The 57,671-nt window shown below is 54.5% G+C and carries 53 protein-coding genes and 2 pseudogenes (2 of these 55 running past the window's edge); 31 read left to right on the top strand and 24 right to left on the bottom strand.

Features of this window, described 5'->3' with window-relative positions:
• The 3 genes from FDX14_RS09060 to trxC all read right to left on the bottom strand — a co-directional run.
• Positions 1-247 carry the 5' portion of a bifunctional acetate--CoA ligase family protein/GNAT family N-acetyltransferase gene (locus tag FDX14_RS09060; RefSeq protein WP_042306626.1) on the bottom strand. It extends 2,414 nt beyond the left edge of the window, so 247 of the gene's 2,661 nt are visible here — the first part of the coding sequence; its start codon is at positions 245-247; its stop codon lies off the left edge, out of view.
• Between the two features lie 36 nt (positions 248-283).
• Entirely contained in the window at positions 284-982 is a 699-nt protein-coding gene (gene tapT, locus FDX14_RS09055; protein WP_137349369.1) for a tRNA-uridine aminocarboxypropyltransferase, read from the bottom strand.
• 69 nt (positions 983-1,051) lie between these two features.
• Complete coding sequence (gene trxC, locus FDX14_RS09050) at positions 1,052-1,471, bottom strand: thioredoxin TrxC (protein ID WP_003037559.1); 420 nt, start codon at positions 1,469-1,471, stop codon at positions 1,052-1,054.
• A gap of 207 nt (positions 1,472-1,678) precedes the next feature.
• On the opposite strand from trxC, the gene FDX14_RS09045 reads away from it, so the two are divergent.
• Positions 1,679-2,758, top strand: a complete 1,080-nt coding sequence (locus FDX14_RS09045) for a tRNA/rRNA methyltransferase (protein WP_042306631.1) — start codon at positions 1,679-1,681, stop codon at positions 2,756-2,758.
• Between the two features lie 32 nt (positions 2,759-2,790).
• Here the strand turns inward: FDX14_RS09045 and ung are convergent, their stop codons facing one another.
• Complete coding sequence (ung, locus tag FDX14_RS09040; protein ID WP_042306632.1) at positions 2,791-3,480, bottom strand: uracil-DNA glycosylase; 690 nt, start codon at positions 3,478-3,480, stop codon at positions 2,791-2,793.
• A 317-nt stretch (positions 3,481-3,797) separates the two neighbouring features.
• Between ung and grcA the strand changes: the two genes are divergently transcribed.
• Entirely contained in the window at positions 3,798-4,181 is a 384-nt protein-coding gene (gene grcA, locus FDX14_RS09035; RefSeq protein WP_005121223.1) for an autonomous glycyl radical cofactor GrcA, read from the top strand.
• A gap of 78 nt (positions 4,182-4,259) precedes the next feature.
• Here grcA and eamB read toward each other — a convergent pair whose 3' ends face one another.
• Positions 4,260-4,847 carry a cysteine/O-acetylserine transporter gene (gene eamB / locus FDX14_RS09030; protein ID WP_137349368.1) on the bottom strand — a complete coding sequence of 196 codons (588 nt, stop codon included), beginning with the start codon at positions 4,845-4,847 and terminating at the stop codon, positions 4,260-4,262.
• Positions 4,848-4,949: 102 nt separating this feature from the next.
• Here eamB and FDX14_RS09025 point away from each other — a divergent pair, with 102 nt between their 5' ends.
• Positions 4,950-5,846 carry a LysR family transcriptional regulator gene (locus FDX14_RS09025; protein WP_137349372.1) on the top strand — a complete coding sequence of 299 codons (897 nt, stop codon included), beginning with the start codon at positions 4,950-4,952 and terminating at the stop codon, positions 5,844-5,846.
• 18 nt (positions 5,847-5,864) lie between these two features.
• On the opposite strand, the gene srmB is transcribed toward FDX14_RS09025, so the two are convergent.
• Entirely contained in the window at positions 5,865-7,193 is a 1,329-nt protein-coding gene (gene srmB, locus FDX14_RS09020) for an ATP-dependent RNA helicase SrmB (protein WP_042306638.1), read from the bottom strand.
• 131 nt (positions 7,194-7,324) lie between these two features.
• On the opposite strand from srmB, the gene trmN reads away from it, so the two are divergent.
• On the top strand, positions 7,325-8,062 hold the full coding sequence (trmN, locus tag FDX14_RS09010) for a tRNA(1)(Val) (adenine(37)-N(6))-methyltransferase TrmN (RefSeq protein WP_079223079.1): 738 nt from the start codon (positions 7,325-7,327) through the stop codon (positions 8,060-8,062).
• On the opposite strand, the gene nadB is transcribed toward trmN, so the two are convergent.
• On the bottom strand, positions 8,047-9,669 hold the full coding sequence (nadB, locus tag FDX14_RS09005) for an L-aspartate oxidase (protein WP_061382217.1): 1,623 nt from the start codon (positions 9,667-9,669) through the stop codon (positions 8,047-8,049). The genes trmN and nadB overlap by 16 nt on opposite strands.
• Positions 9,670-9,931: 262 nt before the next feature.
• Here nadB and rseD point away from each other — a divergent pair.
• From rseD to acpS, 12 genes and pseudogenes are all read left to right on the top strand, one after another.
• A pseudogene (rseD, locus tag FDX14_RS09000) lies at positions 9,932-10,097 on the top strand (rpoE leader peptide RseD).
• Entirely contained in the window at positions 10,094-10,669 is a 576-nt protein-coding gene (rpoE, locus tag FDX14_RS08995) for an RNA polymerase sigma factor RpoE (RefSeq protein WP_003037573.1), read from the top strand. Before rseD ends, rpoE begins: the two are co-directional and overlap by 4 nt.
• A gap of 31 nt (positions 10,670-10,700) precedes the next feature.
• Positions 10,701-11,351 (top strand): anti-sigma-E factor RseA, encoded by a 651-nt coding sequence (gene rseA / locus FDX14_RS08990; protein ID WP_008785497.1) that lies wholly within the window; start codon positions 10,701-10,703, stop codon positions 11,349-11,351.
• Positions 11,351-12,307, top strand: coding sequence for a sigma-E factor regulatory protein RseB (gene rseB / locus FDX14_RS08985; RefSeq protein ID WP_042306644.1), 957 nt, complete (start codon positions 11,351-11,353; stop codon positions 12,305-12,307). The genes rseA and rseB overlap by 1 nt, the downstream gene beginning before the upstream one ends.
• Positions 12,304-12,768 (top strand): SoxR-reducing system protein RseC, encoded by a 465-nt coding sequence (rseC, locus tag FDX14_RS08980; RefSeq protein WP_042306646.1) that lies wholly within the window; start codon positions 12,304-12,306, stop codon positions 12,766-12,768. Before rseB ends, rseC begins: the two co-directional genes overlap by 4 nt.
• A gap of 270 nt (positions 12,769-13,038) precedes the next feature.
• Positions 13,039-14,838 (top strand): translation elongation factor 4, encoded by a 1,800-nt coding sequence (lepA, locus tag FDX14_RS08970; RefSeq protein WP_042306650.1) that lies wholly within the window; start codon positions 13,039-13,041, stop codon positions 14,836-14,838.
• A 15-nt stretch (positions 14,839-14,853) separates the two neighbouring features.
• Entirely contained in the window at positions 14,854-15,828 is a 975-nt protein-coding gene (gene lepB / locus FDX14_RS08965; RefSeq protein ID WP_042306654.1) for a signal peptidase I, read from the top strand.
• Positions 15,829-16,097: 269 nt separating this feature from the next.
• On the top strand, positions 16,098-16,778 hold the full coding sequence (gene rnc / locus FDX14_RS08960; RefSeq protein ID WP_003037579.1) for a ribonuclease III: 681 nt from the start codon (positions 16,098-16,100) through the stop codon (positions 16,776-16,778).
• Positions 16,775-17,680, top strand: coding sequence for a GTPase Era (gene era / locus FDX14_RS08955; protein WP_042306656.1), 906 nt, complete (start codon positions 16,775-16,777; stop codon positions 17,678-17,680). The genes rnc and era overlap by 4 nt, the downstream gene beginning before the upstream one ends.
• Before the next feature lie 11 nt (positions 17,681-17,691).
• On the top strand, positions 17,692-18,420 hold the full coding sequence (gene recO, locus FDX14_RS08950; protein ID WP_042306658.1) for a DNA repair protein RecO: 729 nt from the start codon (positions 17,692-17,694) through the stop codon (positions 18,418-18,420).
• Between the two features lie 11 nt (positions 18,421-18,431).
• A complete protein-coding gene (gene pdxJ / locus FDX14_RS08945; RefSeq protein ID WP_003838383.1) occupies positions 18,432-19,163 on the top strand; it encodes a pyridoxine 5'-phosphate synthase in 732 nt (243 codons plus the stop codon).
• The gene (gene acpS / locus FDX14_RS08940; protein WP_038642698.1) at positions 19,163-19,543 is read left to right on the top strand and encodes a holo-ACP synthase; all 381 of its coding nucleotides are present in this window, start codon (positions 19,163-19,165) and stop codon (positions 19,541-19,543) included. The genes pdxJ and acpS overlap by 1 nt, the downstream gene beginning before the upstream one ends.
• Here the strand turns inward: acpS and FDX14_RS08935 are convergent.
• Positions 19,540-19,800: a YfhL family 4Fe-4S dicluster ferredoxin gene (locus tag FDX14_RS08935; RefSeq protein WP_038642696.1), complete on the bottom strand. Its 261-nt coding sequence runs from the start codon at positions 19,798-19,800 to the stop codon at positions 19,540-19,542. The genes acpS and FDX14_RS08935 overlap by 4 nt on opposite strands.
• Before the next feature lie 55 nt (positions 19,801-19,855).
• A complete protein-coding gene (locus FDX14_RS08930) occupies positions 19,856-20,704 on the bottom strand; it encodes a MurR/RpiR family transcriptional regulator (protein ID WP_042306662.1) in 849 nt (282 codons plus the stop codon).
• A 117-nt stretch (positions 20,705-20,821) separates the two neighbouring features.
• Here FDX14_RS08930 and murQ point away from each other — a divergent pair, with 117 nt between their 5' ends.
• From murQ to tadA, 4 genes are read left to right on the top strand one after another with little or no spacing between them, the layout of a single operon-like run.
• Positions 20,822-21,715 carry an N-acetylmuramic acid 6-phosphate etherase gene (gene murQ, locus FDX14_RS08925; RefSeq protein WP_079223086.1) on the top strand — a complete coding sequence of 298 codons (894 nt, stop codon included), beginning with the start codon at positions 20,822-20,824 and terminating at the stop codon, positions 21,713-21,715.
• A gap of 9 nt (positions 21,716-21,724) precedes the next feature.
• Entirely contained in the window at positions 21,725-23,089 is a 1,365-nt protein-coding gene (locus FDX14_RS08920; protein ID WP_137349366.1) for a PTS transporter subunit EIIC, read from the top strand.
• Positions 23,090-23,092: 3 nt separating this feature from the next.
• Positions 23,093-23,728 (top strand): phosphatidylglycerophosphatase C, encoded by a 636-nt coding sequence (yfhb, locus tag FDX14_RS08915; RefSeq protein WP_038642689.1) that lies wholly within the window; start codon positions 23,093-23,095, stop codon positions 23,726-23,728.
• A gap of 57 nt (positions 23,729-23,785) precedes the next feature.
• Positions 23,786-24,283, top strand: coding sequence for a tRNA adenosine(34) deaminase TadA (gene tadA / locus FDX14_RS08910; protein ID WP_061382212.1), 498 nt, complete (start codon positions 23,786-23,788; stop codon positions 24,281-24,283).
• 40 nt (positions 24,284-24,323) lie between these two features.
• On the opposite strand, the gene mltF is transcribed toward tadA, so the two are convergent.
• Positions 24,324-25,874: a membrane-bound lytic murein transglycosylase MltF gene (gene mltF, locus FDX14_RS08905; RefSeq protein WP_137349365.1), complete on the bottom strand. Its 1,551-nt coding sequence runs from the start codon at positions 25,872-25,874 to the stop codon at positions 24,324-24,326.
• 257 nt (positions 25,875-26,131) lie between these two features.
• Between mltF and purL the strand changes: the two genes are divergently transcribed.
• The 5 genes from purL (at position 26,132) to glnB (ending at position 34,528) form a co-directional block, all read left to right on the top strand.
• Positions 26,132-30,019 (top strand): phosphoribosylformylglycinamidine synthase, encoded by a 3,888-nt coding sequence (gene purL, locus FDX14_RS08895; protein ID WP_137349364.1) that lies wholly within the window; start codon positions 26,132-26,134, stop codon positions 30,017-30,019.
• Positions 30,020-30,598: 579 nt separating this feature from the next.
• Positions 30,599-32,029 (top strand): two component system sensor histidine kinase QseE/GlrK, encoded by a 1,431-nt coding sequence (gene qseE / locus FDX14_RS08890; RefSeq protein WP_137349370.1) that lies wholly within the window; start codon positions 30,599-30,601, stop codon positions 32,027-32,029.
• Between the two features lie 22 nt (positions 32,030-32,051).
• Entirely contained in the window at positions 32,052-32,795 is a 744-nt protein-coding gene (gene qseG, locus FDX14_RS08885; RefSeq protein WP_079223109.1) for a two-component system QseEF-associated lipoprotein QseG, read from the top strand.
• Positions 32,795-34,129, top strand: a complete 1,335-nt coding sequence (gene glrR, locus FDX14_RS08880) for a two-component system response regulator GlrR (RefSeq protein WP_304701307.1) — start codon at positions 32,795-32,797, stop codon at positions 34,127-34,129. The genes qseG and glrR overlap by 1 nt, the downstream gene beginning before the upstream one ends.
• A 60-nt stretch (positions 34,130-34,189) precedes the next feature.
• The gene (gene glnB / locus FDX14_RS08875; protein WP_002914032.1) at positions 34,190-34,528 is read left to right on the top strand and encodes a nitrogen regulatory protein P-II; all 339 of its coding nucleotides are present in this window, start codon (positions 34,190-34,192) and stop codon (positions 34,526-34,528) included.
• On the opposite strand, the pseudogene FDX14_RS25730 reads toward glnB, so the two are convergent.
• Both FDX14_RS25730 and hmpA read right to left on the bottom strand, forming a co-directional pair.
• Positions 34,525-34,620 (bottom strand): annotated as a pseudogene (locus tag FDX14_RS25730) (hypothetical protein); the annotation flags it as partial. The gene glnB and the pseudogene FDX14_RS25730 sit on opposite strands and share 4 nt — an antisense overlap.
• 4 nt (positions 34,621-34,624) lie before the next feature.
• Positions 34,625-35,815, bottom strand: coding sequence for an NO-inducible flavohemoprotein (gene hmpA, locus FDX14_RS08870; RefSeq protein WP_137349362.1), 1,191 nt, complete (start codon positions 35,813-35,815; stop codon positions 34,625-34,627).
• A 326-nt stretch (positions 35,816-36,141) separates the two neighbouring features.
• Here hmpA and glyA point away from each other — a divergent pair, with 326 nt between their 5' ends.
• Entirely contained in the window at positions 36,142-37,395 is a 1,254-nt protein-coding gene (glyA, locus tag FDX14_RS08865; protein WP_032939458.1) for a serine hydroxymethyltransferase, read from the top strand.
• Positions 37,396-37,473: 78 nt separating this feature from the next.
• Here the strand turns inward: glyA and hcaD are convergent, their stop codons facing one another.
• From hcaD to hcaE, 5 genes are read right to left on the bottom strand one after another with little or no spacing between them, the layout of a single operon-like run.
• Positions 37,474-38,676, bottom strand: a complete 1,203-nt coding sequence (gene hcaD, locus FDX14_RS08860; protein ID WP_137349361.1) for a phenylpropionate dioxygenase ferredoxin reductase subunit — start codon at positions 38,674-38,676, stop codon at positions 37,474-37,476.
• Between the two features lie 9 nt (positions 38,677-38,685).
• Positions 38,686-39,498 carry a 3-phenylpropionate-dihydrodiol/cinnamic acid-dihydrodiol dehydrogenase gene (gene hcaB, locus FDX14_RS08855; protein ID WP_137349360.1) on the bottom strand — a complete coding sequence of 271 codons (813 nt, stop codon included), beginning with the start codon at positions 39,496-39,498 and terminating at the stop codon, positions 38,686-38,688.
• Positions 39,495-39,815 carry a 3-phenylpropionate/cinnamic acid dioxygenase ferredoxin subunit gene (hcaC, locus tag FDX14_RS08850; protein ID WP_137349359.1) on the bottom strand — a complete coding sequence of 107 codons (321 nt, stop codon included), beginning with the start codon at positions 39,813-39,815 and terminating at the stop codon, positions 39,495-39,497. The genes hcaB and hcaC overlap by 4 nt, the downstream gene beginning before the upstream one ends.
• Positions 39,815-40,333: a 3-phenylpropionate/cinnamic acid dioxygenase subunit beta gene (gene hcaF, locus FDX14_RS08845; RefSeq protein ID WP_137349358.1), complete on the bottom strand. Its 519-nt coding sequence runs from the start codon at positions 40,331-40,333 to the stop codon at positions 39,815-39,817. The genes hcaC and hcaF overlap by 1 nt, the downstream gene beginning before the upstream one ends.
• Entirely contained in the window at positions 40,330-41,691 is a 1,362-nt protein-coding gene (hcaE, locus tag FDX14_RS08840) for a 3-phenylpropionate/cinnamic acid dioxygenase subunit alpha (RefSeq protein WP_137349357.1), read from the bottom strand. Before hcaE ends, hcaF begins: the two co-directional genes overlap by 4 nt.
• Positions 41,692-41,826: 135 nt before the next feature.
• On the opposite strand from hcaE, the gene hcaR reads away from it, so the two are divergent.
• Positions 41,827-42,720 carry a DNA-binding transcriptional regulator HcaR gene (gene hcaR, locus FDX14_RS08835; protein ID WP_137349356.1) on the top strand — a complete coding sequence of 298 codons (894 nt, stop codon included), beginning with the start codon at positions 41,827-41,829 and terminating at the stop codon, positions 42,718-42,720.
• 3 nt (positions 42,721-42,723) lie between these two features.
• Here hcaR and FDX14_RS08830 read toward each other — a convergent pair whose 3' ends face one another.
• Positions 42,724-43,917 carry an ROK family transcriptional regulator gene (locus FDX14_RS08830; RefSeq protein ID WP_061382201.1) on the bottom strand — a complete coding sequence of 398 codons (1,194 nt, stop codon included), beginning with the start codon at positions 43,915-43,917 and terminating at the stop codon, positions 42,724-42,726.
• A gap of 114 nt (positions 43,918-44,031) precedes the next feature.
• Between FDX14_RS08830 and FDX14_RS08825 the strand changes: the two genes are divergently transcribed.
• From FDX14_RS08825 to FDX14_RS08810, 4 genes are all read left to right on the top strand, one after another.
• Positions 44,032-47,298, top strand: coding sequence for a DUF5107 domain-containing protein (locus tag FDX14_RS08825; RefSeq protein ID WP_137349355.1), 3,267 nt, complete (start codon positions 44,032-44,034; stop codon positions 47,296-47,298).
• 72 nt (positions 47,299-47,370) lie between these two features.
• Positions 47,371-48,810: a sugar porter family MFS transporter gene (locus FDX14_RS08820; RefSeq protein WP_042306711.1), complete on the top strand. Its 1,440-nt coding sequence runs from the start codon at positions 47,371-47,373 to the stop codon at positions 48,808-48,810.
• Entirely contained in the window at positions 48,810-49,652 is an 843-nt protein-coding gene (locus tag FDX14_RS08815; protein WP_061382199.1) for an aldose 1-epimerase, read from the top strand. Before FDX14_RS08820 ends, FDX14_RS08815 begins: the two co-directional genes overlap by 1 nt.
• Before the next feature lie 88 nt (positions 49,653-49,740).
• Complete coding sequence (locus FDX14_RS08810; protein WP_137349354.1) at positions 49,741-50,889, top strand: 3-phenylpropionate MFS transporter; 1,149 nt, start codon at positions 49,741-49,743, stop codon at positions 50,887-50,889.
• On the opposite strand, the gene csiE is transcribed toward FDX14_RS08810, so the two are convergent.
• From csiE to FDX14_RS08780, 6 genes are all read right to left on the bottom strand, one after another.
• Positions 50,884-52,161, bottom strand: a complete 1,278-nt coding sequence (gene csiE, locus FDX14_RS08805) for a stationary phase inducible protein CsiE (RefSeq protein ID WP_042306717.1) — start codon at positions 52,159-52,161, stop codon at positions 50,884-50,886. The two genes, FDX14_RS08810 and csiE, sit on opposite strands and share 6 nt — an antisense overlap.
• A 617-nt stretch (positions 52,162-52,778) precedes the next feature.
• Positions 52,779-53,381: a KpsF/GutQ family sugar-phosphate isomerase gene (locus tag FDX14_RS08800; RefSeq protein WP_079223140.1), complete on the bottom strand. Its 603-nt coding sequence runs from the start codon at positions 53,379-53,381 to the stop codon at positions 52,779-52,781.
• Positions 53,378-55,015: an FGGY-family carbohydrate kinase gene (locus FDX14_RS08795; protein ID WP_079223142.1), complete on the bottom strand. Its 1,638-nt coding sequence runs from the start codon at positions 55,013-55,015 to the stop codon at positions 53,378-53,380. The genes FDX14_RS08800 and FDX14_RS08795 overlap by 4 nt, the downstream gene beginning before the upstream one ends.
• Before the next feature lie 17 nt (positions 55,016-55,032).
• On the bottom strand, positions 55,033-55,986 hold the full coding sequence (locus tag FDX14_RS08790; protein ID WP_137349353.1) for an ABC transporter permease: 954 nt from the start codon (positions 55,984-55,986) through the stop codon (positions 55,033-55,035).
• A 1-nt stretch (position 55,987) separates the two neighbouring features.
• Positions 55,988-56,977: an ABC transporter permease gene (locus tag FDX14_RS08785; RefSeq protein WP_042306725.1), complete on the bottom strand. Its 990-nt coding sequence runs from the start codon at positions 56,975-56,977 to the stop codon at positions 55,988-55,990.
• Positions 56,970-57,671: the end of a sugar ABC transporter ATP-binding protein gene (locus FDX14_RS08780; protein WP_137349352.1), read on the bottom strand. It continues 807 nt past the right edge of the window; the window shows 702 of its 1,509 coding nt (coding positions 808-1,509); its start codon lies off the right edge, out of view — the gene reads right to left on this strand; its stop codon occupies positions 56,970-56,972. Before FDX14_RS08780 ends, FDX14_RS08785 begins: the two co-directional genes overlap by 8 nt.

Genomic DNA, 57,671 nt, shown 5'->3' with positions numbered 1-57,671 from the left:
GGTTACGGCTGGCATTGGTGCACAATACGGCGAGGTCGGGGCTAAAAGGCAAGCTACTGATATTGGGCCAGGCCAGTACACCCAATACCGCTTTCCAGGCGGGCGTCACCGGTAGAACTGGCCCATTGAAACCGCCGGCAAGCAGATTACGCATCATCAGGTAACCCGCGCGGTTAGGCTTCATCGACGCCCCAATCACCGCAATGGATTTCGGTCGCAGTAGTGCTTCCAGACCACGTTGACTCATATCGGCTTCCTTAATGACTCCAGTGACCGAATGATTTTAAACGCTTTCTGTGGAGTCTGCTGTGACGCTCCCCTGATGTTGGGTTTTTCCTGCCAGGTAACGGGTTTTAAAGCGAGTGAAGTGATCGCTTAACCCTTCCGCAGCTTGCGTATCACCAGCCAGATCCAGCAAAGCGATAGCCACTTCGGCAGTACAGTATTGCCCTTTGGCGTGAATACCACGCAGGTGATAAGCAGAAAGGCGCGATAAATCAACGGAGATCACCGGCAGGTTGTCGAGGTACGGGCTTTTGCGGAACATTTTACGCGCTTCCGGCCAGGTGCCATCGAGCATGATAAACAATGGTGGTTTACCGGTTGGCGGCGTGAAAATCACTTCGCGCTCTTCGCCCGCATAGGACGCCGGGAACACGACCATCGGCTGGTAATCAGGATTTTTCACCAGATCAAGCAGCGCCTGCGGCGGTTCGGTGCGTGACCACTGAAAAGCTGCGGTATCTGGCAAAATATCGGCGATTAAACGTCCCGTATTGCTGGGCTTCATTGGCTCGGTATCAAACATGACCAGACAAAAACGGCTTTTGGCCTCAGACGGTACTAACGTTGCGCATAAGCAGAGCTTTAGCGGCAGCAGGCAGCGCTGGCAGCGACGAATACGGTTACCTCGGGCGAGGAAAGGACGGGTGGCGCGCGCGAGGCGCTCAGCGCGTAACTGAAGAACTGCGTTATCGGTCATGGGGGAACACGTCGAAAAACGCTATTGTCGCAGAGGTGAAAACGGGGCACAAGATGCGCCCCGCAGAGATTATAGTGATTCGTTAAGCCAGCTATCAAACGGTGCCTTAGGGACGGCGCCATTGAGCATGTCGACGATTTCACCTTTTCTGAAGATCATGATGGTCGGAATACTGCGGATACCGAAGCGGGCGCTGAGTTCACGCTCGGCTTCCGTATTCACTTTAACAAAACGCACTTTACCGCTACGCTCTTCCGCGACATCTTCAAAAATTGGGGCAAAGTTACGGCATGGCCCGCACCAGGGGGCCCAAAAATCAACCACCACCGGGAGATCGTCTTTTAACAGTTTATCCAGTGTTTCACCGGTCGCATTGATCACCTCCCCATCAAACAGGTCGTGACCACAGCGTCCGCATTTAGCCGCTTCCTGGACACGATCGTCGGGAATGCGGTTGATAGCCTGGCAGCTGGTACAAACGGTATTCATAACTAACCTCTGGATGAGTAGTGTGGACTTCATGGCAGTGACGCCAGTATGTTTCTATTATGTTACATATTATCGGGGAGTCTGTTCTAAACAACAATGCGTTTTATTCAATGAGTACAATAGTCCTTAGCTTTTAAATGAAATAATGGCTAACGACGTGCACATCGGGTAATCTGCGCGCTTCGCGCAGAGCAGGTGGAGAAAAACATGAGCGACGAACTGAAGAACAAAAACGGCAAGGTCAAAGTGATGTACGTCCGCAGTGACGATGACTCGGATAAACGCACCCAAAATCCACGTACTGGTAAAGGCGGCGGACGCCCCGGTACTTCCCGAGCCGAAGGCGGTCGTCGCCCTGCCCGTGATGACAGAAAGGGTCCGAACAGCGAACGCGGCCGTGAACGTGGTCGTGACCGCGATGCAGAACGCGATCGCAGACGTGAAGATTCACCATGGCGTACCGTGTCCCGCGCACCGAATGATGATGTTGCGGATAAAGCCGATCATGGCGGTATTAGCGGCAAGAGTTTTATCGATCCTGAAGTCTTACGTCGTCAGCGCGCGGAAGAAACCCGCGTTTACGGTGAGAATGCTTGTCAGGCTCTGTTCCAGAGTCGCCCGGACGCTATTGTTCGCGCCTGGTTTGTGCAGAGCGTAACCCCACGCTTTAAAGAAGCATTACGCTGGATGGCGGCAAACCGCAAAGCCTATCACGTGGTTGATGAAGCTGAGCTGGCGAAAGCCTCCGGTACTGAGCACCATGGCGGTGTTTGTTTCCTGATCAAAAAACGTAACGGTACCACTGTTAAGCAGTGGGTGGGTCAGGCTGGGGCGCAGGATTGCGTACTGGCTCTGGAAGACATCGCTAACCCGCACAACCTGGGCGGAATGATGCGTAGCTGCGCCCACTTTGGTGTGAAAGGCGTGGTGGTACAGGACGCGGCGCTGCTGGAATCAGGTGCGGCAATCCGTACCGCTGAAGGTGGCGCAGAGCACGTTCAGCCGATCACCGGTGACAGCATTGTCGATGTGCTGGACGACTTCCGTAAGGCAGGTTACACGGTAGTGATGACCTCAAGCGTGAAAGGCAAACCGTTGTTTACTACCACGCTGCCGGAAAAAATGGTGCTGGTATTAGGGCGTGAGCGTGAAGCGCTGCCGGAAGCGGCATGCTCAGCTGACGACCTGTGCGTGGCGATTGACGGTACGGGTAACGTTGAAACGCTCAACGTATCTGTGGCAACCGGCGTACTGCTCGCGGAGTGGTGGCGTCAGAACAAAGCCTGATAATAAAAATGCCAGCGAATCGCTGGCATTTTTTACTCGCTTTCTGCTGGTAACACCGGCGTCCAGTCAATCGGTTTTTCACCTCGTTGTTCCAACCATTCATTGGCCAGTACAAAGTGATTGCAGCCAAAGAAACCGCGATGTGCTGAGAGCGGTGACGGATGCGGCGCTTTCAACACATGGTGACGTTGGGTATCAATAATCGCGCCTTTCTTTTGTGCGTGTGAACCCCAGAGCAGGAAAACAACGCCTTCACGGTGCTGATTAATCAAGCTGATGACTTTATCGGTAAAGGTTTCCCAGCCCAGGCTGGCGTGAGAATGTGCCTGGCCGGCGCGGACAGTGAGTACGGTATTAAGTAACAGCACCCCCTGACGTGCCCAGCTTTCCAGATAGCCGTGCGTTGGGCGCGTGAAGCCAGGAATCGTCGCTTCCAGCTCTTTGTACATGTTCAGCAGCGATGGGGGAGTGGCAATACCCGGACGAACAGAGAACGCGAGACCGTGTGCCTGGCCTGGACCGTGGTAAGGATCCTGCCCCAGGATGACGACTTTCACGTCGCCAAGTTCGGTAAAGCGAAAAGCGTTAAACACATCTTTTTGCGGCGGGTAAATTGTCATACCCGACTGACGCTCGCCAGCGACAGTATGTAGCGTGTTAACAAAATAAGGCTGCTGTTTCTCATCTGCCAGCACATCGTGCCAGGTTAATTCGGTGGCCATCTCGCTCTCCTGCGAATTTTCAATCCCTCTAGCTTAACTGCTTCTTACTACGTCGCAAAATTCTCTACGTTTCTCAACGGCCTGGGTCTTAAAGATAGTTGAAAATTTATGTAAAAAGTTTAGCTGCATACATGGCGTAAGTTGATGTAAAACAATAAAATCCACCAATCACCACTTTTCATGTGTGGTTTTTGTTGATTTAAATCAAAGATTCGAGGGTGTGTGAGGGGTATATATACACTCAAGCAACAATGGTTTTACCAATTGGCCGGATGACGGCCAACCGAGATCAAATAATTTTGCCGGGGAGGCATCAAATGATTACAGGTATCCAGATTACTAAAGCTGCAAACGACGACCTGCTGAACTCTTTCTGGCTGCTGGACAGCGAAAAAGGCGAAGCACGCTGCATCGTTGCGAAAGCAGGTTTCAATGCAGATGACGTCGTTGCCGTCAGCAAACTGGGTGAAATCGAATACCGTGAAGTGCCGGTAGACGTACAGCCGGAAGTCCGCGTGGAAGGTGGTCAGCACCTGAACGTGAACGTTCTGCGTCGCGAAACGCTGGAAGATGCGGTTAAGCATCCGGAAAAATATCCGCAGCTGACCATCCGTGTGTCTGGTTATGCGGTACGTTTCAACTCTCTGACCCCAGAACAGCAGCGCGACGTTATTGCTCGTACCTTTACTGAGAGCCTGTAAGGCTCGCGGGGAATAACCCCGTTTAGCAGAGAATCAAAAGCGGAAGATGCCAGCGCGTCTTCCGCTTTTTTATATCCGTTAGTAAAAAATTCTCACTGCGCAATAAACTAACAGCAGCGCCAGAATGATATTCAACTGTCGGCCGTAACGCCGAAAGAGACGCTGAAAAAGATGGCCAGCCAGCGCCCAACATGCATTACCAAAGGTGCCGATCAGCGCCAGCAGAATACTCACCCCAATCAGCCAGTGAGCTTCCTGCGTATAGGGCAGTACAAACGTGGATAACGCGGTAATGCCGTACAAAATGATTTTGACGTTAACAAACTGCAAGCCAAAACTCGTCCAGAAGCCGATCGGTTCGGACTGCAAATTATCGTTTGCCGCCGGGCTGGTGGCGATTTTCAATGCCAGCCATAAGATATATGCCGCGCCTGCCCAACTGAGCCAGTGGATGATGGCCGGATCCATCGCGGCAAGCGAAAACGAAATCCCGGCACACATCAGCATGACGATTAAAAAGCCCAGACTCATCCCGGTAAGCACGCGCGTACTCTGGCGAAAACCGTGTGACGTCGCAGCACTGAGCGCAAGGATGTTGTTGGGTCCGGGGGTTAGCGCGGTAATCAATGTATAGGTCCAGAATGCACTTAAAAGCATGGGGGTCACTTGTCATCTCCTCTGTTTTGGTAGACAGTACCCGAGTTAAAACATTTAAAAAAATGAATGTTTTTGCATTCTCAGTTCGATGATTTCGATGGGTTGGTGCGGATGGATTTACGTCGGTTTATTACGTTAAAAACGGTGGTGGAAGAGGGCTCGTTCCTGCGGGCGTCGCAAAAACTTTGCTGTACGCAATCGACCGTCACGTTTCATATTCAACAGCTTGAGCAAGAGCTATCGGTGCAGCTGTTCGAAAAAATTGGCCGCAGAATGTGTCTCACCAGTGAGGGTAAACGGTTGATGCCGCATATACACGACCTGACCCGCGTGATGGCATCGATTCGCCAGTCAGCGCAGCAGGATGCGCAGCCGAGCGGCGAGCTACGCGTTGCGACCGGCGAAACACTGCTGGCGTATAAAATGCCGCAGGTATTACAGCGTTTTAAACAACGCGCGCCTCATGTGCGGTTGTCCTTACAGTCGCTCAACTGCTATGTCATTCGCGATGCGTTGCTTAGTGATGAGGTTGATCTGGGCGTGTTTTATCGTGTTGGTAATGACGATGCACTTGAGATGGTAGCGCTGGGCGATCAGTCGCTGGCGCTGGTTGCGTCGCCTCTGCTTCAGCATGTTGATTTCACCCGGCATAACCAGCACATTCCCTGCAGCTTTATCATTAATGAGCCGCAATGTATTTTCAGACAACGCTTCGAGGGCTTACTGCGTAAACGTCAGATTACGCTGGAAAATACGATTGAGTTATGGAGTATTGAGAGCATCAAGCACTGCGTATCGGCAAATCTTGGCGTCAGTTTTTTGCCGCGTTTTACCATTGAGAAGGAGCTCCGTTCAGGGGAATTGGTTGAGTTACCGTTCAGCGAACAGCCGGAGTTAATTACGGCATTGTGCGGTTACCATGCTGGAAAAGTCGTTAGCCCGGCGATGCGGGTGTTTATTGAGTGTATTGAAGAGAGCTTTGCGATGCATGAAAAAATGCCGGGCTAAACGGCCCGGCATACGGTTTTACTCTTTGTCGGATTGCTGGGGAGCAGTTCCGCTCGGCTTACGACGTTTGCCGATATTTTTGGCGTCGCGGTGACGTTTCTTCACGCGCGGTTTCTCTTTTTCTTTGGCTTTTTGCTCGGCGCGCTTCGCCAGTACTTTCTTGGACGGCTTGCCGTTAGATTTCTCACTTGGTGCGCGAGTCGTCGGACGCAGTTCGTCAATAACGCGTGCCTTCAAAGGTTCGTCGATATAGCGGCTCGCTTTACCAAGCAGCAGGTGGTCGTGCGCTTCAACCAGAGAAATCGCGGTACCTTTACGACCAGCGCGGCCAGTACGGCCAATGCGGTGCAGATAGGCATCACCACTGCGCGGCATGTCGTAGTTAAACACGTGGCTAACGTCAGGAATATCGATCCCGCGAGCGGCAACATCGGTCGCAACCAGCACGTTCACACGACCATCGGTCAGGCGTTTGATCGCTTCGTTACGCTTAATCTGTACCATCTCGCCTTCGAGATAGCAGTTATTAATGCCCGCCTGGCGCAGCCAGCCTGCCAGCTCGTGTACACGCTCACGCTTACGTACAAAAACAATCGAACGGGTTGCTTCCGGCTGTTTTAACAGATGGATCAGCAAAGCCGTTTTGTGCTCGATGTCATCAGCACGGTAGTAAAATTGGTGGATCTTCTTGCGTTCGCGGGTCGATGGATCCGCCGAAACCTCAACCGGATCTTCCAGCAGGCGCTCGGCAAAATCTTTAATCGCGTCGCCTTCCAGCGTGGCAGAGAACAACATCGTCTGCTTACGCCAGCGGGTTTCACCGGCGATATGCTCGATGTCCTGGGCAAAGCCCATGTCCAGCATGCGGTCTGCTTCATCGAGGATCAGCGTTTCAACCGCGTGGCAGTCGAAGTTCTCTTCTTTGATGTATTGCAGCAGACGACCGGTGGTAGCGACCACGATGTCCTGGTTTTCGCTAAAGACTTCCATGTGGTTCATGTAAGCCACGCCGCCGGTAATCGTGGCGACATCCAGATGCGTATTCTTCGCCAGTTCGCGGGCGTGTTCGGCAACCTGTATCGCCAGTTCGCGCGTCGGCGTCAAAATTAAAATGCGTGGCGGGCCAGATTTTTTACGCGGGAAGTCGAGCAGGTGCTGCAACGCTGGCAGCAAATATGCCGCCGTTTTACCGGTGCCTGTCGGCGCAGAACCGAGTACATCACGGCCATCGAGCGCAGGCGGAATGGCGGCAGCCTGAATGGCGGTCGGGCGAGTGAAACCTTTTTCCTGGAGGGCATCCAGAAGGCTTTCATCGAGTTCAAGTTCGGAAAAAGTCGTTACAGTCATGTTCTACCTCTGTGTGGGGCGCTGATTATAGACGTTACGGCTGCAATCTTCATCTGTTTGTATGGATATAGCTTCTCAGGTATTGTTTTTATCCTATGCTATCGTTTTTTTTCCCAGGAAGGTTGTTCTTCATGCCCCAGTCTACATCCGTACTTAGACGTAATGGATTTACATTTAAGCAGTTTTTTGTGGCACATGATCGTTGTGCAATGAAAGTCGGAACGGACGGTATTTTATTAGGGGCCTGGGCCCCCGTTGCGGGCGTAAAACGGATTCTGGATATTGGTACCGGAAGCGGCCTGTTGGCGCTGATGCTGGCCCAGCGCACTGATGAAAATGTCACCATTGACGCCGTGGAGCTTGATGTTGACGCCGCGCAGCAGGCGCAGGAGAACATCGCGCAATCTCCGTGGATGCATCGCGTCAGCGTTCATACAGCAGATGCGCAGCAATGGATACCGCGCCAGACCGTGCGTTTTGATTTGATTATCAGCAATCCACCCTATTATGAACAGGGAGTGGAATGCGCCACGCCGCAGCGCGAGCAGGCACGTTATACGACCGCACTTGATCATGAAGCATTGCTGGCACTGGCGGCGGGGAGTATTACAGAAGATGGTTTTTTTTGTGTCGTGCTGCCGGAACAAATTGGTAATGCCTTTACCCAGCGGGCATTAAGCATGGGCTGGCATTTGCGTTTACGTACGGATGTGGCAGAAACTGAGGCCCGGCTACCGCATCGTGTATTGTTGGCATTCTCCCCGCAGGCCGGGGAGTGCTTTAGCGACAGGTTGGTTATCCGTGGGCCAGACCAACGTTACTCTGAAGGTTACACGGCGCTGACCCAGGCGTTTTATCTGTTTATGTGATGACTTAGCGGTGAGAGGATGGACGGGCCTGACTCGGGAAGTTGTTCAGGATAATCCAGCGTGTAGTGCAGGCCCCGACTCTCTTTGCGCATCATGGCGCAGCGTACAATCAGCTCGGCAACCTGCACCAGGTTGCGCAGTTCCAGCAAATTGTTCGACACGCGGAAATGAGCGTAATACTCGTCGATTTCCTGTTGCAGCATGGTGATACGGCGCAGAGCGCGTTCCAGGCGCTTGGTTGTACGCACAATTCCGACGTAGTCCCACATAAATAAGCGCAGCTCATGCCAGTTATGTTGAATCACCACCAACTCATCCGGATTTTCCACACGACTTTCATCCCAGGCGGGAAGTGTATTGACACCGCGTGCGTAAGGCATTCTCCTGTCGATATCTTCAGCAGCTGACCAGCCGTAAACCAGGCACTCAAGCAATGAGTTCGACGCCATACGGTTGGCGCCATGCAGGCCGGTGTAACTCACTTCGCCGATGGCATACAGACCGTCGACGTCCGTGCGGCCAAAGTCATCAACCATCACGCCGCCGCAGGTATAGTGCGCGGCAGGAACGATAGGGACCGGCTCTTTGGTCAAATCGATGCCCAGTCCCAGCAGTTTTTCATAAATCATCGGGAAATGCTGACGAACAAATGCTTCCGGTTTATGGCTGATGTCGAGGAACATGCAGTCAGCGCCCAGGCGTTTCATCTCGTGGTCAATGGCACGGGCGACAATATCGCGGGGAGCCAGTTCGCCACGCTCGTCAAAATCGGGCATAAAGCGCGAGCCGTCCGGGCGCTTCAGGTGCGCGCCTTCGCCACGCAGCGCCTCGGTCAGCAGGAAATTGCGCGCCTGCGGATGATACAGCGCCGTTGGATGAAACTGGTTAAATTCAAGATTGGCAACACGACATCCCGCTCGCCAGGCCATCGCAATCCCGTCCCCCGAGGAGATATCCGGATTGGTTGTGTACTGATACACTTTTGACGCGCCGCCAGTAGCTAACACCACTGACTTCGCATGGCAGGTTTCGACAGCTTCTTTATTACGGTTCCAGATCCAGGCGCCGACCACCCGACGCGTTCCCGGCAGACCGATCTTATCGGAGACAATCAGGTCTACGGCATTGCTACGTTCAAGAACCCGAATGTTGGGATGATTTTGCGCCCGGCTGACAAGGGTGGTTTCGACTTCTTTACCGGTAGCATCCGCAGCATGCAGGATGCGTCGATGGCTATGACCACCTTCACGGGTCAGGTGATAACTCTCCTCACCGTTGGGCTGAACCTGTGTATCAAACAACACGCCCTGATCGATAAGCCACTGCACACAGGTGCGGGCATTGCTGGCGACAAATTCAACCGCATGACGATCGCAAAGTCCGGCCCCGGCAATCAGTGTATCTTCAACGTGGGAGTCGATACTGTCGGTTTCATCGAAAACCGCGGCAATACCGCCCTGAGCATAAAACGTCGAGCCTTCGCTAACAGGACCTTTGCTCAGTACAATAACCTGATGTTTCTCAGCCAGCCGCAGCGCCAGTGAGAGTCCGGCAGCTCCGCTGCCAATGATCAGCACGTCACAGGATAATTCAGGAGTTGTATTCATGATTTTTGTTTAATTTACTAAACATTGTTTGCTCACAATAGCACCACGACGCGCGTTACTGCACGTTTTATTTTTAGATGTGTTGCAATGGCTAAACATGAAAGAAAAGTAAGACGAGGATGAAATGAGCAAAATTATTTTGTGAAGCAGGCCGTTAGCATCAGATTATGTGATGAAATAAAGTGGCCGTTGGGTTACTCTGCAAGCGGTGAAATGGGCATTTCTTACAGATAGTGCGTTGATCGGGTTATGTAGACTTATAATGAGAGATAAGACCTGTCTACAACATGACAAACAAAAAACAAATGCGTAACGGAACTTTACGAAACTTGAGCACTCTAAGCATTTGCTTGCTCATAGTGAAGCTTATGGAGTGGCGTTTCGACAGCGCGTGGAAATTTGGTTTGGGGAGACTTTACCTCGGATGAGCGAGCAGTTAACGGACCAGGTCCTGGTAGAACGGGTCCAAAAGGGAGATCAGAAAGCCTTTAACCTACTGGTAGTCCGCTATCAGCATAAGGTGGCGAGTCTGGTTTCTCGCTATGTACCGTCGGGCGATGTACCCGATGTAGTACAAGAAGCATTTATCAAGGCCTATCGTGCGCTGGACTCGTTCCGGGGGGATAGTGCTTTTTATACCTGGCTGTATCGTATCGCAGTCAATACAGCGAAGAATTACCTGGTCGCTCAGGGGCGTCGTCCACCTTCCAGTGATATAGATGCGATTGAAGCAGAAAACTACGAAAGTGGCGGTGCCCTGAAAGAAATTTCGAACCCTGAGAACTTAATGTTGTCAGAAGAACTGAGACAGATAGTTTTCCGAACTATTGAGTCCCTCCCGGAAGATTTACGCATGGCAATAACCTTGCGGGAGCTGGATGGCCTGAGCTATGAAGAGATAGCCGCTATCATGGATTGTCCGGTAGGTACGGTGCGTTCACGTATCTTCCGAGCGAGGGAAGCTATTGATAATAAAGTTCAACCGCTTATCAGGCGTTGACGATAGCGGGATACTGGAAAAGGTATTAGGCATGCAGAAAGAAAAACTTTCCGCTTTAATGGATGGCGAAACGCTGGATACTGAGTTGCTTAAAGAGCTAACTCACGACCCGGAAATGCAAAAAACCTGGGAGAGTTATCACCTGATTCGCGATTCTATGCGAGGTGATACCGCCGACGTTCTCCATTTCGATATTTCCGCCCGCGTAATGGCTGCCATCCAGGATGAGCCAGTACGTCAGACGGCGCCATTGATTCCTGAGGCCCAGCCAGCACCGCACCAGTGGCAGAAAATGCCATTCTGGAAGAAAATGCGTCCGTGGGCCGCGCAGCTTACCCAAATGGGCGTGGCTGCGTGTGTATCACTTGCAGTTATTGTTGGCGTCCAGCACTATAATGGTCAATCTGAAACGTCCCAGCAGCCCGAAACGCCGGTATTCAATACATTACCGATGATGGGTAAAGCCAGTCCGGTAAGCCTGGGTGTACCTTCTGACGCGACAGCCAGCGGCGGTCAGCAACAGCAGGTACAGGAGCAGCGTCGTCGTATTAATGCCATGTTGCAGGATTACGAACTGCAACGCCGACTGCACTCTGAACAGCTTCAGTTTGAGCAGGCGCAAACACAGCAAGCCGCTGTGCAGGTGCCAGGAATTCAAACTTTAGGAACGCAATCGCAGTAATGAAGCAACTTTGGTTTGCCATGTCACTTGTGGCTGGTAGCCTGTTCTTCTCTGTAAACGCCTCGGCCAATCCTGCGTCCGGGGCGTTGTTGCAGCAGATGAATCTGGCCAGCCAGTCGCTAACCTATGAGCTGTCATTTGTCAGCATCAATAAACAGGGTGTTGAATCCCTACGTTATCGCCATGCCCGCCAGGATAACCGTCCGTTAGCACAGCTGCTGCAATTGGATGGACCGCGCCGGGAAGTGGTGCAACGTGGCAATGAAATTAGCTATTTCGAGCCTGGGCTCGAACCGTTCACGCTGAACGGCGACTATATCGTTGACTCTCTGCCATCCCTGATTTATACCGACTTCAAACGCCTTGCACCCTACTATGATTTTATCTCAGTAGGCCGCACCCGCATTGCTGATCGGCTCTGTGAAGTGATCCGCGTTGTCGCTCGTGACGGCACCCGTTACAGCTATATCGTCTGGATGGACACGGAGACCAAACTACCGATGCGTGTCGATCTCCTCGATCGTGATGGTGAAACGCTGGAACAGTTCCGCGTCATCGCCTTTACCGTAAACAACGGCGTTAGCGATAGCATGCAGACGCTGGCGAAAGCCAATCTACCGCCGTTGCTGTCGGTTCCTGCGGGTGAAAAAACCAACTTCAACTGGAGCCCGTCATGGTTGCCGCAAGGCTTTAGTGAGGTCTCCAGCAGTCGACGCCCGCTGCCGACCATGGATAACATGCCGATTGAATCACGCCTTTATTCGGATGGCCTGTTCAGTTTCTCCGTGAACGTAAACCGCGCGACGCAAAACAGCACCGATCAACTGCTGCGAACCGGGCGTAGAACGGTCAGCACCAGCGTGCGTGATAACGCGGAAATTACGATAGTGGGCGAGCTTCCACCACAAACGGCGAAGCGTATCGCAGACAATATCAAGTTCAGGGCCGCACAATGATCAAAGAGTGGGCAACAGTCGTTTCCTGGCAAAATGGTCTGGCGACGGTCAGCTGTGATGTGAAAGCGTCATGTAGCAGCTGTGCTTCCCGGGCCGGGTGTGGGAGCCGCGTGCTGAATAAACTTGGACCGCAGACCACACATACTATTGTGGTACCCAGCGATGAGCCATTGGCCCCTGGTCAAAAAGTTGAGCTGGGCATTGCCGAGAGGAGCTTGTTGGGATCGGCGATGCTGGTTTATATGTCTCCACTGGCGGGTCTCTTTCTTTTCGCGGCACTGTTCCAGGTGCTATTTGGCTCCGATCTGGCGGCATTAAGCGGGGCTGTACTGGGTGGCGTGGGCGGATTCCTGATCGCCCGCGGATATTCCCGTAAGCTTGCTGAACGTGAAGCCTGGCAGCCGGTCATTCTGAACGTTGCCCTCCCGCCCGATCTTATTCGCGTCGAAACCCAGCAGTGATATTTTTGTCTGATGGCGCTGCGCTTATCAGGCCTACCGCGTTTTCAGATGCAGGCGTAGGCCGGATAAGGCGTTTATGCTGCCATCCGGCAAAAGTTTCACCGACTTTGTAAGGTTGTTTCCAGTTCCCGCTATCCTTGCTCTATGAACATTTCCTCGCCTCAGCGTTGTAGTGTAGAATGCGGCGTTTCACTTAAACAGACGTTAAGCTCAGATCAGCGACTTCTCAGAGCCTGCTCAGGCGGGCGTAAGGCACAATAATTACTCTATATGAAGAACATACGTAACTTTTCAATCATAGCTCACATCGACCACGGTAAATCGACGCTGTCTGACCGTATTATCCAGATCTGCGGTGGCCTGTCTGACCGTGAAATGGAAGCGCAGGTTCTCGACTCGATGGATCTTGAGCGTGAGCGCGGTATTACTATCAAAGCGCAGAGCGTGACGCTCGATTTCAAAGCATCTGATGGTGAAACCTATCAGCTTAACTTTATCGACACCCCGGGCCACGTCGACTTCTCATATGAAGTTTCCCGCTCGCTTGCCGCCTGTGAAGGCGCACTGCTGGTGGTTGACGCCGGGCAGGGTGTAGAAGCGCAAACGCTGGCCAACTGCTACACCGCCATGGAAATGGATCTGGAAGTGGTGCCGGTACTGAACAAAATTGACCTGCCGGCCGCTGACCCTGAGCGCGTAGCGGAAGAAATTGAAGATATCGTCGGTATCGACGCCACCGACGCAGTACGCTGCTCGGCGAAAACTGGCGTAGGTGTGACCGACGTTCTTGAACGTCTGGTGCGCGACATTCCGCCGCCGGAAGGTGATCCGGAAGGCCCGTTGCAGGCGCTGATTATCGACTCCTGGTTCGATAATTACCTGGGCGTGGTTTCGCTGGTGCGTATTAAAAACGGCACCATGCGTAAAGGTGACAAAATTAAAGTGATGAGCACTGGTCAGGTTTACAACGCCGACCGTCTGGGCATCTTCACGCCAAAACAGGTTGATCGTACCGAGCTGAAATGCGGCGAAGTAGGTTGGTTGGTTTGTGCGATTAAAGACATCCTTGGCGCCCCGGTTGGTGATACCTTAACTTCCGCGCGTAACCCGGCAGACAAACCGCTGCCAGGCTTCAAAAAAGTGAAGCCTCAGGTTTACGCCGGTCTGTTCCCGGTGAGCTCTGACGACTATGAAAACTTCCGCGATGCGCTCGGCAAGCTGAGCCTGAACGACGCCTCCCTGTTCTACGAACCGGAAAGCTCCAGCGCACTGGGCTTCGGCTTCCGCTGTGGCTTCCTCGGCCTGTTGCATATGGAGATCATTCAGGAACGTCTGGAACGTGAATACGATCTGGATCTGATCACCACCGCGCCGACCGTAGTGTATGAAGTGGAAACCACGGCGAAAGAGACTATCTACGTCGATAGCCCATCTAAGCTGCCGCCGCTGAACAACATCTACGAACTGCGCGAGCCGATCGCCGAATGTCACATGCTGCTGCCGCAGGCGTACCTTGGTAACGTCATCACGCTGTGTATCGAGAAACGTGGCGTACAGACCAACATGGTTTATCACGGTAACCAGGTCGCGCTGACCTATGAAATTCCGATGGCGGAAGTGGTACTCGACTTCTTTGACCGCCTGAAGTCGACCTCCCGCGGCTATGCGTCGCTGGACTATAACTTCAAGCGCTTCCAGGCGTCTGACATGGTGCGCGTTGATGTCCTCATCAACAACGAACGTGTCGATGCGCTGGCGCTGATCACTCACCGCGACAACTCCCAGAGCCGTGGCCGTGAGTTGGTCGAGAAGATGAAAGATCTGATCCCGCGCCAGCAGTTTGATATCGCGATTCAGGCGGCCATCGGCACGCACATCATCGCGCGTTCAACGGTGAAGCAGCTGCGTAAAAACGTTCTGGCGAAATGCTACGGTGGCGATATCAGCCGTAAGAAAAAGCTGCTGCAAAAACAGAAAGAGGGTAAAAAGCGCATGAAGCAGATCGGTAACGTCGAACTGCCGCAGGAAGCCTTCCTCGCCATTCTGCATGTCGGTAAAGACAGCAAATAATCTTAAGGAGTTGGCATGGCGAACATGTTTGCCCTGATTCTGGTGATTGCCACACTGGTGACGGGCATTTTATGGTGCGTAGATAAATTCATTTTCGCGCCAAAACGCCGGGAGCGTCAGGCAGCAGCGCAAGCTGCTGCAGGTGATTCACTGGATAAAGCAACGCTGAAAAAAGTGGCCCCTAAGCCGGGCTGGCTGGAAACGGGCGCATCCGTTTTCCCGGTATTAGCTATCGTGCTGGTGGTGCGTTCGTTTATTTATGAACCGTTCCAGATCCCGTCAGGTTCGATGATGCCGACGCTGTTGATTGGTGATTTTATTCTGGTGGAGAAATTCGCCTACGGGATTAAAGATCCGATTTACCAGAAAACGTTGATCGAAACCGGCCATCCGAAACGCGGTGATATCGTGGTGTTTAAATACCCGGAAGATCCGCGTCTGGATTACATCAAACGCGCTGTCGGTTTACCGGGAGACAAAGTGACGTACGATCCGGTGGCGAAAGAGGTGACTATTCAGCCTGGTTGCAGCTCCGGTCAGGCGTGTGAAAATGCGCTGCCGGTAACCTACTCTGATGTTCAGCCAAGTGATTTTGTGCAGACCTTTGCTCGTCGTAATGGCGGGGAAGCGACCAGCGGCTTCTTTGAAGTTCCGCTGAATGAAACGAAAGAAAACGGTATTCGCCTCTCCGAGCGTAAAGAAACGCTGGGTGAGGTAACGCACCGCATTCTGACTGTGCCAATCGCGCAGGATCAGGTGGGGATGTATTACCGCCAGCCAGGTCAGCAACTGGCAACCTGGATCGTCCCACCGGGACACTACTTCATGATGGGTGATAACCGTGACAACAGCGCGGACAGCCGTTACTGGGGATTTGTGCCGGAAGCGAATCTGGTGGGTAAAGCGACTGCAATCTGGATGAGCTTCGACAAGCAAGAGGGTGAATGGCCGACCGGCGTGCGTTTAAGCCGTATTGGCGGTATTCATTAATTGCTAATAATCGTTCACGTTGTCGTCATTATGGCGACAGCGTGAATTATTTCTCGGATAAATTCCCGCAGACTAACGACATCCCTTGTCGTTGTGTATAGAATATTCCCCCGAAGTTTTAGGTTGGCACCGACAGGTTGCCACGGCACACGAAACAGCGTTGGTTTGTATACAAAAGCATTCAGACGATGCCAGATGGCTAAATGAATGGCGTATATCAGGTCTGTTTCGTGTGCTGAATTGTTGACGCATTCATTTATTGGTATCGCATGAACCCCATCGTAATTAATCGGCTTCAACGGAAGCTGGGCTACACTTTTAATCATCAGGAGCTGTTGCAGCAGGCATTAACTCACCGTAGCGCCAGCAGCAAACATAACGAGCGTTTAGAATTTTTAGGCGACTCTATTTTGAGCTTTGTCATCGCTAATGCGTTATATCACCGTTTCCCGCGTGTGGATGAAGGTGATATGAGCCGCATGCGCGCGACGCTGGTTCGCGGTAATACGCTGGCAGAATTAGCCCGTGAGTTTGACCTCGGTGAATGTTTACGTTTGGGACCAGGCGAGCTGAAAAGCGGCGGTTTCCGTCGTGAGTCGATCCTGGCGGACACCGTTGAAGCTTTGATCGGCGGCGTCTTCCTCGACAGCGATATTCAAACCGTTGAGCAACTGATCCTGAATTGGTATCAAACCCGCCTGGATGAAATTAGCCCAGGCGACAAACAAAAAGATCCGAAAACGCGCCTGCAGGAATATTTGCAGGGTCGCCACCTGCCGCTGCCGTCCTATCTGGTGGTGCAGGTCCGTGGTGAAGCTCACGATCAAGAATTTACTATCCACTGCCAGGTCAGCGGCCTGAGTGAACCGGTGGTTGGCACAGGTTCGAGCCGTCGTAAGGCTGAGCAGGCTGCCGCCGAACAGGCGTTGAAAAAACTGGAGCTGGAATGAGCATCGATAAAACTTACTGCGGATTTATTGCCATCGTCGGTCGCCCGAACGTTGGTAAATCCACCTTGTTGAATAATCTGCTTGGGCAGAAGATTTCTATTACCTCTCGTAAGGCTCAGACAACTCGTCACCGTATTGTTGGCATCCATACCGAAGGCGCGTATCAGGCGATTTATGTTGATACCCCGGGCCTCCATATGGAAGAAAAACGTGCCATTAACCGCTTGATGAACAAGGCGGCGAGCAGCTCGATTGGTGATGTTGAACTGGTGATTTTCGTTGTGGAAGGCACTCGCTGGACGCCGGACGACGAAATGGTGCTCAACAAGCTGCGTGATGGTAAAGCCCCGGTAATTCTGGCGGTGAACAAAGTCGATAACGTTCAGGAAAAAGCCGATCTGCTGCCGCACCTGCAGTTCCTGGCCAGCCAGATGAACTTTCTCGACATCGTGCCGATCTCTGCCGAGACCGGTCTGAATGTTGATACCATTGCGGGTATCGTACGTAAGCATCTGCCGGAAGCAATTCATCACTTCCCGGAAGATTACATCACCGATCGTTCACAGCGCTTTATGGCCTCTGAAATTATCCGTGAGAAGCTGATGCGTTTTCTGGGCGCTGAACTGCCGTATTCCGTCACCGTTGAGATTGAGCGTTTTATTTCTAACGAGCGCGGCGGCTACGATATCAACGGTCTGATCCTTGTCGAACGTGAAGGGCAGAAGAAGATGGTGATTGGCAACAAAGGGGCCAAAATTAAAACCATCGGTATTGAAGCGCGTAAAGACATGCAGGAAATGTTCGAAGCGCCTGTTCACCTCGAACTGTGGGTGAAAGTGAAATCCGGCTGGGCCGATGACGAACGCGCGCTGCGCAGCCTCGGTTACGGCGACGATCTCTGAGAATAACCCCGATGGAGGGCTGGCAACGCGCTTTTGTCCTGCACAGCCGCCCGTGGAGCGAAACCAGCCTCGTGCTGGACGTCTTCACGGAAGAATCGGGCCGCGTGCGCCTTGTTGCCAAAGGCGCGCGTTCCAAACGTTCTAATCTCAAAGGCGCACTCCAGCCTTTTACTCCGTTACTGCTTCGCTTTGGTGGGCGTGGTGAGGTCAAAACCTTGCGTAGCGCCGAAGCCGTCTCTCTGGCACTCCCTCTAAGCGGTATTACGTTATACAGCGGCCTGTATATCAACGAGCTTATCTCGCGCGTGCTTGAATACGAGACTCGCTTTTCTGAACTCTTTTTCGACTACCTGAACTGTATTCAGGCGCTGGCAGGCGCGACGGGGTCGCCCGAACCCGCCCTACGCCGCTTTGAACTGGCTTTACTCGGTCATCTGGGTTACGGCGTGGATTTTACCCACTGCGCGGGCAGCGGCGAGCCGGTAGATGACACCATGACCTATCGTTATCGGGAAGAGAAAGGATTTATCGCAAGTGTCGTGATTGATAACGCCACCTTTACCGGACGCCATCTGAAAGCGCTTGAGTCGCGTGAATTTCCGGATGTTGATACGCTTCGCGCTGCGAAACGCTTTACCCGCATGGCGTTAAAGCCGTATCTTGGTGGTAAGCCGTTAAAAAGCCGGGAACTGTTCCGGCAATTTATGCCAAAACGCGCAGTAAAAATTAAAAATGATTAACGAGGATTGTCATGGCTGAATTACTGTTAGGCGTCAACATTGACCACATTGCCACTTTACGTAATGCTCGCGGCACCGCATACCCGGACCCGGTTCAGGCGGCGTTTATCGTTGAACAGGCGGGCGCAGACGGCATTACTGTGCATCTGCGTGAAGACCGTCGCCATATCACCGACAGAGACGTGCGTATTCTGCGTCAGACGCTGGATACGCGTATGAATCTGGAAATGGCGGTAACCGAAGAGATGCTGGCGATTGCCGTTGAGACTAAGCCGCATTTTTGCTGCCTGGTGCCGGAAAAGCGCCAGGAAGTTACCACTGAAGGTGGTCTGGATGTCGCCGGTCAACGCGACAAGATGCGTGACGCCTGTAAACGCCTGGCGGATGCCGGCATCCTGGTTTCACTGTTTATCGATGCCGATGAAGAACAGATCAAAGCCGCTGCTGAAGTTGGCGCGCCGTTTATTGAAATTCACACCGGCTGTTACGCTGATGCGAAAACTGACGCGGAACAGGCCAGCGAACTGGCGCGTATTGCGAAAGCGGCAACTTTTGCCGCAAGCCTTGGCCTGAAGGTGAATGCGGGTCACGGTCTGACGTATCACAACGTTAAGGCCATCGCGCGGATCCCGGAAATGCACGAACTGAACATCGGTCATGCCATTATCGGACGCGCAGTGATGAGCGGTCTGAAAGACGCGGTAGTAGAAATGAAACGCCTGATGCTGGAAGCGCGTGGTTAATGGCGATTTTGGGATTAGGTACGGATATCGTGGAGATTGCCCGCATTGAAGCGGTGATCTCCCGCTCCGGTGACCGTCTGGCAAGACGCGTGCTCAGCGACAACGAATGGGCAATCTGGGAAACGCATCAGCAGCCGGTGCGTTTTCTGGCGAAGCGTTTTGCGGTTAAAGAGGCAGCAGCAAAAGCCTTTGGTACGGGTATTCGCAACGGCCTGGCGTTTAACCAGTTCGAGGTCTTTAACGATGAACTCGGTAAGCCGCGTCTGCGGTTATGGGGGGAGGCGTTAAACCTGGCGGAAAAACTCGGCGTCGCACATATGCATGTGACGCTGGCCGATGAGCGTCACTACGCCTGCGCCACGGTGATTATTGAAAGTTAGATTTTGTCCGCGTGATGCATCTGGACGAATTTATCCCACAACTGCTCTTCACTCTCTAAATGTGCCGGATCTTTCAAAATAGTATTGGGGATCGGGCACACCTTCTGGCAGGTTGGCGTGTCATAATGGCCTACGCATTCCGTACATTTGTCACTGTTAATCTCGTAAATGCTGTCACCCATCGAAATCGCCTCATTCGGGCATTCAGGTTCGCACATATCGCAATTGATACATTTTTTAGTGATTAACAGGGCCATCAGGAAACTCTCAAAACATCACAAATCGGGCGGGCATTATACGCGCATTCTTTGCTCAGACCAGTTTTTTTACCAGCGCTTCGCTGTGACGAATGCGTTCCGGAGCATGCTCCAGATCCTGCTGCACCAGTGCCATAAACAGTAAATCGGTGAGCATCATTTGCGCATGGGTGGAGGAGATCGCGGCGCTGCGCGTGGCCTGCTCCTCGGCAATCGTATACAGACAATGACTTGCGCGTTGCTGCAGGGCATTGGGCGTAAATCCGGTGATGGCGAGAATTTTGGCCCCGGTACGCAGCGTTTCATCTGCCGCCAGATTAAGCTCGCGGCGTTCACCGGTGTACGAAATAGCCAGCAGTAGATCGCCTGGCGAAAGCGCCTGCACCGTCGCCAGCAGCGCGTGCATATCGCGTTCAACCACCGCGTTAAAACCAATCTTCAACAGCTTCCAGGCAAAATTCTGCGCTACCAGACCCGATGCGCCAATACCGGTCAGAATAATACGTCGGGCAGAGCGCAGCATCGTGACGCTCTCCAACAGTTTTTCTTCGCTGTTAATATCCAGCGTCGCATGCATCGCCGCCACGTTCTCCTTAATCAGCTTTTCACCCACCAGACGCATAGGGTCATCGCCTCGGATCTGATTATGCACCGGAACAGAATGGGGGTTGGGATTGCTGGCCAGCGCTTCGCTAATCGCCAGTTTGAGTGCCGGAAATCCTTTAAAGCCTAATTTTTGCGCGAACTTCACCACGCTGGACTGGCTGACGCCCGCTTCAAAAGCCAACTGCTGTGAGCTGAGATGACGCGCGGTATCCGGCTGAGCGAGGAGATAATCCGCAAGTTTTTTATCGCTTTGCGCGAGATCCGGGTAACGCTGACGAATGCGAATTAAACAGTTCATGCTGTCTCCTGGCGAAAACGTGATGGCGATTACAAAACAAAATTTCACTCGCCTGGATGAATATAATATTCCATTATGACAGATTATTATGAATTAAAAATTCCTAAGGACCAAAAAATGAATCTCGGTGCATTAGTTTCAGAAACCCGTAATCCTCAGACCATGGATCTTGATGCGCTCTCCACGCTGGAGTTGGTTCATCGTTTTAATCAACAGGATACGCTGGTAGCAGAAGCAGTAAAAGCCACTCTTCCTGAAGTTGCGCTAGCGGTCGATGCGGCGGCTGATGCGCTTAAAGCGGGCGGACGCATTATATACATGGGCGCGGGTACCAGCGGGCGTCTTGGGGTTCTGGATGCGTCTGAATGCCCACCGACTTTCGGCGTACCGCACGGTCTGGTGGTTGGCCTGATAGCCGGAGGACCGGGCGCGTTACTGAAGGCGGTTGAAGGCGCGGAAGATAACCCGCAGTTAGGTGAAGACGATCTGCGTACGATCAACCTTACCACAGAGGATCTGGTGGTTGGTCTGGCGGCTTCAGGTCGTACGCCGTATGTGATTGGCGGGCTGAAATATGCCCGGACGGTGGGCTGTACGACGGTGGCGATTTCCTGCAATCCGGACTCTCCTATCGCTCATGAAGCGGATATTGCCATCTCCCCCGTGGTGGGGCCGGAGGCCCTGACGGGGTCTACTCGACTGAAATCCGGCACCGCGCAAAAACTGGTGCTCAATATGATCTCCACCGGTGCGATGGTGAAGTTTGGCAAGGTGTATCAGAACCTGATGGTGGATATGCAGGCCACCAACGTCAAACTGGTCGATCGGGCGTGTCGCATGGTGGTTGAAGCCACTGGTATTGCGCGTGAGCAGGCGCAAGCGCTGTTAAAGCAGACTGACTTTGAGGTTAAACCCGCCATTTTAATGGCGCTCACCGGCCTGGACGCCGCTGCCGCCCGCGAAAAGCTTGCCGCTCACCAGGGTTTTTTACGCGCGGCGTTAGAACACTAAGAGGTGTATATGGATAAGACGGCGGTGCTGGCCAGCGACATTCTGCTGGGCGTTGGCGGAGAGAAAAATATTCTGCGCCTGGAAAACTGTATGACCCGTGTCAGGGTGGAAGTCCGGGATGAGGGTCAGCTCGATGTATCGCGGCTCAAGCAACTGTCCGGCGTCAGCGGCTACGTGAAGCAGGGCGCGCAGCACCAGATCATCGTCGGCCCCGGTAAAGCCGCCAGGGTGGTGGATGCTATGCGCTCCCTGATTGCCGATGACGGCGAGCGCACCGATGTACATGATATCGAGCGCACGAAGTCAGCGGCTAAAGCGAAATACAAAGCGCCGATGAGCGATGCGTTGCGTAAGCTGGCGAACGTCTTTATCCCTCTTATTCCGGCGTTTATCGCCTCCGGTTTAATTACCGGCATTATTAACATCCTTAAGCGGCCGGATATCGTCGGGGATTTTGCGACCCACTATCCGAATTTACTTGGACTGATGGGAATATTTGGCAGCGCCGTGTTTGCCATTATGAATATTCTGGTCGGGGTCAATACCGCTAAAGTCTTCGGCGGTTCTCTGGCGATGGGCGGAGTGATGGCGGGGATCCTCTCCAGCCCGCAACTGGCGCAAATTACCCTGTTTGGCGAAACGTTGCAGCCGGGGCGCGGCGGGGTAATCGCCGTGCTGTTGGTGGTAGCGTTGATGTGCTGGATCGAACGCAAATTCCGTGAACTGCTGCCGGAATCACTGGAACTGATCCTTAACCCACTGCTGACCACCATTATTACCGGGGCTATTGCGATAGTGGCGCTGCAACCGTTGGGTGGTTGGATTTCCGAATCTATCGCTCACGGCGCATCCTGGGCTATCGATCGCGGCGGTTTTCTGGTCGGCGCTATACTGGCGGGAACCTTCCTGCCGCTGGTGCTCACCGGGCTTCATCAGGGGTTAGTGCCTATCCACGTCGAACTGGTGCAGGCGCACGGTTATAACGCGCTCTTCCCAATCCTTGCAATGGCGGGTGTTGGGCAAATCGGTGCTGCGATTGCGGTGCTGATGAAAACCCGCAACGCACGACTAAAAAAGGTGATCAAAGGGGCGTTGCCGGTTGGATTATTGGGGATTGGCGAACCGCTGATTTTTGGCGTTACGCTACCGTTGGGTAAGCCGTTTATTGGTGCCTGTCTTGGCGGAGCGGTAGGCGGGGCGCTGATAAGCTACTGGAAAGTGGCGACGGTTATCACCTTTGGTATCTCAGGATTACCGCTGGCATTAACGATTGTTACCGGAAAAGTGATGCTCTATCTGTTAGGCTATCTGGTAGCAGTTATTGCCGGGTTTCTGTTTACCTGGCTATTGGGGTTCAACGATCCAGAGGAATAAAGCTTGACCAATCACCAGCGCCGCGTTGTCTTTTTTGATTTGGATGGCACGTTACATCAGCAGGATATGTTCGGGAGTTTTATTCGTTATCTGCTGCGCCGCCAGCCGCTGAACGTGCTGCTTGTGCTGCCTCTGTTACCGGTGATTGCGCTGGCGTTGTTGATAAAAGGACGCGCGGCCCGCTGGCCAATGAGTCTGCTGTTGTGGGGATGTACTTTTGGTCGTAGCGAGGCGCGTCTGAAAGCGCACCAGGCCGATTTTGTACGTTGGTTTCGCGATAACGTGACGGCGTTTCCGCTCGTACAGCAGCGGCTGACCACTTATCTGTTGAGTTCTGACGCCGACATCTGGCTTATCACCGGTTCCCCACAGTCGCTGGTGGAGCAGGTTTACTTTGATACTCCGTGGCTACCGCGCGTCAATCTGATCGCCAGTAAAATGGCGCGGGGATACGGTGGCTGGGTGCTGCCTCTGCGCTGTCTGGGGCATGAGAAAGTGACACAGCTGGAACGCCAGATTGGCGCGCCGCTGCAACTTTATAGTGGTTATAGCGACAGTAAGCAGGACAACCCGCTGCTCTCTTTTTGTCAGCATCGCTGGCGCGTCACGCCGCGTGGGGAACTGCAACAACTCGAATAGAGTAAACGATAGCGTCTGTGTATAATGCGCCCGCTTTGATTACTGGAGTTACCCCCTTTGTCTGAAGTTGAATTTAGCCACGAATACTGGATGCGTCATGCTTTAACGCTGGCTAAGCGCGCCTGGGATGAGCGTGAAGTCCCGGTGGGCGCGGTATTAGTGCATAATAACCGCGTCATTGGCGAAGGCTGGAACCGACCGATTGGTCACCATGATCCCACGGCCCATGCTGAAATTATGGCGCTGCGTCAGGGCGGCCTGGTGCTGCAAAATTACCGTCTGTTGGATGCCACGTTGTACGTCACTCTGGAGCCGTGCGTGATGTGCGCCGGCGCGATGGTGCACAGTCGTATCGGCCGGGTGGTGTTTGGCGCGCGCGATGCGAAAACGGGGGCGGCGGGTTCATTAATTGACGTGCTACATCACCCTGGAATGAATCATCGGGTTGAAGTGACAGAGGGAGTCCTGCGGGATGAATGCGCCACCCTGCTCAGCGATTTCTTTCGTATGCGTCGTCAGGAAATTAAAGCCCTGAAAAAATCCCCCAATGCGTAAATGCCGGTCTGATTGCCTGATGTTTATCAGGCCGATAAGACTACTTTTCCTCTTTCTTTTGCGCTGAAAACAGCAGAGAAGGGGAGTGCGTCAGGTAGTTTGACGACGTCTGAGACAGAAACGCGGAAAGCGGGAATTTCTCTTTACCTAATAACTCCGCGGGCGACACCGCCGGGTAATCCTGCGCCAGCTGCTGCGTTTCCTGCGCCTGCTTTTCTTTTTCTTGCAGATATCCCACCAGGCTTATCTGGTACTTACGGATATTTTCCACATAGGCGTAGGCTTCATGACCACGCGCATAGCCATAGGTCAGCTTGTTGTAATACGGCTTTTGACTGAGCAGCGGTAGCCGCTGTTTTACATCGGACCAGCTATTCGGATTGCCTTTGGTTTTGACCGTCAGCGCCCGTGCGTCCAGCATATGCGCATAACCCATATTGTAGGCGGCAAGCGCAAACCAGATCCGTTCTCCTTCCGGGACAGTATCTGGCACTTTACTCATCATATCCTGCAAATAACGCGCGCCGCCGCTGATGCTCTGTTCTGCATCGGTACGGTCAGTCAGCCCGAGGCTCTGGGCGGTATTTTTGGTCAACATCATCAGCCCGCGTACGCCGGTCGGGGAGGTGGCCTGCGCGTCCCAGTGCGACTCCTGATACGAGATTGCGGCAAGCAGCCGCCAGTCTATTTCTTGCGCATATTTTTCAAATAGCGGCTTAAGGTCTGGCAACACGCTATCGACGGCGCGCAAAAAGGTGCGGGTGTCGACATAGTCAAAATCATCGCCATGCCCGAGGTATTTCTCTTCCAGACGCGCCAGAGAGCCATCTTCATTCATGGAATTAAAGAAATCCAACAGGGCGGCGGACAGAGTGTTGTCATCGTCCAGTCGACTAAACCAGGTCACCGGTTGTTCGTCGGAGACGTCCAGCGCGACGGCCAGCTCAGGGTGTACGCGTTGGTACAGGCTGATGGCGACGGAATCGGCAATGGTGTAATCCAGCTTACCGGCGATAACATCATCCAGCAGTTCAGTGGTGCCCTTTTTGTCATCCACTTTCCAGCTCAGATCGGGAAATTTTTTCTCTTTTAGCTGCTGGAGGTCGTTAACCACCACGTGCCCCGGGGCTATGGTCAGTTGGTTATCGTTCACGGTGGCCAGGGTTCGGGGGCGATATTGACCGACCCGATACACTAACTGTTGTGAAACCGAATAATAGGTCGGGCCGGGCTGGTAATTTTTCACCCGCTCGCTGTTATACACCAGACCTGCGGCTAACAGATCGGCATCCCCGTTATCCAGGTCGTCAAACAGCTGGCTGATGTTCTGGCGCACAGTGATTTTTACCTTCACGCCTAAGTAGTTGGCGAACGCCTGGGCCAGTTCATAATCCAGACCGAATTTTTTCCCGTTGAGGGTTGCATAAGTTAATGGCGAGTCAATGGTACTGACGCGCAGTTCTCCCCGCGACTGAATGGCGGCGATACGATTTTCGGCTTTACCGAACCAGGGAATGGATGGCCAGAGGGCCGCTGCCAACAACAGCGTTAATATGCCGATGAACAGATAATTAATCTTTAATTTTCTCAATTAGTTAATTCTCTGAACCGTACGTTGTCTCTGCCTGCTGTGGTGTTGTTTAAGAAGTGAAATCGTCATTAATGAGCGGCATTTTGCTTAAACTTGCGTCAGTTGGCAACTTATTCAGAATACAGACCGCATTTGATGATAAGACGAGACCGCGATTTTATTTCGACGCAAACGGTTTCGTCGGCGCGGTAGATTCTTTATAATACCGCCCGTTTCCCCCACTTGGGCACACCGAAAGCTTAGAAGACGAGAGACTTATGATGGAAATTCTGCGTGGTTCACCTGCACTGTCTGCATTCCGTATTAACAAACTGCTGGCACGTTTTCAGGCTGCCAACCTCCAGGTCCACAATATTTACGCCGAGTACGTCCATTTTGCCGATCTGAACGCACCATTGAATGAGGATGAGCACGCACAGCTTGCACGCCTGCTGAAATATGGTCCAGCTCTTCACAGTCACGCTCCTGAGGGCAAACTGCTGCTGGTTACCCCTCGTCCGGGCACCATCTCCCCGTGGTCTTCTAAAGCGACTGATATTGCCCATAATTGCGGCCTACAACAGATTAGCCGCCTGGAACGTGGCGTTGCTTATTATGTCGAAGCTTCTACGCTGACTGCGGAGCAGTGGCAGGAGGTTGCCGACGTACTGCACGACCGCATGATGGAAACGGTTTTCTCTGCGCTAAACGATGCCGAAAAACTGTTTGCGCATCACCAGCCTGCGCCGGTCTCCAGCGTCGATCTGCTGGGTGAGGGACGCCAGGCGCTGATCGACGCTAACCTGCGTCTGGGTCTGGCGCTGGCGGAAGACGAAATCGACTATCTGCAGGATGCGTTCAGCAAACTGGGGCGCAACCCGAACGACATCGAATTGTATATGTTTGCGCAGGCTAACTCTGAGCACTGCCGCCACAAGATTTTTAACGCCGACTGGGTTATCGACGGTAAACAGCAGCCGAAGTCGCTGTTTAAGATGATCAAAAATACCTTTGAAACCACGCCGGACCACGTGCTGTCTGCCTATAAAGACAACGCCGCGGTGATGGAAGGTTCCGAAGTCGGACGTTACTTTGCCGACCACGAAACCGGTCGCTACGATTTCCATCAGGAGCCAGCCCATATCCTGATGAAGGTAGAAACCCATAACCACCCAACCGCCATCTCTCCATGGCCGGGCGCGGCAACCGGATCCGGCGGTGAAATTCGTGATGAAGGCGCTACCGGGCGCGGCGCGAAGCCGAAAGCCGGGCTGGTGGGCTTCTCTGTTTCCAACCTGCGTATTCCTGGCTTCGAACAGCCGTGGGAAGAAGATTTCGGCAAACCGGAACGTATCGTTACCGCGCTGGATATCATGACCGATGGCCCGCTGGGCGGTGCGGCGTTCAACAACGAATTTGGTCGCCCGGCGCTGACCGGCTACTTCCGTACCTACGAAGAGAAGGTTAACAGCCACAACGGTGAAGAGCTGCGCGGCTACCACAAACCGATTATGCTGGCGGGCGGGATCGGCAACATCCGTGCCGATCACGTGCAGAAAGGCGAGATCGTCGTCGGCGCGAAGCTGATCGTTCTCGGCGGCCCGGCGATGAACATCGGCCTCGGCGGCGGGGCAGCATCCTCTATGGCTTCCGGTCAGTCTGATGCCGACCTCGACTTCGCCTCCGTACAACGTGATAACCCGGAAATGGAGCGTCGTTGCCAGGAAGTTATCGACCGCTGCTGGCAGATGGGCGATGCCAACCCGATTCTGTTTATTCACGACGTCGGTGCGGGCGGTTTGTCTAACGCCATGCCGGAGCTGGTAAGCGATGGCGGTCGCGGCGGTAAATTCCAGTTGCGCGATATCCTCAGCGACGAGCCGGGTATGAGCCCGCTGGAAATCTGGTGTAACGAATCTCAGGAACGTTACGTGCTGGCGGTTGCTGCCGACCAGTTGCCGCTGTTTGACGAACTTTGTAAGCGCGAGCGCGCGCCGTATGCGGTGATCGGTGAAGCCACCGAAGAGCAGCATCTGACCCTGAGCGACAGCCACTTCGACAACCAGCCGATTGACATGCCGTTGGACGTGCTGCTGGGTAAAACGCCGAAGATGACCCGCGACGTGCAGACGCTGAAAGCTAAGGGCGATGCCCTGAATCGTGGCGAAATCTCGATTGCAGATGCGGTGAACCGCGTACTGCACCTGCCGACGGTCGCTGAGAAAACGTTCCTCGTAACCATCGGCGACCGTACCGTTACCGGTATGGTGGCGCGTGACCAGATGGTCGGGCCGTGGCAGATCCCCGTGGCTAACTGTGCGGTGACCACCGCCAGCCTTGATAGCTACTATGGTGAAGCGATGTCTATCGGCGAACGTGCGCCAGTCGCTCTGCTGGACTTCGCAGCTTCTGCCCGTCTGGCTGTAGGTGAAGCGCTGACTAACATCGCGGCAACACAGATTGGCGACATCAAACGCATTAAACTCTCCGCAAACTGGATGGCGGCTGCGGGTCACCCGGGTGAAGATGCCGGGCTATACGAAGCGGTAAAAGCCGTCGGGGAAGAATTGTGTCCGGCGCTTGGCCTGACTATTCCGGTAGGTAAAGACTCGATGTCGATGAAAACCCGCTGGCAGGAAGGCAACGAGCAGCGAGAAATGACCTCGCCGCTGTCGCTGGTGATCACCGCTTTTGCCTGCGTGGAAGATGTGCGTCACACTATTACTCCACAGCTCTCTACTGAAGATAATGCCCTGTTGTTAATTGACCTTGGTCTGGGCCACAACGCACTGGGTGCAACGGCGCTGGCGCAGGTTTACCGTCAACTGGGCGACAAACCGGCCGACGTACGTGACGTGGCGCAGTTGAAAGGCTTCTACGACGCCATTCAGGCGCTGGTCGCACAGCGCAAGCTGCTGGCCTACCACGACCGCTCCGACGGTGGCTTGCTGGTGACGCTGGCGGAAATGGCTTTCACCGGGCACTGTGGTATTGAGGCTGATATCAGCACCCTGGGCGACGATCGCCTGGCGGCGCTGTTTAACGAAGAGCTGGGCGCGGTGATCCAGGTTCGCGCCGCTGACCGTGATGCGGTGGAAGCCATTCTGGCGGCCAACGGCCTGGCAGACTGCGTACACTACCTCGGCAAAGCCGTCGAAGGCGACCGCTTCACTCTCTCCGCTAATGGACAGTCGGTGTTCAGCGAAAGCCGTACCACCCTGCGTATGTGGTGGGCAGAAACCACCTGGCAGATGCAGCGTCTGCGCGACAACCCGGAATGTGCCGATCAGGAACACGACGCTAAAACCAACGACGCCGATCCAGGCCTCAACGTTAAACTGACGTTTGATATCAACGACGATGTTGCCGCGCCGTATATCGCCACCGGCGCACGTCCAAAAGTCGCCGTACTGCGCGAGCAGGGGGTGAACTCCCACGTCGAGATGGCGGCAGCTTTCCACCGTGCGGGCTTCGATGCTATCGACGTACACATGAGCGATCTGCTGGGCGGGCGTATCGGTCTGGGGAATTTCCAGGCGTTGGTAGCCTGCGGCGGATTCTCTTACGGCGATGTGCTTGGTGCCGGGGAGGGCTGGGCGAAGTCGATTCTGTTCAACAACCGCGTGCGTGACGAGTTTGAAACCTTCTTCCATCGCCCGCAAACGCTGGCGCTTGGGGTGTGTAACGGTTGTCAGATGATGTCTAACCTGCGCGAGCTGATCCCGGGCAGCGACTTGTGGCCGCGCTTTGTGCGTAACCACTCCGATCGTTTTGAAGCCCGCTTCAGCCTGGTCGAAGTGACGCAAAGCCCATCTTTACTGCTCAGCGATATGGTTGGATCAATGATGCCGATTGCCGTTTCTCACGGTGAAGGCCGTGTGGAAGTGCGTGACGACGCGCATCTGGCTCAGCTTGAGAGCAAAGGCCTGGTGGCGCTGCGCTACGTTGATAACTTCGGTAAGGTGACCGAAACTTACCCGGCTAACCCGAATGGTTCACCGAACGGTATTACTGCCGTTACCACTGAAAACGGTCGCGTCACCATTATGATGCCGCACCCGGAACGTGTGTTCCGCACCGTGGCTAACTCCTGGCACCCGGAAAACTGGGGCGAAGACAGCCCGTGGATGCGTATTTTCCGCAACGCGCGTAAACAGCTCGGTTAATTAGCCCGATAGCCATTAAGCCCCTCCTGCGAGGGGCTTTTTTTGCCTGTCTCTCTGTACGCCGCCATCCGGCAATAAACTCAGCGCTTGCACCGCAAAATTAAAGTGTCGGGAAACCCCGACATAGGTGGGAGTAGGTTGTCGCCAAAAAGAGACATTTAACTATTTGATTTAAAATGGTTTTGTTTTTATGTGCTACAGGTGTTGCTGATTGGCGACAGGAAGTGCAAAAAAACGGCAGAACCATTTTTAACGTGAATAACGATATTTTTCATATCTATCATTGTGTTAACAAAGTGTTTTGAATATTGGCACAGATACTGCATAATATTAACCAGTGGCTCATTCACCTTCTTATGTCAGCCCCTTCGGGAAGCGCTACATAAACTTCGAATGACGCACAACAAGGTGCCTGCCGTCCAACATCTGATATTAGCATGGCTCATATCAACCTCCGGGCGAAACGTCGAGTTAGGCACCGCCTTATTCCACAACAAAGCCGGGTTAATCCCGGCTTTGTTGTATCTGGCGTTCCCCTCAGTTAGCATCAAGTTATTCCTGTCCAATGAGAGTAACGCCTTGAAGCGCTGGTCAGTTTTCCCCCGATCTTTACGTCAATTGGTTATGTTGGCATTCTTGCTGATTCTGCTGCCGTTGTTAGTTCTGGCCTGGCAGGCGTGGCAAAGCCTGAATGCTTTGAGCGCGCAGGCGGCGCTGACGAACCGCACCACGCTGATTGACGCCAGACGCAGTGAGGCGATGACCAACGCCGCGCTGGAGATGGAGCGTAGCTACCGGCAGTATTGTGTGCTTGATGATTCAACGTTGGCAAAGGTCTACCAGAGTCAGCGTAAACGCTATAGCGACATGCTGGATGCGCATGCGGGCGTGTTGCCGGATACCAAGCTTTATCAGGCATTACGTCAGGATCTCAACGACCTCGCGCAATTACAGTGCAATAACAGCGGTCCAGATAGCGTAGCGGCAGCCCGGCTGGAAGCGTTCGCCAATGCCAATACCGAGATGGTACAAGCAACGCGCACCGTGGTCTTTTCTCGTGGTCAGCAGCTACAGCAGGAAATTGCCGAACGTGGGCAGTTCTTTGGCTGGCAGGCGCTGGTGCTGTTTCTCGTCAGTCTGGCGATGGTACTGCTGTTCACTCGCATGATTATCGGCCCGGTGAAAGGCATAGAACGGATGATCAATCGGCTGGGGGAAGGGCGTTCGCTGGGCGACAGCGTATTATTTACCGGGCCGCGTGAGCTGAGGTCTGTCGGTCAGCGCATTATCTGGTTGAGCGAACGTCTTTCCTGGCTTGAGTCGCAACGGCATCAGTTTTTACGTCATCTTTCCCATGAGCTGAAAACTCCGCTGGCGAGTATGCGCGAAGGGACGGAGTTGCTGGCCGATCAGGTTGTGGGACCGCTAACGCCGGAGCAAAAAGAGGTGGTCGGTATTCTGGATGACAGCAGCCGTAACCTGCAAAAGCTGATTGAGCAGCTTCTTGATTACAACCGTAAGCTGGCGGATGACGAGGTTGAGCTTGAGAGTGTGGAAATCGCGCCGCTGGTTGAAAGCGTTGTTTCTGCACATAGTCTGCCCGCTCGCGGCAAAATGATACATACTGAGGTAGCGCTTGAGGCGAACACCTGCCTGGCAGAACCGATGCTGTTGATGAGCGTGCTGGACAATCTTTATTCCAATGCGGTGCACTATGGCGCTGAATCCGGTAACATTTGGATCCGCAGCAGTTTGCATGGCTCAACGGTATACATCGATATAACGAATACCGGTACACCGATTCCAGAAGCAGAACAGACCATGATCTTCGAGCCTTTTTTCCAGGGTAGCCATCAGCGAAAAGGGGCGGTAAAAGGAAGCGGGTTGGGGCTGAGCATTGCCAGAGATTGCATCCGCCGTATGCGAGGCAAACTGTATCTGGTTGATGACTATGCGCAAAGCGTTTGCTTTCGCATAGAATTGCCGCTCTCTGCTGCAAAAAATCACTAAAATAAACCTAAGTCTGGTGAGTATGCCACACGTTGTTGTCCGAATGCTTAAACGACATTTTTTCCGCCGCATCATCCTCGCAAGCCTGCCGTGTCTGGCGCTGGCCGGGTGCGTGCCGAACGCGGTGAATCATATTATCGGCGACCCCTCGCAGGAGAAAATTCCGCCTTACCAACTGGCGGACTATCTTGCAACCGACTGTAGCGATATCTGGTCGCTGTCTGGTCAGCCCACAGACACCAATCCGCTATACTGGCTGCGGGCGATGGATTGCGCCAATCGCCTGATGCCGGTACAGGCGCGCAGTGAAGCCAGTATGATGGTGCCAGATACCTGGCAGGGGGCTTTCAGGCGCGGGATTCTGCTGGATAACGCTAACATTACGCCACCTGAAAGGCGGGAAGCTGTTTCGCGCCTCGAGGCATTAAGTCCACAAATTCCGCCGCAAGTAAGACCCCTGTATCAGGTCTGGCTCAGCAGCCAAACGCTACAACTGCAGCTTGCCGAAGAGCGTATGCGCTACAGCAAACTCCAGCAAACATCGGACAGTGATCTGGATACTCTGCGTCAACAGCAGCAGCATTTGCAGTCCCAGCTCGATCTCACAACCCGTAAGCTGGAAAATCTGACCGATATTGAACGTCAGCTTTCCACGCGCAAACCTGCCGGCAGCTACAATCCTGATGCGCCGCACGGAAATGATAAACTCACCACGCCTGATAACGAGGATGGCACTGCGCCATCTGCCGATGAGGTCACACCATGATAAGCCGTAAGCCCGCACATCTGCTGCTGGTGGATGACGATCCGGGCCTGTTGAAATTGCTCGGTATGCGACTGACCAGCGAAGGCTACAGCGTCGTAACCGCAGAAAGTGGGCAGGAAGGGTTACGGGTGCTGAACCGCGAAAAAGTGGATCTGGTTATCAGTGACCTGCGCATGGATGAAATGGACGGCATGCAGCTGTTTACTGAAATCCAGAAAGTGCAGCCTGGAATGCCGGTTATTATCCTCACTGCTCACGGTTCCATCCCTGACGCCGTTGCCGCGACGCAGCAAGGGGTGTTCAGTTTTCTCACCAAGCCGGTGGATAAAGACGCGTTATACCAGGCGATTGATGGCGCATTGGAACAGTCTGCGCCAGCCACTGATGACAGTTGGCGTGAGTCCATCGTCACCCGCAGTCCGCTGATGCTGCGTTTGTTAGAACAGGCGCGGATGGTCGCGCAATCAGATGTTAGCGTATTGATTAACGGTCAGAGCGGAACCGGGAAAGAGGTGTTTGCCCAGGCGATTCATAATGCCAGCCCGCGTAGTCACAAGCCTTTTATTGCCATTAACTGTGGCGCGTTACCGGAACAACTGCTGGAGTCCGAACTGTTTGGGCATGCGCGCGGTGCCTTTACCGGGGCGGTAAGCAATCGTGAGGGCCTGTTTCAGGCGGCGGAAGGCGGGACGCTGTTTCTTGATGAGATTGGCGATATGCCCGCGCCGTTACAGGTCAAATTGCTGCGCGTTTTACAGGAGCGCAAGGTCAGGCCGCTGGGCAGTAACCGCGATATCGACATTGATGTGCGCATCATATCCGCTACCCACCGCGACCTGCCGAAAGCGATGGCGCGGGGCGAGTTTCGCGAAGATTTGTATTATCGCCTCAACGTGGTAAGCCTGAAGATCCCGGCGCTGGCCGAGCGTACGGAAGATATTCCGTTGCTGGCAAACCATCTGCTGCGTCAGTCTGCAGAACGGCATAAGCCGTTTGTGCGCGCCTTTTCTACCGACGCCATGAAGCGCTTGATGACCGCCAGTTGGCCGGGCAACGTGCGTCAGTTGGTCAACGTGATCGAGCAGTGCGTGGCCTTGACCTCTTCGCCGGTGATCAGCGATGCGCTGGTGGAGCAGGCCCTGGAAGGGGAGAACACCGCGCTGCCGACGTTTGTTGAAGCGCGCAATCAGTTTGAACTCAACTACCTGCGCAAGCTGCTGCAAATCACAAAAGGCAATGTGACCCACGCGGCGCGAATGGCGGGGCGCAACCGCACCGAATTCTACAAGTTGCTCTCTCGCCATGAGCTGGATGCAAACGATTTCAAAGAATAAATCTGCGGATTATGTTAGTTTTATTCGATCAAAAGACAGGCGACCTTTTCAAGGAATAGCATGAAAAAGATTGATGCGATTATTAAACCTTTTAAGCTGGACGACGTCCGTGAAGCGCTGGCTGAAGTCGGCATTACCGGTATGACAGTGACAGAAGTGAAAGGGTTTGGCCGCCAGAAAGGCCATACCGAGTTGTACCGTGGTGCGGAATACATGGTGGATTTTCTGCCGAAGGTAAAAATTGAAATTGTGGTTACCGACGACATCGTCGATACCTGCGTTGACACCATTATCCGTACCGCGCAGACCGGTAAAATCGGTGACGGTAAGATTTTTGTTTTCGACGTGGCGCGCGTTATTCGTATTCGTACCGGTGAAGAAGACGATGCGGCAATCTAAGCCGCGCCATGCTTGCCGGATGGCGGTGTAAACACCTTATCCGGCCTACAACATCCCGTAGGCCGGATAAGCGCAGCGCCATCCGGCATGACGTAATTACAATACTTTATGCGGGCCAAAGCATTCGTAATGAATGTTCTCGTTTTTCACGCCCAGACCGACCAGTTGCTTCGCGGCGAACTGCATAAAGCCGACCGGGCCGCACAGATAAAACTGCATCGCCGGATCGCTGATTGCCCCTTCCAGTTTGTTCAGATCCATCAGACCAATGCTATCAAACACACCTTTCGCGCGATCGGCTTCGGTTGGCTCACGATACCAGGTATGCTGGCTAAAGCGTGGCAGCGTTTTGCCGAGTTCTTTTACTTCATCGGCGAAAGCATGTACATCGCCATTTTCCGCCGCGTGGAACCAGTTAACCTGCGCCGTATGATGAGCTTTCGCCAGCGTATCCAGCATTGCCAGCATTGGCGTTTGGCCCACGCCTGCGGAAATCAGCGACACCGGCGTATCGGTCGCAATGTCCATAAAGAAATCGCCTGCAGGCACGGCCAGGTGAACCACATCGCCGACATTGGCGTGGTTATGCAGCCAGGTTGAAACCTGACCACCATCCTCGCGCTTCACGGCAATACGGTAGCCTTTGCCATCTGGCTTACGGGTCAGTGAGTACTGACGAATTTCCTGATGCGGGAAACCTTCTGGTTTCAGCCAAACGCCCAGGTATTGACCCGGATGGTATTCAGCCACTGCGCCGCCGTCGACGGGTTCAAACTCAAAGCTGGTAATCGCGCGGCTTTGCGGCGTTTTCGCCACGATACGGAAAGGACGCGTACCTTCCCAACCGCCGGTTTTGCTGGCGTTTTCGCTGTAGATTTGTGCTTCACGGTTAATAAACACGCCCGCCAGCACGCCGTATGCTTTGCCCCACGCATCCAGCACTTCCTGGCCCGGGCTGAACATTTCGTCCAGCGTGGCCAGCAGGTGACTTCCTACGATGTTGTACTGCTCTGGTTTAATCTGGAAGCTGGTATGTTTCTGCGCGATTTTCTCAACGGCTGGCAACAGTGCTGCCAGGTTGTCGATGTTGCTGGCATACGCGGCAATGGCGTTAAACAGCGCTTCACGTTGGTCGCCATTGCGCTGGTTACTCATGTTGAAAATTTCTTTCAGCTCTGGGTTATGCGTAAACATGCGATCGTAGAAATGGGCGGTCAGCTTCGGACCAGTTTCAACCAGCAGGGGAATGGTGGCTTTCACTGTAGCGATGGTTTGTGCGTCAAGCATACGGTCTTCCTTTATCTGAAACTTTAATGATGTATGTCAAATGCATCTTATAAAAAATACCCCTGCATTGTAAATGGTTCTTTGTAACTTTGCGTTGTAAAGGTTACATCGTGAAAAATCTGCATCACAAACCTGAAAAGAAATCCGTTGAAATTCGGCAGACCTTTGTTCTCCAAAGCCTTGCGTACCGCGAAGGTAATCGTTTGCGTAAAATCCTTTGTCAAGACCTGTTATCGAAGAATGATTCGGTTATACTGTTGGCCGTCGTCCAACGGGACTGCCTTTTTAGGCCGAAATTCTATTGTTAGCTGAGTCAGGAGATGCGGATGTTAAAGCGTGAAATGAACATTGCCGATTATGATGCCGAACTGTGGCAGGCTATGGAGCAGGAAAAAGTACGTCAGGAAGAGCACATCGAACTGATCGCCTCCGAAAACTATACCAGCCCGCGTGTTATGCAGGCGCAGGGTTCTCAGCTGACCAACAAATACGCTGAAGGTTATCCGGGCAAGCGCTACTACGGCGGTTGCGAATACGTTGATATCGTTGAGCAACTGGCTATCGATCGCGCGAAAGAGCTGTTTGGCGCAGACTACGCTAACGTACAGCCGCACTCTGGCTCTCAGGCTAACTTCGCTGTCTACACCGCGCTGCTGCAGCCGGGCGATACCGTGCTGGGTATGAACCTGGCGCAGGGCGGCCACCTGACTCACGGCTCCCCGGTTAACTTTTCCGGCAAACTGTACAACATCATTCCTTACGGCATTGATGAGTCCGGTAAAATTGACTACGAAGACATGGCTAAGCAGGCCAAAGAGCACAAGCCGAAAATGATCATCGGTGGCTTCTCTGCCTACTCCGGCGTGGTTGACTGGGCAAAAATGCGTGAAATCGCTGACAGCATCGGCGCATACCTGTTCGTCGACATGGCGCACGTTGCCGGTCTGATTGCCGCTGGCGTTTACCCGAACCCGGTTCCGCACGCTCACGTTGTCACCACCACCACGCACAAAACCCTGGCGGGTCCGCGCGGTGGCCTGATCCTGGCGAAAGGCGGTGATGAAGAGCTGTACAAAAAACTGAACTCCGCCGTGTTCCCAAGCGCGCAGGGCGGCCCGCTGATGCACGTGATCGCGGCGAAAGCCGTGGCGCTGAAAGAAGCGATGGAGCCAGAGTTCAAAGTTTACCAGCAGCAGGTTGCGAAAAACGCCAAAGCGATGGTGGAAGTGTTCCTGAACCGCGGCTACAAAGTGGTTTCTGGTGGGACTGAAAACCACCTGTTCCTGCTGGATCTGGTTGATAAAAACCTGACCGGTAAAGAAGCTGACGCCGCACTGGGTCGTGCTAACATCACCGTCAACAAAAACAGCGTACCGAACGATCCGAAGAGCCCGTTTGTGACTTCCGGTATCCGTATCGGTTCCCCGGCTGTCACTCGTCGTGGTTTTAAAGAAGCGGAAGTGAAAGAGCTGGCTGGCTGGATGTGTGATGTTCTGGACAATATCAATGATGAAGCGGTAATTGAGCGCATCAAAGGTAAAGTGCTGGATATCTGCGCACGCTTCCCGGTTTACGCGTAAGTCATATTGATTGCTGGACCCTATCCGGCCTACAGGTAACTCACGTGTAGGCCGGATAAACGAAGAGACATCCGCCAGTTATAGTGACTTAAGCAAGATTGTTTCATCGACTAAAGCTGCCACTGGCGGCTTTTTCTTAGCCTGAATCCATTTCCGCAATAAGCGCATTTCCCGGCCCTGGTTCAACGTCACTGCGCCGACAATGACATCATTCTGCAGACTAAACCATATTGCTTTCTGCGCATCAGGATCGCCACGTACGAGCCAACTTTCTCCCTGCATTTCACCAACAAATTGCAGGTTATCACTGTATTGATCGGTCCAGAACCAGCCCGGCGTGGCTTCTGGCAGGGGTAAACCGAGCATAGCAGCAGCGGCAACCTGCGCCTGGAAGTTGGCATTTTCCCAGCTTTCGATGCGCCTTAACGAGCCGTCCGGCTGGCGAATGAGCGCCACATCACCGGCGGAGAAAATGGCCGGGTCGGCGGTGGCACAGGTGCTATCGACAATAATCCCGTTAGCGGTTTCCAGCCCCGCTTCGCGTGCCAGCGCATCGTTGGCCACGATCCCGATACCGTAAACCACGGCATCAGCCTGTAGCGTTTCGCCATTTTGCAGGGTAAGCGAGAGGAACTCGCCCGCTTCGGCGTGCTCAATGGCGCTGTTGAGCAGCACCCGCACGCCCGCTAACTGGTGGCGTGCCAGCAGATAATCGCGTACCGGAGTCGGGGCATTGCGGCCCATCACCGTATCCGCCAGTTCGACCACAGTCACCCGACAGCCACGCTGGGTGGCGCTGGCCGCCAGCTCCAGGCCGATGGTACCCGCGCCGACAATCACGATCGATTTTCCCGGCTCTAGCGCTGTCCGGAGACGCTCGGCATCTCCCGCATGACGTAGGGTAAAACAGCGCTCGCCCAGCGCATCCAGCAGCGGTAGCGGTCTGGCGGCGGCCCCGGTCGCCAGCAGCAGCTGCGTCCAGCGGTAGGTTTGCCCGTCGGCGAGCATTAACGTACGCGAGGCGCGATCAATCTCGCGTATCGTGACGCCCATATGCAACTGCACGTTGTGTTCCTGCCACCAGTTGGCGGGCAGAACTGGCTGAAGCTGTGGATTATCGTCCAGCAGCATGGCCTTCGAGAGCGGTGGGCGCTCGTAAGGCAAATGCATTTCGTTGGAGAAAAGATGCAGCGGCCCGCTAAACCCCTGCTGTCGCAGCGCGGCGGCGGCCATCGCCCCCGCCTGGCCGCCGCCGATAATGGCAATAATCTGTTCGCTCATGCTCGCTCCTTACAGATCCAGACCGGCGGCCACGTGGCGGATCCCACGGATCCCCAGCCCGGCATCGGCGTTGATCATCACGCCGCTTAGCGTACGGTTGTTGCGGCGTGAAGCCAGCATCACGTACGGGCCGGTGAAGTCAGCCGGTTCCGGGAAGAACTGCAGCGGCAGAATGGCGGCAATTTTCTCCGGCGTCAGCGACTGCATTATTGAGGTATCGTTCTGACCGAGCGCCTGCGGGCCACGCAGATCGGTGGCCATGCCGCATGGGCCGACACCGTTCACCCGCACCTTTGGCGCCAGCTCGTAGGCCAACTGGCGAATCAGCCCGGTGGCCGCGTGCTTGCTGGCGGTATACAGCGGCCCACCGCCGCCCGGATACCAGGCCGCGTTAGAGAGGGTAAAAATCATGCTGCCTTCGCTGGCGATAAGTGCGGGAGCGCAGGCTTTTGCGCCCAGCAGATAGCCCAGTACGTTAACGTTAAACAGCTCGTGGAAGCCGCTCTCCAGCGCATCCGCAGGCGTATTAACCAGGGAAGCGTTGTGATCCCAGATCCCGGCGTTGCCGATAAAGCAGTCCAGTTTGCCAAAATTGCTGAGGATCTGATCCACCGCGCGCTGGTAGTCTGCATAACAGGTGACATTACCTTCTATCGCCAGCACATGATCGCCAAAGCGCTGGCGCAGGCTGGCAATCTTCGCCGCGGACAGCTCGAGCGTGGCGACTTTCGCACCTTCTTCAATAAAGCGTTCGACCAGTGCCAACCCCAGCCCGGAGCCACCGCCAGTAATAAACACAACGTTATCGCGTAAATCGCTCATCTGGCCTCCTCGGGTAAATCAATAAACACCTCGCCGCCTTCCACATGCACCGCATAGGTGGTGAGCGGATCGGTGGCGGGCAGGCACAGCGCTTTGCCGGTTTTCAGGCAGAAGCTGGCGGCGTGCAGCGGGCACTCCACCGTGGCGTCGTCTTCCAGATAGCCCTCCGACATCGAGGCGTTGCCGTGGCTGCAGCGGTCGTTGATGGCATAAAACTCGCCGCCGATATGGAACAGGGCGATGACGGGCGAGGTCTCCAGGCGGAGGGCTTCCCCCTCCGGTAGCTCCGTGGCGGAGCAGGCCAAAATACGATTCATCAGAAAAGGATGCTCAGGTTGTGGGAGTTGATCACCGCCTGATCGAGCACGATCTCTCGTGCCAGCAGACGCCACGTGTCGTCAGGCAGACGACGGACTTTATCCATGCGCGTGCCGACGTAGAACGTTTCATCACGCTCTTTTTGTGCGCGGTACAGCAGATAGTTCAGGCGCACGGCGAACACGTCCGGCTGGTCGGTTTCGCTCACCTGCAGATTGCTGATCATGTGGCGGGTGCGGGAAGGCGGCTCTTCGGCCCACGCCATGCCGGTTTCCAGCCGCGCGATGCGGCGCTCAAGCTGGTCTTTGTTGTCGTTGAAAATCCAGGTGGTCGGCGGCTGTACGCCTTTACGGCGGTCGCGCGTCTGGGCATTCACCGTGGTCCGCATGGTGTAGCGAATGCCTTCATCCAGTTGCGCCAGCCAGTCGCGAAACTGCCAGTCATCCAGCAGACGCGCTTCTTCATACAGGAACTGGCTGATGCGGTGATGCAGCTCAGGGGAGACTAACGCGCTCATTTGATCACCTCCTGCTGGTATGCGGCGGTTTTTTCCTGCACTTCCTGCCAGCTTTCGCTGCTTAATAAATCGGCCCAGCGCTGATACATGCCGCGGGCGGCGGTTTCCGAGAAGATGTAGTTGGTGATCCCTGGAATGCCGTCTTCACGGCGTTTTTCCTGGCCGAGACCCATCTCCAGGCACAGGTTGGTGTTGCGTGCCCGGTGGCCTTTGAGCAGTTTTTGAATTTCACACCAGTTTTCCGAGTCGTCCTGCTCCAGGAACCCCGCCGGTCCGAAGGCGCGGGTGGCGCTGTTTTCAAAAGCGGCTTTGACTTCATCAGAGGCGGCTTTATCAGCGATGCAGAACGCCCATACTTCGACTTTGTCCGGTCCGCGCGGATGCCAGACGCGCAGCGTGGCGGTGCCGTTCAGCCAGGAGAGCGTGGGGAAAATGTTGTTGTGACCGGCGAGACGCAGTGCGCGTACCTTGCCCAGACGCTGCTCGGCCTCTTCATAGGTATCGCGATAGTAGCTGGAGACTTCGCCATCGACCCAGACGTTGGCGTCCGGTTTCTCGGTAAAGAAGAAGCCGCTGCCGTGCCCGTCCTGGCCGAACTGCAGCGCGTCTTTGGCGGTTTCCCACACCGGGCGAGCGGTTTGACCGTCTCCGAGGCGTTTGTCGCTGCCGTCATCCTTCGCGCCCAGTACCTGCACGGCGGAAGCGTGGCTGAACAGCGCGTGATACTGGTCGCTGGCGAACTGTTCAGCGGGGAATTTCCAGTTACAGTCGATGGTCCATTTCTGCACGCCGCCGACAATTTCAGTGCCGCCTTCACGGCGATCCAGCACGCCGTCGAGATACCAGGCGATGTCGCCGAGATAATCGCGCAGATTCGGCGCGGTGGTATCCCAGTTACCGAAAATCAGCCCTTTGTAGCTCTCGACGCACGGTACTTCGTTCAGGCCCCAGTGGGATTTGCACAGCCCTTGCGGGTAGGCGCGCGGCTCCAGCGGCACGTCGATTAGCTCGCCGTTAATGCCGTACGACCAGCCATGATACGGGCAGGTGAAGGCGCGGGTGTTACCGCAGTCGGCGTAACTCACGCGCATCGCGCGGTGGCGACACTGGTTGAGAAACGCTTTGATGCTGCCGTCCTTCTGGCGCACCACCACCACGGCGTCTTCGCCCATCCAGGTGTTAAAGAAATCGCCCGGTTTGGGGATTTGGCTTTCGTGGGCAAGAAACAGCCAGCAGCGTCCAAAGATGCGTTCCAGCTCCAGTTGGTAAATGTCAGGGTCGGTATAAATTCGTGGGGTTACGCGACCGTGTTGGGTATCAATCAGTTGGTAGATGTCTAAATTTGAGGGTGTGGTCATATTTTTTAATCCTGAAAGCTAAGATGTATTGACCTTCTTTTTTTGTGCCCTAAGGATGTTGCTGGTTAGTTATCAATCTGTGAAATAGTAAATTTCTACCAGTTGAGACATTTTTTCGATAACAAGGAGAAGGGCATGGAACTGAGGCACTTACGCTATTTTGTAGCGGTGGCGCAGGCGCTGAATTTCACCCGGGCGGCAGAAAAACTGCATACCTCTCAGCCCTCGTTAAGCAGTCAGATCCGCGATCTGGAGGCCTGCGTGGGGGTTCCCTTGCTGGTGCGGGACAAGCGCAAAGTTGCGTTAACGGCAGCAGGTGAATGTTTTTTACAGGATGCGTTGGTGATCCTCGAACAGGCGGAAAATGCCAAAGTTCGCGCCCGTAAAACGGGGCAGGAAGATAACCATTTCGCTATCGGCTTTGTCCCTTCCGCAGAGGTAAATCTGTTGCCCAAGGTGCTGCCTTTGTTTCGTTTAAAACAACCGGATACGCATATTGAACTGGTCAGTTTGATCACCACCGAGCAGGAGGAGAAGATCCTGCGCGGAGAGCTGGACGTTGGCTTAATGCGTCATCCGGTTTACAGCCCAGAGCTGGATTATCTGGAGCTGATTCATGAGCCGCTGGTGGTAGTGTTACCGGTGAATCATCCGCTGGCTAATGAGAAAGCGATATCGGCACAGCAACTGCACGGCGTCAATTTTGTCGGCACCGATCCCGCTTATTCCGGCGCGTTAGCAATGATTGTAAAAAACTGGTTTCAGCAGCAAAAAAGCCAGCCCAATATCGTGCAGGTGGCGACCAATATTCTGGTGACCATGAACCTGGTTGGCATGGGGTTGGGGGTGACTTTGATACCCGGTTATATGAATAATTTTAATACCGGACAGGTGGTTTTTCGCCCCATTATTGGTGATGTTCCAACCATCGCGTTGCTGATGGCGTGGAAAAAGGGGGCACTGAAACCGGCACTGACCGACTTTATCGCCACGGTGCATGAACGTTTAGTCGTGAGCGTTGTGGATTAACGACTACAGCTCGCTAAGTTGTGATTCTACATACAGATAGCCAATTCCCATGAGTTGCTGAGCGCGAGTCAGTTTACCGAAACCGATCTGCGTTGCCCTGGCTCGCGGGTTATCGCCGTGATCGAACGGATTGAATCCGGTTTGTTGTACCAGCGTATTGAGCCAGCTCTCGCCAAATGCGCAGCTCCGCCCATATAACCATATTTGGTTAATATTCAGTATATTCAAAAAGTTATAAAGACTCAGGCCAATAGCGCTGGCGGCATGTTCAGCCCACGCCTGAATGCGGACGTCTCCGTGCCTCCAGGCATCAATAAGCTGGTCGGTGGTCAACGTTTCCGGATCATACAGGGAAGCCGGTTGCGATTTCATCCACACGCGAGCCTGCTTTTTCAGTGCGCTTAATGACGCTACCGTTTCCAGACACCCATAACGACCGCAGTCGCAGGCAACCCCGTCCGGATGAATTATTGTATGGCCAATCTGACCGCTGCCATACAAACTGCCCCGCCAGATGTTATCGTTAATGACAAACGATGAGCCAATGCCGTAATCAACGTTAATCACACAAAAATCACCTTTAGCCGCCGGATTTTGCCACTTTTCCGCCAGCGCCAGCATCACGCAGTCATTGTCCAGCCGGACCTGCACACCAAGCATCTCCTCAAGCAGGTATTTTATTTCCACCGGTGTTTTCCACGGAGCCTGAGGCATGGTTTTTGATGCGCCGGTAATCGGATCAACCTGGCCGTGCACGCCTAGCGCCAGATTAATCGTAACCTCTGGAAATTGCCGATGGTATTCCCGCCAGTGTGTCGCCAATGCCGCCAGTAGCGCTTTTGGCGTATCAGGTTTAATGACCTCATGGCGCCAGTCGCCGACGGCCACCAGACGCGCGTCCGCCAGTTGGCTGGTGATGCTGGTCGGGGTGACGTTGATGCAGAGCGTCCAGGCGCCTGTTTCTGGCAAATGATAGCTGCCGCTACTCAAACCGCGCTGGCTTAAGGTTTCTCGCGAATGGCTGATTCTCCCTTCATCCATCAGCTCTTCAAGAATATTGCTGACCGCCGGGATTGACAGGCTGGTGAGCTGCGCCAACTGCGACTTGCTAAGCTGTTTTTCCCGCCATAGATGCGACAAAAAGATCTGTTTATTTGCCTGACGCACCCTGGCGTTATTGAATCCCAAACGCTGCATACACTTAACTCCCTTTACTATATTGCGTGAGCATTGTGCATTTTAACGCCACTTAACTGCTGCAGAATAGCCTCAGGTTAAATTTTTACTTTTGTTTATTGAGTGGAGAGCGGCATGTACGGTTCAGTTAAAGTCTGGCAGGAAACGATCACCCTCCCAACGTGGACGGTGGGTGAAGAAGACGCTAACCCGATGTTTCTGGAGAAAAGGGTGTATCAGGGATCCTCTGGTGCGGTTTATCCCTACGGCGTGATTGATACCCTGACTGGCAAGCGTGAAATGCGCGACTATCAGGCGGTGTGGATGGAGAATGACTTCATTCGCATCATGCTGCTGCCGGAATTAGGCGGACGCATCCATCGTGCGTATGACAAAGTGCAGCAGCGTGATTTCGTCTACTACAACGAAGTAGTGAAACCTGCGTTGGTTGGCCTGCTTGGGCCATGGATCTCTGGCGGCATTGAGTTCAACTGGCCGCAGCATCATCGTCCAACCACCTTTATGCCGGTTGATTTTACGCAGCAGCAGGGCGAGCAGGGCGAATATACCGTGTGGATGGGGGAGGTTGAACCCATGCGTGGTTTACAGGTGATGACCGGGTTTACACTGTACCCAGATCGCGCGCTGATCGAAATAACCGGGAAGGTGTTTAACGGTAACGCTACCCCGCGCCACTTCCTGTGGTGGGCGAATCCGGCGGTGAAAGGCGGCGACGATCATCAGAGCGTGTTTCCGCCGGATGTAACCGCGGTATTCGACCACGGCAAGCGCGATGTTTCAGCGTTTCCTATCGCTACTGGCACCTACTACAAAGTGGATTACTCGGCGGGTGTGGATATCTCTCGCTACAAAAACGTACCCGTTCCGACCTCTTATATGGCGGAAAAATCGGATTATGACTTTGTCGGTGCCTGGCACCACGGCGAACGCGGTGGATTACTGCACGTCGCGGACCACCATGTTTCGCCGGGGAAAAAACAGTGGACCTGGGGATACGGCGACTTTGGCGTTGCCTGGGATCGTAATCTCACCGATGACAACGGTCCGTATATCGAACTGATGACCGGGGTCTTTACCGATAACCAACCGGATTTTACCTGGCTTGCGCCGTACGAAGAGAAAGTTTTCGTGCAAAACTTCCTGCCCTACAGCGAACTTGGCATGGTGCAAAACGCCAGCACGCAACTGGCGCTTCGGCTGGTGCGTGAGGGAAGCCAACTTTCAGTGGGCGTTTATGCGATAGCGCCGCTACGCGATGTTCAGGTTACGCTTGCGGCACACGGGCAGCCGTTCTTTGAGAATACACTCTCCCTTGAGCCGGGGCAGAGCTGGTTAGCCGATGTGTCTGACAATGGCCATGCCCGGGTAACGATGACCGTCACTCGCGCCGATGGCTCCACGCTTTTGCAGTACGAAGAGCACCTGGCGCAAGAGTTACCACTACCCTCGGCGGCCAGCGCGCCAGCTCAGCCAGAAGCGCTTGCTAATACCGATGAACTCTATTTTATTGGTCAGCATCTGGAGCAGTACAACCACGCCAGCCGCTATGCCGAAGACTATTACCGCCGCGCGCTGGAGGTCGACCCGCTGGATTATCGCAATAATGTGGCGCTGGGGACGCTGGCGCTAAACCGCGCGGACTGGGCATTAGCAGCCCATTGTGCGGGCAAGGCGCTGGAACGGGCGCACAAGCTCAATAAGAATCCACGTGATGGCGAGGCGAGTATGCTGCTGGCTGCCGCGCAGGAACGCCAGGGCGACGATGACAGCGCCTGGGATAATTATTATAAGGCGAGCTGGAGCGGCAACTGCCGGGACGCGGCTTTCTGGTCGTTAGCGCGCCTGGCGATGAAACGTCAGGACTATGCCGGCGCGTTGGAAAAGGTCGAGCAGAGCCTGCGCTTTAACGGCAGTAATAACCTGGCGATGGGACTGAAAGCGCTGGCGCTGGCTAAGCTTGATCGCAATGCGCAAGCGCTGGAATACATTTGCCAACAGCTGGTTGATTATCCGCTGAGTTACACCCTGCACTATGCGCGCTGGGCTATTTGCCAGGATGAAGCGACTGCACAGGCGCTAATCTCGATTACCGGGCGGCGCGGTACCAACGCGTGTGAACTGGCTGGCTGGTTGATCGCATTGGGGCAAAAAGATGCTGCCCGTGGCGTGCTGGAACTGCTCGACAGCCAGGAAACGCTACCGATGCTGTGGCGCGCTTCGTTGAGCGATAATCCGCAACCTTTCATCGAACTAGCGCGTAAGTGTCTGCAAAATCGCGTCCGTTTTCCCAATACGCTGGATGAAGTACAGATGCTGCAAACCCTCGAGCAGAGCGCTTTTGCCCGCTATTTGCTCGGCTGTTTCTGGTACAGCAAACGCTGCTATGACGAGGCGGTCTCCTGCTGGCAATTTACCCTTGCGCAGGAGCCGGATTTTGCCCCAGTGCATCGCTTATTGGGTATCTATGCCTGGAACAAACAGCACGATGCACAGCAGGCGATGCAGTATCTGTCGCAGGCCGTCGCACTGGAGCCGCAAAATGCCCGTTTCCTGTTCGAACTCGACTATCTCAAAAAGCTGATGGCGCAACCGGCTGAACAGCGTTTGCAGCGACTGGAAGCCAGCAAAGATATTGTCTTCCATCGCGACGATCTGACGGTGGAACTGCTTAGTCTGTGGAATGGATTGGGGCGCTACGACGAGGCCGCGGCAATCTTACGTGAGCGTGTATTTCATCCGTGGGAGGGGGGAGAAGGCAAAGCCACCGGGCAATATCTGCTGAATCAGATGCATCGCGCACTGGAGGCTGTTCAGGCGGGCGACCCGCAAACCGCCATCACGCAACTGCAACAGGCGCTGCACTACCCGCAAAACCTTGGGGAGGGGCGTCTGCCTGGGCAAACGGATAATGACATCTGGTATTTGCTGGGTTATTGCGCCCAGCAGCAGGGGCATTTCGAGGAATCCCAGCGTTACTTCTCCCGTGCCACGCGTGGCGGTAGCTCACTGGATGCCGGACGTTACTACAACGACCAGCCGGTGGACTATCTCTTTTGGCAGGGGATGGCGCAGAGAAAACTTGGCGATGATGCACAGGCGGACGCTCTGTTCAACAGCTTCCTGCAATGGGTTGAGTCGCATCGCGACAACATCCCGGATGTCGATTTCTTTGCCGTATCGCTGCCCGATCTGGTGGTACTGGATACCTCAGCACAAGCAAAACACCAGCAACACTGCCTGTTTATCAATGCGCTTGGGCATCTGGGGCTGGGAAATAGTTCTGCTTGCCAGCGCGATCTTGATGAGCTTCTGCAACTCAATCCGGCGCATGACAAGGCGTTACTGCTGCGTCACGCCATAAACGTAAGGCTGTTCCAGTAATACCCGAAACGGGTGGGGGCAACCTCACCCGAAACCTTCTGTCCCCTGCGTTTCCCTGAAAGAGGAATCATAATGAATAACGCGCAGACACATTTAAAGATTGGTTACGTCTGGACTATCTGCCTGGTTGCCGCCTGCGGTGGTTTACTGTTTGGCTATGACTGGGTGGTAATCGGCGGGGCAAAGCCCTTCTATGAAGCTTATTTCTCGATTACCGATCCGGCGCAATCTGGCTGGGCGATGAGCTCGGCGCTGGTTGGTTGTATCTTTGGTGCGCTGATTTCCGGCTGGTGCGCCGATAAATTTGGCCGAAAGATGCCGCTGATTCTCTCGGCGATCCTCTTTAGCGCTTCAGCCTGGGGGACCGCAGTTGCCAGCAATTTTGACATGTTTGTTGTCTATCGCATCGTTGGCGGCGTGGGGATTGGTCTGGCATCCGCGCTAAGCCCGCTGTATATCGCTGAGGTCAGCCCAGCGGAAAAGCGTGGTCGCTTTGTTGCCGTTAACCAGCTCACCATCGTGATTGGCGTCCTGGCGGCGCAGCTTATCAACCTGATGATTGCCGAACCTGTCGCCACAGGCGCTACGCAGCAGGCGATTGTGGAAAGCTGGAACGGTCAGACGGGCTGGCGCTGGATGTTTGGCGCTGAATTAGTGCCTGCGGTAATATTCCTGGTGCTGATGTTCTTTGTCCCTGAATCGCCGCGCTGGTTGGTGAAGGCAGGAAAAGCCGAACGTGCGCGCACCATGCTGCAGCGCATTGGTTCGGCGGAATATGCCGGACAAACGCTGAAAGAAATTGAACATACGCTACAAAAAGATAACCACAAGGTCGCGTGGTCATCACTGTTACAACCGCAGATCAAACCGATAGTGATTATTGGCATGGTGCTGGCAGTGTTCCAGCAGTGGTGTGGGATCAACGTTATTTTCAACTATGCGCAGGAGATATTTGCTTCCGCCGGATTCGACATCAACGGCACGTTAAAATCGATCGTAGCGACCGGGATCATCAATCTGGTCTTTACCCTTGCCGCTCTGCCGCTGGTGGACAAAATTGGGCGTCGTAAACTGATGCTGTTTGGTGCATCAGGGCTGACGGTTATCTACGTACTCATTGCCGGGGCATACGGGTTGGGCATTCTGGGCTGGCCGGTTTTGGTTCTGGTGCTGGCGGCGATTGCCATTTACGCCCTGACGCTGGCCCCGGTAACCTGGGTGCTGCTGTCCGAAATTTTCCCCAACCGTGTTCGCGGGTTAGCGATGTCGCTCGGCACGCTGGCGTTGTGGATTGCCTGCTTCCTGCTGACCTATACCTTCCCACTGCTGAATGCGAGTCTGGGCGCATCGGGAAGTTTCCTGCTCTATGGTGTGATTTGTGCGATGGGCTTTATCTATGTTCTGCGTAATGTGCCGGAAACCAAAGGCGTGACGCTGGAAGCGCTGGAAGAACGGCTGGCGGCACAGCATACGAAAGTTGGCGCATCAAGCCAGCAACGAAGCGCCCGCTAATGAACCCTCTGCTGATGTTACAAAACGCACATCTACGGATGTGCGTAGATCCACAGGGCGGTTCGCTATTGAGTCTGGTTTCGTTACAACATCAACAGGCAATATTACGTGAAGGTCATGGTCAGCAGCTCGGTGATTGCGGCCTGTTCCCGATGTTACCGGTGGCAAATAGGGTGGCGGGCAATCGTTTTATGTTACGTGGGGAAGAGGTTGTGCTACCGCACCATGAGGCGGATGCACACTTCTTCCTGCATGGTGACGGCTGGCTGCAGCGCTGGCAGGTTATCACCGCTACGCAAAGTGGTTGTTTGCTACAGTTGCGCAGTTGGCATCCCTGTGGTTACGACTATACGGCGCAGCTTTGCTACCAACTGGAAGCGTCAAGCCTGCATGCTTCATTGACGCTCACCCATTGTGGGGAACGACCGATGATCTATGGCTGCGGGTTCCATCCGTTTTTCGCCTTTGATACGCACAGTACGGCCCAGTTCACCGCCAGCGGCTACTGGCCGGAGGGGGAACAGCATCTGCCACTGGACTGGCAAAGTAATATTCCACCCGCAGCAGATTTCATGCATGCGCAATACGGTGAAGATGCCTGGTTGAATGTGGGTTATTCTGGCTGGAGCGGGCGGGCCGTTATTCAGCGTGATGTGATGAAAGTCACGATTTTAGCGCAAACTCCGTGGTTGATGCTGTTCAGAATGTCGGGTGAACCATTCCTGTGCCTGGAGCCGCAGACGCATCCGGTGAATGCCCACCACATGCAGGGGCAGCCGGGATTGCAGGTTTTAGCGCAGGAAGAACGCTGTCATTTTGCGATGCAAATTTGCATCGAATAGGGCGAAAATCATGTTATCTGCCTGTTAATGGTCTCTTGCGCCAACCAGAGTTTATCGCCAGACTACCGTCTCCAAACGGGAGGGATTCATGGCTTTGCATTCCACGCGCTGGCTGGCGCTCGGTTATTTCACCTATTTCTTTAGCTACGGTATTTTTCTGCCTTTCTGGAGCGTCTGGCTCGAAGGGCTGGGGCTGACGCCGGAAACCATTGGTTTACTGCTGAGCGCGGGGCTGATTGCCCGTTTTCTCGGTAGCTTGCTGATTGCGCCGCGCGTGAGCGATCCCTCTCGTCTGATTACCGCTTTACGTATTCTGGCTCTGTTGACGTTGGTGTTTGCGCTGGCTTTCTGGGCGGGGACCAACGTGGCGTGGCTGATGGTGGTGATGGTCGGATTTAACCTGTTTTTCTCACCGTTGGTGCCGCTGACCGACGCGCTGGCTAACACCTGGCAAAAACAGATAACCATGGATTATGGGCGGGTTCGACTGTGGGGATCCGTGGCCTTTGTAATTGGCTCTGCGCTGACCGGTAAGCTGGTGAGCCTGTTTGACTATCGGGTGATCCTTATTCTGCTGTCGCTTGGCGTCGCCTCGATGCTGCTGGGCATGATGATTCGCCCGAGCGTGCAGCCAGCAGGTGAAACCCGTCAGCAGGAGAGTGCGGGATGGCCCGCCTGGCGCGCGTTAATAACGCAAAGCTGGCGTTTTCTTGCCTGCGTGAGTCTGCTGCAAGGCGCGCATGCCGCCTATTACGGTTTCAGCGCCATTTACTGGCAATCCGCCGGGTATTCCGCCTCGGCGGTGGGCTATTTATGGTCATTGGGCGTGGTGGCGGAAGTGATCATCTTCGCGCTGAGTCACAAGCTGTTCCGTCGCTTTAGCGCCCGCGATCTGCTGCTGCTTTCCGCCGTTTGCGGCGTGATTCGTTGGGGGCTGATGGGCTGGAGCACCGAGCTGCCGTGGCTGATTGTGGTGCAGATCCTGCACTGTGGCACCTTTACGGTCTGTCACCTGGCGGCAATGCGCTATATCGCGGCGCGACAGGGCAGCGAAGTGATTCGTTTGCAGGCAGTCTATTCCGCGGTGGCGATGGGCGGCAGTATCGCCATCATGACCGTTTTCGCCGGCTACCTGTACCAGAACCTGGGCAGCGGCGTATTCTGGGTGATGGCGCTGGTGGCGCTACCGGCTATCGTGCTGCGCCCGAAAGTGGTGGCGAAGCCTGCGACGTTATGATTCTAGGATTTTGCGGATCTGCTGCTGCTGGTGAGACGTCAGCGCCAGATCCGCATGAATCAACGGCGGTGAAAACAGCGGCAGCGGCGTAGTGTACGGTGTGACGATCAGCGTTACGCCGCGCGGCGCGCCCTCTTTTTGAAAGTCCTGCATTGGCATATGTTTTACGTTGAGCGGCAGTAGCGTCAGTTCGCGTAGCTGCTGTTCTATATGCGCTTCGAGTTGTTCATTACTGCCGGTCAGCAGGATAATCTGCTTTTCGTGCAAATCCTTCTCCTGCATCAGCCAGGCACCGAAAATCACCGCCACCAGTCCGATCTCTTCTTCTGAAAACTGCACATCGTATTCCGCTTCGAATCCGTGTATCGCCTCACGGGTGGTGCGTACCAGCCGGGGATAAAGTCGGCTGAACTCTTCCGGTAGCGTGTTATCAATGCCAATAGCAAACACACTGCGGTTCAGCGCCTGGGCAAGGTGGATATACAACTGGTCGTTCAGCCCTTGTTCATCGCTGAAGCGAACGTTGCCATACTCGCGAAAACGCAGCACCAGCCGCGCGATAGCCAGACGAAGACGGCGATCCTGCTGGTGGTTATCGCGGATGGGATCGGGGATGCGAATCATTGAGAACAGCAATGCCATAAACAGCGATTCGCCCGGCGGCGCACTTTGCATGACGTGACGTTGCCAGTGGCGGGCAATCTCCTCAGCCAGAGCGTACTCCGCGCAGGATTGCGCCCAGCGCTGCTGGAGTGGATTAAACTCCGGGGTGATCCCCGCGTGATGTTGCAGCAGGCAGTATTGTAAAAACAGCCGCAGGAACTGGATATCACGACACTCAAAGGGCTTTTGCAAGCGTCGGGAGCAGAGGTTAATCAGCGCATGCAGATTGGTGTCATCATACAACGTGCGCGCTATGCCCTGCTGTTTCAGCGCCATTTTCAATGCGGGTGTGAAATGTTGGGCGATAAAGGTCGGGCAGATCCGCAGGCCACGGCGCAGCCAATGCAACAGGCACAGACGCTGGTTCAGCGGGGCGCCTTCGATCGCATAGCCGCCATTCTGGGCGGAAATAATGGCGAGCCGATGATAACGCTGGATTTCAAGCCCCGCGCCAATGATATCCTCCTGAACGGTGGCATCATCGACGCCATTGAGACTGCTGAAGGTCTGCGCGGTAGCTATCTGCCCCGGCAGAAAAAGCGTCAGCAGTACCTGGCAACGGCGTTGGGGAGCGGAAAGTACAGATGGCGGGGCGAGCGTTGACATCATCTGTAGAATCTCCCGTGAGTATGTTTGATAAGAATAGTTAAAGTTTGCGCATAGATTTGAGGAATGGAAAGCTTTACGCCAGGAATGCTGGGGAGCGTCACAGAATTTTTAACGTGCGGAACAGATAGCGGTAGTGGAACGCAGCGCGTTAATCCGCTTTTTCACTGTTTTATCTTTAGTTGGGATATAAAAAATGCCAGAGGGGGGAATGCGGCGGAGGGAGGTATAAACATGCTATCGCAGAGAAAGGTTCCGTTCACCTCATGTTCATCGCTTTTCTGTACACTGAACGCCAGTGAACGTGTTAAGGGTGCTATCGCCGCACCCTTAACAATCCCGGCTCCCGGCGGGAAAATTGCCGCTCCGCGGTTCCCTCCGCTTATTCCTCCAGGCTACCGGGGCGGGCGCGATGTAACGTCCCTGTAAAGCGCGCCCTGAGCCAGCATCCATGCTGGCTCTCCCGGCCTTACGGAAACACGTCGGCAATTTTCAGCCGGACCAGCCACGCCTGAGCATCTGTATTTTTATTTGAACATGTTTGAACAGCAAAAAGGATATAGCTGAAAGTCAGATCTCTGAGGTGAACGGAACCCTTAGCCGGAATCACATGTTCTCCATCACGCCTGCCCACGGCTCAGCGTTAATCCCACATCGCCGCCGGGATGCACTGCCAGCAGTGTCTCCTTTGAGTAGCCGCTTTCACTCATCAAACAGGCGCAGGCGGCGTCAAAGATCGCCAGTACCAGCAGAATTGAGGTCGTCGCCAGCATGTTCAGCGGGTCGGCCTCACGCTGGACGCCGGTGGAAATCACCAGCCTCGACGCTTTAGCGATGGCCGAATCAGCGTTTTCCGTCACGCTCAGGATCGGCACATTTCTCGCCGCCAGCCCAGGCAGCAGCCGGGTAAGTTCATCCGAATTGCCCCCGCGTGACAGCATAATAACCAGGTCGTCGGCGCGTAAAAAACCCAGATCGCCGTGCGCCGCATCGGTGGCATTGAGATAAATCGCCGGGCGCTCCACGCAGGCGAGCATATGCGCGACTTTACGCGCCGCAATGCCGGAGGTGCCGACGCCGGTAACGACGATTTTTCCCTGACAACCGCGCAGTTCCGCCATCAGCGACTCCCAGAGCGGTTCAGTCAGGTGCTGTCCCAGACCCGCAAGGGCATCGCTGTAGATCTGGAATACGCCGGTGGCCTGAGACCAGGAGTCACTCATGCTTCCTCCTGCATCAGTTGGCGGTATTTCATATCGTCCTGATACATCTCGTGGAATACCCGATATTTGCGATCGTAGTACTGCTTAATACGGTTGGTTTGCGGGGTGACCGTTTTACCAATCCGGCTCATCGCCGACATCGCTTCCGGGAAGGTGTCAAATACACCGGCGGCGATAGTTCCCATCATGGCACCGCCCAACAGCATGGCTTCACTCTCTTCCGGCAGCAGCATGGCGCAACCGGTGGCGTTGGCGTGTTCCTGAACGAAGATCGGGTTTTTCGTCCCGCCGCCGCTGGCCATAATCGTATCGATGGTGTAGCCACTTTGATTCATCGTTTCAATGATATGTCGCGTACCGAGGGCAATGGCCTGGATAGTCGCCAGATACTGTCGCGCCATATCTTCCGGCGTGCGCGACAGCTTAAGTCCGGTGATTGTCCCCGTAAGCGTAGGGTTGGCGCGCGGCGAGCGATTGCCGTGGAAATAGGGCAGGATATGCATATCGCGGGTCAGGAAGGCGATATCTTCCGGCTCACCGGCCATTTTACGCAGCAACGCATTCAGCACTTCATAAATGGTCTGTCCCTGCGACTTAGCCTGCGCCAGCAGAGTTTCGTAGCAAGGATGCGACTGTATAACGTGGTCGATTAACGCCCCCGTTGCCGACTGCCCGCCTTCGTTGAGCCAGTATTCCGGCAGTACGGCAGAGTAGTAAGGCCCCCAGACACCGCCGATAAAACGCGGCTCTTTGGAAATCGCCATGTGTCCGGTGGAGGTGCCGCCAATCAGTGCGATACGACGGTCGAAATCCGGCACCTCGCCGGAAACTCCGCTGGCGCCGAGCGTACCGAGGGTACCGGCGTGGGCATCAATAATCGATACGCTGACCGCGGTGCCGGGGATCAGTCCCATTTCGCTGGCGGCGCGCGCTGACAGCCCATGGCCGAGCGGTTCGCCCATGGTTTTCACGTAACGGCCAATTTTGGCGGCATCGTGCTCCAGCAAATCTTCCAGCCCAATCTGGCGGAAATAGCTGGCATCCCATTTATCTTCATGTCCCATATAGGTCCATTTACACACCGTCGAGCACAATGAGCGTGTGTCATCGCCCGTTGCGCGCCAGGTGAGGAAATCAGGCAGGTCAAAGTAGTAACCGGCGTTAGCCCAGGTATTGGGCATGTGCTGCTTCAGCCACAACAGTTTTGGCGTTTGCATCTCCGGGGAGATAATGCCGCCGACGTAGTCCAGTACCCGATGATGCAGGGCGTTAATGCGATCGGCCTGAGTAATGGCGCGATGGTCCATCCACACAATAATGTTCTGTTCACTGCGCCCGGAAGGGCTGATGGTGAGTGGATTACCTTCTTTATCCAGCACCACCAATGAACAGGTAGCGTCAAAGCCCAGACCTTTCACCTGAATAGGATTGATATCCGACTGGTTAATCGCATCGCGAACCGCGTTACACACAGCCTGCCAGATGTTATCGGAAGACTGCTCAACAAAATCGGCCTGCGGACGGTAAATCTCGATGGCCCGACTGGCCTGACCGACCATTCTGCCGTTGAGATCAAACACGCCAGCACGGGCGCTTCCGGTTCCGACATCCACACCAATAAAGTAACTTGCCATAATTTTTTCTCCTGAAATCAGGCTTTACGATTCTGTAATGCGATAAAGAGGATCAGCACCGCGCCCCACAGCGCCATCGTCAGATAGCTGCTGACCCCCAGCAAGTTAAGGCCGCTTTCCAGCATTTGCAGCACAATCAGCGCCAGTACCAGGCCGATAATGCGTCCGAAGCCGCCATCCGGGTTAATGCCGCCGAGCACAGAGGCAAGGATGGTGACCAGCAGGTAGGATTCACCGTATCCGGCTTTGGCCGAGTTGAATTTTGCCATCATCAGAATGGCGGCGACCCAGCCGAGCAGGGCTGAAATAACGTACACCGAAATTTGTACCCGTACGGTATTCACGCCGCTGTAGCGGGTAGCCTGCTCATTGGAGCCGACGAGATACAGGCTGCGCCCAAGCGTGGTGTGCTCCAGCAGCACCCACAGCAGGATTGCCACGAGGAAAAAGAGCAGCAGCGCCACCGGAATACCGCCAATTGTGGCGTTGCCAAGATACTGAATGGCGGTCGGGAAACCTGAAATCACCGTCCCGTTGGAAAGCAAAATATTCAGCCCGGAGATCAGCGTCATCGTGCCGAGGGTGGCGAGAATAGGCGAGACGCCGACCCAGGCAATTAAAGCGCCGTTGAGCGTGCCGATAGCCACCGCCACCGCAGCGCCAGCAACCAATGCCAGCACCAGAAACAGCGGGTTATCCGGATGGGCGACAATAATTGCCGCCATTACCAGCGAGCAGGCATTCGCCCCGGCAATAATCGACAGGTTAATGCCACCGGTCAGCATGGTCATGCCCATACCGAGGGCCAGCATGCCGAGGATTGGCAACTGCGAGCCGATCGACTGGAAGTTAGCGACGCTGAAAAAACGGCTGCCGAGCAGGGCCGAGAAGACCAGGGCGACGACCACAATAATGACGCATTGCAGACGAATGATGGCATCACCGGGTAAAAATCTGGCGATTGTTTTCATCTCAAAGCTCCCTTGCCAGTTTACGTTTTTCGTTCCAGGCCGTGGCGCTAATGCTGACCAGGATAATGGCGCCGCTGAACACGGTGTGCCAGTAAGAGGAGACGCTCAGCAGCGTCAGACCATTTTGCAAGAACGCCAGCAGCACAACACCCAGTAGCGTTCCGGTTAACGTACCGCGCCCGCCGCTCATGCTGGTGCCGCCGAGAACGACCGCCGCCAGCACCGTTAACTCAAAGCCGAGCAGTGAATTGGGCGCAACTGACTGGGTGATTTGCGCCTGAACCACGGCGGCAACGCCTGCCAGAATGCCCATATAGCCATAGACGTAGAAATGCAGCTTCAGCAGATTCAGCCCCAGGCGCGAGGCCGCATCGCGGTTGCCGCCCATGGCGTAAACCTGACGGCCAAGACGGGTATAGTTCATCAGTACGGCGGTAAAGATGATCACCGCAGCCAGGCACAGCAGGGGCAGGGTTAAACCATAGTCATAGCCGTCTGTCGCGGTGAACGACAACCAGTTGATACCGTTCATAAACCAGTCCGGGAAGCCGTACAGCCAGGTACCCTTGGTGGCATAAACCAGCAGGCCGTAGTAGACGTTTAGCGTGGCGATGGTAATGATGATCGCCGGAACGCGCAGCCAGTAGACCAGGAAGCCATTAATTAGCCCAAGCAGCAGACCTACCGCCATTGCGATGGTTAAAGCCAGTACGAAGTTGCCGCCGTGAGCGATCACCCAACTGGCCATCGCATACTGGGCAATCGCGGTCATCGCCGGAAATGAGATGTCGATCCCGCCGGAAATCAGCACCACAAACAGCCCGCAGGCGAGAATGCCGAGAATCGCGTAGCTGGTGGCGACATCTGTGAGATTGCCCAGCGACAGGAACTCATCGGTACTGACGCTCAGTCCGACGGCGAGCGCCACAACCAGCAGGCCCAACCAGAATTCATGTTGCCCGATTAAACGGGAGAGACGCAGACTATTCATTGATTACCTCGACCACTTCAGCAATCTCCTCTTCACGGCAGTGATGAGGATTAAATTCCGCCACCAGTTTGCCGCGGCGCATCACCAGCACACGATGACTGTTGTAATACGCTTCCGGGATTTCATCGCAAATCATCAGCACCGCCATTCCCTGTTCCGCCAGATCGCGGGCTATCTGGTAAATCCCCTCTTTGTTGGCGATATCCACGCCGACGGTAGGGGAGTCGAGGATTAAGATGCGCGGATGGGTTGCCACCCATTTGGCAATGGCAATGCGTTGGGCATTACCGCCGGAGAGCGTTTTGACCGGCAGATGCGGATCGGAGACTTTAATGTTTAACTCGCGGATCAAATCGGCGACCAACTTTTGCGCTTTACGATGATCGAGCAGACCGCTGCTGGTATGCAGTTGGTCAAACACTGTGACGATGGTGTTGTCATAGATCGACTGCTCCATGATCAGCCCCTGCGTCAGTCGATCTTCTGAGACATAGCCGATCCCGTGTTTGATGGCGTCATGATTATTGCGCAGAGTAACCGGCTGGCCGTTAATGCGCATTTCGCCGCTTTCCGGCTGGGTCATGCCGAACAAACTGAGGCAAAGCTCGGTGCGACCGGCACCCAGCAGACCGACAATGGAGACAATCTCACCGCTATGTAGCGATAAATTGATGTTTTGGTATTTCCCCCGGCG

The sequence above is a fragment of the Citrobacter sp. wls710 genome (assembly GCF_005281115.1).
Taxonomy (GTDB): domain Bacteria; phylum Pseudomonadota; class Gammaproteobacteria; order Enterobacterales; family Enterobacteriaceae; genus Citrobacter; species Citrobacter werkmanii.
Note: the sequence above shows the minus strand (reverse complement) of the source record. Positions and strands in the feature narration are given on the sequence as shown.

Coding starts and splice junctions, on each gene's coding strand:
- FDX14_RS08815 (WP_061382199.1), top strand. CDS start 48,810: ATGAACCCTCTGCTGATGTTACAAAACGCACATCTACGGATGTGCGTA.
- ung (WP_042306632.1), bottom strand. CDS start 3,480: ATGGCCACCGAATTAACCTGGCACGATGTGCTGGCAGATGAGAAACAG.
- glnB (WP_002914032.1), top strand. CDS start 34,190: ATGAAAAAGATTGATGCGATTATTAAACCTTTTAAGCTGGACGACGTC.
- FDX14_RS08790 (WP_137349353.1), bottom strand. CDS start 55,986: ATGAAAACAATCGCCAGATTTTTACCCGGTGATGCCATCATTCGTCTG.
- grcA (WP_005121223.1), top strand. CDS start 3,798: ATGATTACAGGTATCCAGATTACTAAAGCTGCAAACGACGACCTGCTG.
- trxC (WP_003037559.1), bottom strand. CDS start 1,471: ATGAATACCGTTTGTACCAGCTGCCAGGCTATCAACCGCATTCCCGAC.
- rseB (WP_042306644.1), top strand. CDS start 11,351: ATGAAGCAACTTTGGTTTGCCATGTCACTTGTGGCTGGTAGCCTGTTC.
- trmN (WP_079223079.1), top strand. CDS start 7,325: ATGCCCCAGTCTACATCCGTACTTAGACGTAATGGATTTACATTTAAG.
- tapT (WP_137349369.1), bottom strand. CDS start 982: ATGACCGATAACGCAGTTCTTCAGTTACGCGCTGAGCGCCTCGCGCGC.
- FDX14_RS08810 (WP_137349354.1), top strand. CDS start 49,741: ATGGCTTTGCATTCCACGCGCTGGCTGGCGCTCGGTTATTTCACCTAT.
- FDX14_RS08795 (WP_079223142.1), bottom strand. CDS start 55,015: ATGGCAAGTTACTTTATTGGTGTGGATGTCGGAACCGGAAGCGCCCGT.
- FDX14_RS08935 (WP_038642696.1), bottom strand. CDS start 19,800: ATGGCCCTGTTAATCACTAAAAAATGTATCAATTGCGATATGTGCGAA.
- csiE (WP_042306717.1), bottom strand. CDS start 52,161: ATGATGTCAACGCTCGCCCCGCCATCTGTACTTTCCGCTCCCCAACGC.
- FDX14_RS08920 (WP_137349366.1), top strand. CDS start 21,725: ATGGATAAGACGGCGGTGCTGGCCAGCGACATTCTGCTGGGCGTTGGC.
- purL (WP_137349364.1), top strand. CDS start 26,132: ATGATGGAAATTCTGCGTGGTTCACCTGCACTGTCTGCATTCCGTATT.
- FDX14_RS09025 (WP_137349372.1), top strand. CDS start 4,950: ATGGATTTACGTCGGTTTATTACGTTAAAAACGGTGGTGGAAGAGGGC.
- rseC (WP_042306646.1), top strand. CDS start 12,304: ATGATCAAAGAGTGGGCAACAGTCGTTTCCTGGCAAAATGGTCTGGCG.
- FDX14_RS08930 (WP_042306662.1), bottom strand. CDS start 20,704: ATGAACTGTTTAATTCGCATTCGTCAGCGTTACCCGGATCTCGCGCAA.
- murQ (WP_079223086.1), top strand. CDS start 20,822: ATGAATCTCGGTGCATTAGTTTCAGAAACCCGTAATCCTCAGACCATG.
- hcaC (WP_137349359.1), bottom strand. CDS start 39,815: ATGAATCGTATTTTGGCCTGCTCCGCCACGGAGCTACCGGAGGGGGAA.
- hmpA (WP_137349362.1), bottom strand. CDS start 35,815: ATGCTTGACGCACAAACCATCGCTACAGTGAAAGCCACCATTCCCCTG.
- rnc (WP_003037579.1), top strand. CDS start 16,098: ATGAACCCCATCGTAATTAATCGGCTTCAACGGAAGCTGGGCTACACT.
- FDX14_RS08825 (WP_137349355.1), top strand. CDS start 44,032: ATGTACGGTTCAGTTAAAGTCTGGCAGGAAACGATCACCCTCCCAACG.
- pdxJ (WP_003838383.1), top strand. CDS start 18,432: ATGGCTGAATTACTGTTAGGCGTCAACATTGACCACATTGCCACTTTA.
- FDX14_RS09045 (WP_042306631.1), top strand. CDS start 1,679: ATGAGCGACGAACTGAAGAACAAAAACGGCAAGGTCAAAGTGATGTAC.
- glyA (WP_032939458.1), top strand. CDS start 36,142: ATGTTAAAGCGTGAAATGAACATTGCCGATTATGATGCCGAACTGTGG.
- hcaB (WP_137349360.1), bottom strand. CDS start 39,498: ATGAGCGATTTACGCGATAACGTTGTGTTTATTACTGGCGGTGGCTCC.
- rpoE (WP_003037573.1), top strand. CDS start 10,094: ATGAGCGAGCAGTTAACGGACCAGGTCCTGGTAGAACGGGTCCAAAAG.
- FDX14_RS08820 (WP_042306711.1), top strand. CDS start 47,371: ATGAATAACGCGCAGACACATTTAAAGATTGGTTACGTCTGGACTATC.
- lepB (WP_042306654.1), top strand. CDS start 14,854: ATGGCGAACATGTTTGCCCTGATTCTGGTGATTGCCACACTGGTGACG.
- hcaR (WP_137349356.1), top strand. CDS start 41,827: ATGGAACTGAGGCACTTACGCTATTTTGTAGCGGTGGCGCAGGCGCTG.
- hcaF (WP_137349358.1), bottom strand. CDS start 40,333: ATGAGCGCGTTAGTCTCCCCTGAGCTGCATCACCGCATCAGCCAGTTC.
- srmB (WP_042306638.1), bottom strand. CDS start 7,193: ATGACTGTAACGACTTTTTCCGAACTTGAACTCGATGAAAGCCTTCTG.
- recO (WP_042306658.1), top strand. CDS start 17,692: ATGGAGGGCTGGCAACGCGCTTTTGTCCTGCACAGCCGCCCGTGGAGC.
- FDX14_RS08785 (WP_042306725.1), bottom strand. CDS start 56,977: ATGAATAGTCTGCGTCTCTCCCGTTTAATCGGGCAACATGAATTCTGG.
- era (WP_042306656.1), top strand. CDS start 16,775: ATGAGCATCGATAAAACTTACTGCGGATTTATTGCCATCGTCGGTCGC.
- nadB (WP_061382217.1), bottom strand. CDS start 9,669: ATGAATACAACTCCTGAATTATCCTGTGACGTGCTGATCATTGGCAGC.
- hcaD (WP_137349361.1), bottom strand. CDS start 38,676: ATGAGCGAACAGATTATTGCCATTATCGGCGGCGGCCAGGCGGGGGCG.
- rseA (WP_008785497.1), top strand. CDS start 10,701: ATGCAGAAAGAAAAACTTTCCGCTTTAATGGATGGCGAAACGCTGGAT.
- lepA (WP_042306650.1), top strand. CDS start 13,039: ATGAAGAACATACGTAACTTTTCAATCATAGCTCACATCGACCACGGT.
- hcaE (WP_137349357.1), bottom strand. CDS start 41,691: ATGACCACACCCTCAAATTTAGACATCTACCAACTGATTGATACCCAA.
- FDX14_RS08830 (WP_061382201.1), bottom strand. CDS start 43,917: ATGCAGCGTTTGGGATTCAATAACGCCAGGGTGCGTCAGGCAAATAAA.
- acpS (WP_038642698.1), top strand. CDS start 19,163: ATGGCGATTTTGGGATTAGGTACGGATATCGTGGAGATTGCCCGCATT.
- qseG (WP_079223109.1), top strand. CDS start 32,052: ATGCCACACGTTGTTGTCCGAATGCTTAAACGACATTTTTTCCGCCGC.
- FDX14_RS08800 (WP_079223140.1), bottom strand. CDS start 53,381: ATGAGTGACTCCTGGTCTCAGGCCACCGGCGTATTCCAGATCTACAGC.